Consider the following 41,650-nt stretch of genomic DNA (forward strand, 5'->3'; position numbering starts at 1 on the left):
TGCGGCCATCAATCATTTAAAAGTGTACACATCGGATAACGGTACCGCGTGGACGGAGTATACGCCGCAGATCAATACGGTCATGTCGCAAAATCAGTACGACTGGCATAAGGTGACCTACAGCGTGCCTGAATTTCCGTCGGGGACAAAATATATGAAGATCGTATGGCCCAGCATAACGGGTCAGCTCTATGCGCCGCAGGTTGGCAAGGTTGCGCTCGGGGCGCATGCAACCTGAAGTCGTGTGATAGGGTTTCAAACGTCACTTTTAGCCTATCTTGGCTAAGAGTGACGTTCGTTTTTTCGTACTGCTCCAAAAAAGTTTCGTAATGGTATTTTGCAAAACATAAAAAAAATGCTAACATATTTGGTGATCGCCTAAAAATTCGAACGATATTTCGTGTAGGGAGTTCAGGGAATGAAAAAAGTAACACTGCAGCATATTGCAGAACGGACCGGTTATTCCAAGTTTGCCGTATCGCGCGCTTTATCCGGGAAGGAAGGGATAAGCGCCGCTTCCCGCAAAAAGATAATCGATGAAGCAACCATGCTCGGTTACTTTAATCAAAAGAAGACGTCGAAAGTTCAAACGAACCCTTTGTCGTTCGGAAAGAGCGAAGAGACCGTTCAGAATAATTTTGTCGTTATTTTATTGACCAATGCGAGGGAACAGTCTCAATTATCTCCCTATTGGGGCAAAATTGTCGAAGGCGCATCCATGATGCTGGAGAAGAATAATCTGGAATTGATTGTCATAACGGAAAGTTCCGCTAACAGCTTTAGGCGGATAATTCATATGCCGGGGATGATGGGGCTGATCGGTATTGGCGAAGGAATTCCAACCTCGCTTCTATTGGAAACCAGAGGAAAGGGCTTCCCGATCGTGCTTGTCGACTATGAAGATCCACTTGTTCCGACGGATTGCATCTTTATGGCCAACTACGACGGAACCCGAAATTTAACGAATTACTTAATCGGAATTGGCCACCGTGAGATTCAATTTGTCGGCAATTTAAAATACTCAAGGAGCTTTTTTGATAGATGGTCGGGGTTTAAGGCGGCAATGGAAGAAAACGGGTTGTCTTTCCCGCAGGATAAGCAGCTACTAGAGCTGCAAAATATTTATTCTGTGTCGAGAAGAGAGTACTTGGTCAATTGGATTGAAAGCAAGCTTGCCGACAACGACGGAAAAGATATTGTTTGGCCGACGGCTTATATTTGCGCCAATGATTACATTGCACAAAGCCTGATAAGCGTCTTAGCGGAAAAGAAAATCTCTGTCCCGTCCGATTGTTCAGTTACAGGGTTTGACAACTTGAACGATTTTGCCAACGAGACCTCTACGTTGACCACAATCAACGTATTTAAAGAGTTTCTCGGGGAAAGGGCAGTCGAAGCGCTGCTGCGCAGAATCAACCATGGCGACAATCCGTTTGAAAAAATCCAAGTCTTCGGCGAGATGATTATTCGAGATTCAGTTGTATCCCGATATTGAATGGGCGAATATTTGAGAATAGCCGCTTTCGGCGACGTTGGCAGACGTTGTCGGAAGCGGCTTTATTCAATTGCAGGAAGTGAAAGGGGACTAAAGAGGACAAAAAAACGCCCCTCCAGCTGTTAGCCAATGTCTAACAATTTGAATACAGTTTAGTGCGGACAGTTTTGAATACGGAAATTTTTCATATATAATAACTTGAACCGAAGTTTTGTTAGGCTGCCAATGGCTACTAAAAATATAATCAATTGAGGTAAGCGTATGAATTTTTTGCGGGAGTTTTTTGCCAACAGTATAGTACGAAGAATCCTGTTTCTTTTACTTGTCGTTTTGTTGCTGTACAGCTTAAGAGACATGCTCAATTTACTGTTGCTGCTGTTTCTTGTTACCTTCGTCATGGGACGCCTGGAGGGCTTCATTACGAAGAAAATATCCAAGTTGTTTCCTATATCGCCTAATGTCGTTAATACGATATTGTATGCCGCATTAATATTTGGACTCGTATATGGAATTGTAAATTACATTCCAAAGCTTATTAGTCAAATTTCCGATTTATATTTTTCCATTATTAAATTCATAAATACACCTCAATCGGATGAAATGGCTGAGCTGGTCTCCACCACGCTTGGCAAGCTGGAATTAGAGCAATACGGCGGCCATGCATTAAATTATATTTTGAAGATTGGCAAATGGGCAGAGGTTATTGTATTTGTTATCGTATTGAGCTACTTCTATTTAATCCAGAAGCATACCGTCAATAATTTTACGGAAAAGTTGAGCAAAAGCAAAATCAGTTGGGCCTACAACGAGTTTAAATACTTTGGCCAAAAATTCACCTCTTCCTTCGGCAAAGTGATTGAGGTTCAGCTGATGATTGCCGTATTCAACACGGTTCTAACGATTGTCGGGCTGTGGATTATGGGCTACCCGTATTTGTTCGCTCTAATGATTATGGTATTTTTACTGAGCCTTGTGCCGGTAGTCGGCGTGATTATTTCCTTCATTCCGATCAGTATTATCGGTTACCAAATAGGCGGTACCTCAACGGTCATTTGGGCGATTGTCATGATTTTGCTTATTCACGCAGTGGAGACCTACTTCTTAAATCCTAAGTTGTACGCTCATAAAACAAAGCTGCCGATGTTCTACACCTTTATTATTCTCATTTTTTCCCAGCATTTCATGGGGATCTGGGGGCTTATTATCGGGATTCCGATCTTTATGTTCTTGCTTGATATTTTTGAAGTTGATCAAAGCAACGGTGAAGTATCAGAAAAGGAAGCGGCACGGCTTCCGGGAGAGGGCTCGAGCTCCAAGTAGCATATGTCCGGATATCTTAGTGCTGTGCTGGATGAGGGAACATCTGCATTGGATGAAAGCAGTGACAACGCATCAGGAAACGCCGGTTTGAACTGCGTAATGAAGCGAGTGCTATGGACCTTTTGTACGATAAATTGTACAGGAAGCAGCGTGTGAGGTAAGAAGTCGGCGGTTTTGTACGATATTTCGAGCAATAATCGGAATTCGAAGCCAAATGTCTTTACCGTTGTACGAAAAACCGTACAAATCCTGCAATTGGAAAAGTTAGGGTTGCCAAATTGTCCAGGTCTGGCATACAATAACGTCACAGGTAATGCGTAGTGGCGAAGCACGCCCCGTTATTCCTTCCGTTATGGAGGGAAAACGGGGCTTTTCTATTTTAATCGACCGACAAGGGGGGATTAATGTTGAGTTTTGAAGTTGAGCATGAAAAGTGGATACAGAAGCATTTGTCCAAGCGCCATGGCGAGCGGAAAGATGCGCTGAGAAGAGGACACGGATTTGGAAACCAATTGTTTGTGGAAAAAATCTGGTGGTTGCTTATGGGACATTTTAATGGTTTGCATCCGGAATACGAGGTTGGAGATTGGCGAGGGAGATCTTACTTTGTAGATTTAATGTGGGTCGTAGGCGGACAATATTTTGTTTTCGAGATTATGGATTATGGCACGCATGGCACAGATCGGACCAAGTATCGTATGGACTTGAATCGCGCTCTGTTTTTGCAATCGCAAGGATTTCATTATATCGAGATTTCTTTGGATGAATTGAAGGAGAATCCGAATTTTGTATTGGCCATGCTACGAAGTGTATTGGCGCCTTATTTAGCAGCAGCTACTGTGCAGGGAAGAGATACGAATAAATACGGCAAAATAGAGCGACAACTGATGCGGCTAGCTATTCGTCACCAGCGAGCGGTTCTTCCTTCGAAAGCTGCGCGAGAGCTCGAATTAAATAAGGAAACCGTCATCAAGTATTGCCGCAGTCTTGTAGATAAAGGGAAGTTTCGGGCGATACCGTCAGGAGCCTCAGGTAAAATCTATCGGTACGAATATTTGGGTTCGACACAGAGTCCGGACTTGGTTTAGGGTAGCGTGATTGATTTTGTACTGAATGTCGTACAAAAGATCGGATAAAGCGAGTGTCTTGAGCTTTTTTGTACGATACATCGTACAGGAAGCAGCGTTCGGGGGAAGAAGTCGTCGGTTTTGTACGATATTTCGAGCAATATTCGGAATCACAGAGTCCAACACTACTACTGAATTACGACTTTCGGATAGTATCGTCACCCTTCCCGACAATGATATCGTAATATTGATCATGACCGGGAAGGGTGAGAGACTTGCGGAGAGTGAGATTCAATAAAGTTATCCTCTGGGCGTCTATTTTCCTGATGCTGTTCAGCATGTTCCCACCATATGTTGCCGAAGCTGCGGTAAACGACAGCCAGGGTAAAGTTCAAACGGTTACGTTCAAGGACATTCAGTCTCATTGGGCGTACAAGGATATTATGGAGCTTGCGGCCCAAAACATGGTATCGGGCTTCGAGGATGGAACCTTTCGGCCGAATGGCGATGTAACGCGGGAACAGTTTTTGAAAATACTTATTGATTTAAGAAAGCTTCCGACGGGTTCCAGAGAGGTTCCTTTTCGCGATATAGAGCAGAAACGTTGGTCCGCCCCCTACATCGCTGCGGGAGTAAAGCAGGGCATTCTGATCGTCGAGGAATACTCGGACGGCTTCAAGCCGAGCCTGCCGATTACGCGTAGCGAGATGGCGATCTGGATTGTGAGAGCGCTTCAGCTTGCGCCGCAGACGGAAGAGAAGATGCTCGGCGAGTTGAAGGACCAGGGAGAGCTCAAGAGCCATCGCGATTTGATCGAAGCGGCGCTGCGGACGGGAATTATTAGAGGTTATCCGGATGGTACGTTCAAAGGCGGCAACAAATCCACCCGAGCTGAAGCAGCCACGATGGCCGTGCGCGCGCTTCATTATTCGCCGGAGCAACCGTCATCGTCATCGTCGAATTCGGGAGATACGCGTAAAATCGTCGAATACTTGCCGGAAGTGAAGATGAGCAAAAGCAAACAGTATGCGAAAAAAGATGACATTACATGGGTCATTCACGATCCGGATTTGATATTAAACGTTGGCGATGTATTCGTCCTGCCTCCGAATGATGAATTTTTCGGCGGTATTGCGAAGAAGGTCGTGTCCGTTCGCAAGGAGAATGGCGAGCTAGTCGTGACGACGTCCGTTCCGAAAGTTCGAGAGGTTTTCTCCAAGCTGGATGTGCATACGACCGAAGCGATTGATCCGAGGTTACTGACCCCGGCCGATCCTTCGATTCAAATTATTACGAACGTACCGGATTCAACTGCGAAGCTTGCTTCCGCACAGGATGTGGCGCTTAAGCTGCCCTGCTTTATGATCAAGATGGATAATGTGAGCTACGATGGATTTGCCATGGATGCGCGGATGAACTTTTGCAACTTGGGCGTCGATGCGGATATCGGGCTTGATGTGGATGTAGATTGGTTTGATGTGGATCTGGATTTCTATGCAAAATTGGTATTAACCGGGGACGTCACAACGAACGTGAATGTAAGAGCGAACAAAGCGATAACCAAGCCCGTGTACATTCCTTTGACGACTCCGTACTATGTACCTGTCTTTACGGGCGTGTTTATTAAAGGGCAGCTCTTTTTGAAGATTGAGCCTGACTTCAAAGCTTCGCTCGAAATCAAATTCGAAGATCGCTTTCATCTGGAGCAAGGCTTCTCCTTATCGTCGAGCAAAGGCTTCCAACCGATCAACAAGACGACGAACACGGCAACGCTTGATGTGAATTCCAAGTTGAATGCCAGTCTTGCCGCAGGTCCGGATGTGCAATTGACGCTGACCCTATTAGATATTGCTTATGCCGGTCTCGAGCTGTATCCGGGAATCAAGGCAGGCTTCTATCGCTATTATGAACAAGGGCGATGCGATGAAATCCGGGTGGACGCCTTTCTCAAGCTGGATGTGATCGCAGGTTATGATGTGTGGGTAGCCAAAGGGAAACTCAGTAAAACATTGATCAACTTAAACTATCCGTTATTTGAACATGAGCTGCTCTGTCCTCCGCCGCCGGCACCTGGGAATTTGAAGGCCCAGCTCATACGTGAAATCTTTTATCCGCCGCAGTTGGCCATAACGATCACCGATCGCATCAACGTTCAGCTAAATTGGAGTGCCGCCAAAGATGCAACGAGCTACATGGTGAAGCGCGGAGATGCTCCGGGAGGTCCGTTCAAGACTGTGCGTTCCAACGTTAAGGCTGTCACTTATACGGACACCTCAACTGCAAGGGGCAAAACGTACTATTATCAAGTTGTTGCTGTGAATCAACATGGCGAGGGAGCAACCCAGGTGTTGCCGGTTAAGATCGTCGATCTACCGTCGCCGCGGCCTACCGGTCTGAAGGCAAAAAGAGACGGGGCGGGGGTTGCGCTCCAGTGGGATCGACTGGATGGAATGCGTTTTGCGGACAATAGCGGCGGCCCGCTGGGACTTCAAATGGAACACAACGGGATTACGTATAACGTGAGGCGAAGCGATAAGGTAAATGGCGGGTTGATGATACTTGCTAAGAACCTGACGGATGCCAAGTTCACGGATACGACCGCCCAATGGAATGAGAGCTATCTCTACGTTGTCACGGCTGTAGATTCTAATGGGGAGAGCGGTCTGAGCAACTGGGCCTGGGTGGATAAAGGTAAGCTGACGGATCTTGACTTGCGAATCAACCCGGATATCCTCATTAGGGAAATACCGGAGTCCATCCAACTGATTAAACCGCCTGCTCCCGACAACTTCATCGCGGAACCGTATAGCGGTAAAGTTGTCCTAAATTGGAGTCAGGTGCAGGGCGCGACAGGTTATTATGTAAAGCGTGCAAATGCATCAGACGGGGTTTATGAAACGATGGGTTCTGTAGTTAGCGGCACGACGTTCACAGACACAGTGGTTGAAAATGGCAGAACGTACTACTACAAGGTGACAGCGGTGAATAACCTGGATTTTGAAAGTAAGGATTCCCGGGTTCAGGCGGCTAAACCGGAGAAGACCGGAATTCGCGATATCATTACGCCGATCAACCCGAATGTCGTCATTCCGATTAACCCGAATCTGGTACTTCTCGCCGCACCGGGAAATTTCCAGGCGGATACCGAGCCGAGCAGCGGGAGGGTGATGCTGAGCTGGAGCGCGGTTAGCAGCGCGGCAGGCTACAATGTGTGGCGCTCGGACGCTGCGAACGGCACATTCGTGACGATCGGCGCAAAGGTTAGCGGTACGACGTTTACGGATACGACTGCCGCTATCGGTCAGACGCACTACTATAAGGTTACGGCAGTGGATAACAAAGGCAACGAGAGTCTCGCTACGCCTGTCAGGTCGGCGATTCCTACGCGCGGGATCAGGTAGAAGCTTTAGAACAATGCCGCTCTTCCCATGGATGGGGGAGCGGCATTGTTTTGGGTGCACGTAAACGGAGGAAGGGACGCTTAGGGAGGATCGAAATCCCCCTTCGGCAAGAATAAGTCACTTTATATTGATATTGATTATCAATATCAATATAAAGTAAAATTAAATCAGACGATGTACGATTTAGGAGTAATTGGGGCGGAGTAAAATGAAAATAGATATTAATAAACTTGCCGAGCATTTTGCGTATACCTCTTTTCGGGTAGAACAAGTTAGCCAATATGGACATGACCCTGGAAAGCACTGCGACGGCTATACGGAATCATTTCCCGGTTTTGTATTTCCACTAAAAGGGAAAGCGGAATTTGTGTTTAACGAAACGCCTTATCTACTAGCTCCAGGAAATGTGGTTCATGGCGGAGCGAATATGAAATTGAATAGAAAGGTCATCGGCGATAGCAGGTGGGAGTATCTTCTTGTGCATTATCGGATCTGCGCTCCCGAACGAACAAGCTATTCTCTCACCAAAACGCATTTTCAGCTTTCGCCGGGCCCAAGTCTCCGTCTGACGGAACTGCTTAAGCTTCTGCGGCGATTATCCCGTCAGCCAGGAGGCGTTACGGCTTTTCAGACAGAGACCCTATTCCGCTGCGTGCTTGAGGAGCTATTCGTTTCCGTCCGGAACCAGAGCAACGACGGCGATCAAGCGTTATTCAGGCAAATCTCGAATTACATTCACGAGCATTATATGGATGCGCTGACCGTACGCGCATTAGCGGAGCAAAATGATATCAATGAAAACAGATTGTTTTATGTGTTTAAGAAGTATACGGGCATGGGACCGGGCAGTTACTTGATTACTTATCGTCTTAATCAGGCCAGGGACTGCTTGTCGACTACCGAGGCGCCAATAGGCGAGGTGGCCGCCAGTGTTGGTTATGCCGACGCCTTGTATTTCAGTCGCCTGTTTAAAAAACAGTTCGGCGTCTCCCCAATCCAATTCAGAAGTCATTTCAGGAATAATCCATACGGCTTTCAGGATGGCTCCATTCACATCTAAAAACTGCAATGCTAAACTTGCCGTAGCCTAGGACATACAAGGCAAAACATAGCGTAATCGGAGGAGTTTAGCATGAAAAAAATGATGGGACTGATCGTCTCCATTGCACTTTTAGCTGGGATGTTAGTTGGATGCACCGAAACGCCCAAGGCTGGTAGCTCGGGATCAACGAATCCTGCATCATCCGAAACGGGGAGCCCCAAATCCGCAAATAGCGAGCCGGAGGCTAAAGAGTGGCCCAGAACTTATGTGGATGCGTTAGGCCGCCAAGTCGTTTTAGAGAAGAAGCCTGAAAGGATTGCCCTTCTATTTTTCCGTAATTTTGAGCATCTGTTTTTGCTTGGCGAATCTCCCATAGCCGCTACGGATATCAACGTGTTGGAAGAGTGGGAGTCTTTGGCGCCATATAAGAACAATGAAATTGCCGATCTCGGTTCAATAGCCAATCCCAATATAGAAAAATTGCTTGCGCTTGATCCGGATTTGATTATTGCGGTCTCAAGCCGATATGAGAGCTACGGAGGGAAGTTGGATCAAATAGCCCCTGTCGTTACTGTCGACAGCAATGAAAACAACTGGCAAGGGGCCTTGCGGGAATACGGGAAAATTCTAGGGAAAGAACGGAAGGCAGAGGATGAAATTGCGCGGCTTGAAAATTACATCGTAGAATCAAGTGCTCAGCTTGAGGCATACCGCGACAAAACATTTAGCGTTACGATGCTGGCGGATAACCAGTATTGGGCCTTTACTACACAATTTATTTTCGACAAGGACAATGGTCTTGGTTTGAATCCTCCAAACCAGTATGTCGATATGTCAAGCAAAGGCGAACAGATTTCACTGGAAAGGCTGACGGTCATAGATCCCGATTATATGTTTGTCGCTGATCTTGGCGGATCTTCCGAGAAATTAAAGGGGTATTTGCAAGAATTGGAGAAGGATGCGGTATGGAATTCCTTACAGTCTGTCAAGAACAACCATATGTTCCCTCTAGACAGTTCGATTGCGGCCGGAGGTCCGTTAGCAATTGAACTGGGGGTCAAAACCATCGTTGAAAATGTTCTATCTCAATAAAACTGCTATACGACGGCTCGCTGCAAACGAGGGATTCATATAGTGAAGCGCGAGCCAACGTGACGATCATAGAAACCGGTCCCTGGAGTACAGGACCGGTTTTAATTTATTCAGTTTGAAGGTCAAGGGTCATTTGGCAGCGACGAAGATCGGGAAGTAGCGGTTAGTAAATATAGAAGACGAGCCCTTTGCCCTCGGCTGCGGTTTGGCTGTAGAAGCGCCGGATTTCATTAAAATACTGGAGCATAAAAGCAAAGAACGGCTCCTCGTCCTCATCCGAAACCATGCCATCTTCAAGCGGATAAACCTCTTCCTTGACCATGGTTTTGAAATCATACCGCAAACGAAGCTGCGCTTCATCCAGCTCAGCTATAGCCTGATGCGCTGCAGCAACTTGATCGGCGCGCAAGGGAAACGCTCCGAATGAGCCGAAATCGACGCTTTTGTCCGACGACAGCGGAACGACATAGCCAAGAGGAGGCTCTCCATCGGCAATATCTCCACAGAGCAAGTAGTGGATCGCTTCCCAAGTTCTATCAATGCTCAGTCCCGGATAGTTGTCTATTTTCAAGCTCTTCAAGGCGATGTCGCCTGCAGCGATCTGCTGCACAAGCTTGTCCTCCAATGCAAAGTAATACCCTCTTATTGCCATCTTATCTGCCTTCCTTCCCTAATTAGATCATGCACTATCTAACTGTAGCATCCTGAAATTGGGTGTTTCAAGGAACGTTAGACGTAGGTATATTAACTCTTGTTTTTATACTCCAATCAATGGTAAAATAATACAGGAACATACGTTCTTTTTTGTGTATCTCGTTAAGGAGCCGATGCGTACATGATTCAATTGACGAACCGCCAGGCGCGGCAATTTCTGCTATTGAAGCACGGGCTGTTGGGTGAATATCGATTTACCGGAAAGCAGGGAGTATTGGATTATATACGGCAAGTCGGCTGCATTCAATTCGATCCTATCGATGTTTGCGGAAAAAACGCCGAGCTGGTGCTGCAGTCGCGAATCAAAGGATTTACCAAGAGCATGCTCGACGAGTTGCTATATACAGATCGATTGCTTGTCGATTATCCCGACAAGAATCTGGCTATTATCCCTGTCGAGGAATGGCCGTATTTTGAACGGTACAGGCAGGCCGCAAGGCGACATGCCGAGCGCTATCCCGAAATGGAAGATTTGACGGAGCAAGTGCGAGCTCACATTCAAAATCATGGCGCGCTAAGCTCGGACGATCTCAAATTAGAGGGGAATTTCGCTTGGCAATCGGCGATTCATTGGAGCAGCGGAAACAATTCAACGAGGTCGGTGCTGGAGCAGATGTACTCGACGGGCGAGTTAATCATCCAGCGCAAAAAAGGAACGCGCAAATATTACGATATCGCCGGGAAATACATACAGCCTAATCTGCTGAATGCTCCGGAGCCGCTGACGGATGAGCTTGAGCATCATAAGTGGCGGGTACTGCGTCGTATCGGCGCTGTTGGCTTGTTGTGGAATCGCGCATCCGACGCGTGGTTGAACATATGGGGATTGAAATCGGGGCAGCGCAACGAGGTTTTCCGCCAGCTGCTGCACGAGGGCCGCATTGTTGCTGTTGCCGTAGAGCAAATGAAGGATAGGCTTTATTGCCGAGCAGAGGATCTGCCCCTTGTTGAAGCCGTCCTGCAAAATCCGGCGCCGAAATTGCGCTGTGAGCTGATTGCCCCGCTAGATAACCTGATATGGGACAGAAAGCTGATCAACGAACTGTTTGGCTTCGATTACACCTGGGAGATTTACACGCCCGCATTGAAACGGAAATTCGGCTATTACGTGCTGCCTCTATTGTACGGAGAAAGCTTTATCGGACGAGCCGAAGTCATCGCAGAGCGAAAAACCGGGACTCTCGCTGTGAAAAACATTTGGTACGAGAACGGCATAAAGCCAACAAAGTCATTTCGAGCAGCCCTGAACGATTGTTTTCAAAATTTTGCGCTATTCAACGGATGCAAGACGATATGGACAGAGTCCATGAATGAATAAGGATGATGCCCTGCCGGGAACCATGTAACTTGGCTCCATTGATTCCAAACCTGCGTAAATCGCGGGTTTTTTAATTTTTATGTGTATATATTTTCCAGGTTTCATGCTGATATGTCCGTATAGACCAATTAGATGTCTTGATTGTCCTGTTGATGGGGAGGAGATGCGCTTATAATGAAAAACAAGTTGTAAGATCGTTCGTCCGGTTCCTGTCCGCGAGCGACGTGACTTGCAGTCAACATTATGATCATGCGGGAGGTTTACTAATTATGATAAATGAATGAGATCTTTTTGTAAGCGCTACCAGTTTGAGAATGCTGTTTAATCGCTATAAAGATGAAAGAGAATTATAGCGGCATGGAGGACCTAATCTTGTTTGAGAAGAGCTCAGTCTTCACGGCCTCGGAACATAATGTACGGGAGGCATTTCCTTTCGCTATTACGCATTGGATTCATGATGCCCATAAAGAAATTCTTTGGCATAGCCATGAATTCATCGAGATCGCCTTCATCGTAGACGGTTCCGCCTCGCACGTGTTCCAGGCGCCGAATTCGAAGAAATTCGAAAGCAGGGTGAGCAAAGGGGACATTTTCATCATAAATCCCGGAGAAATGCACACCTACAAGATGTTAAAAGACGAACAAATCGAAGTCATTAATGTGTTGTTCTATTCCAATATCGTGGATTGGACTCTCATCAGAGACGCCGAAGAAATGGAATTAATGGATTTCTTCTATGTTCAGCCCTTCCTGCCTCCCGAAGCTAGATTCGGAAACATACTTAGGCTGAACAAGGAAGAGGCGGTACTTGCCCGTCAAATGGTAGAAAACCTGGTTTATGAGTATAAAAACAAAAAAGCCAATTACAAATTGCTCATCAAACTGATTATGACCCAATTAATCGTCGTTCTAAGCCGGATGTTTGCTGAACAAATGAATGTATATAGTTCACTAGGGTTAGTGAAAGCGCTTAAAGTGGAGAATATTCACCGGGTATTGGGTTATCTGGAACGTCATTATTCCGAAAATATCACGTTGGAGCAATTGGCGAAAATCTCTATAAGCAGCGAAAGGCAAATGACCAGAATATTTAAGAACATAACGGGCGAGACGATATTCGGTTATTTGCACAAGCTTCGGATAGAAAAGGCTAAGAGCCTGCTGCTCGTTACGGACAATAAAATATCGGATATTTGTACCGCGGTGGGATTTAACGACATCAGCTTCTTTAACAAGGTTTTCAAGAAAATCGTCGGCGTCAGCCCCAAAGATTATCGCACTTCGGAAGCGCAAGCAGGGGGCATTAAAAATGAATTTATCGGCACATTGGATATCGAGAGACAGGGAGGTGATGGAGTGGTCTGAACCTTCAAGCATTTTAACGGTGCTTTAGTACGAATTGCATTCGGTCTTATCCATTAGAGGGGGAAAATCTATGAAACGGTATCGAATGGGAATGATTTCGCTTTTGTTGTTGGCAATGGTAGGGGTGGCGGCTTGCTCGAACAATTCGGCGCCTTCTTCACAGTCGGCTTCGTCTTCGGGGAATCCGAGTACGGGCAACTCGAAAGACCCTTACGTCATTAAAGTGCTCCATTCCACGGCGACGAACATTAAAAAGAGCGATGAAACCGATATCGGAAAAGCGATCAAGGAAAAGTTTAATATCGTTTTTGAATATGTCAGCTTTACCGGGAACGAGCTGGATCAGATGAATCTGATGCTGTCCGCGGGCAATTATCCCGAAATCGTGCGTCTGTCCGACAATAGCGTATTGGATAAATATATTAGAGCCGGCGCGCTTCTACCGCTGGATGACTATCTGAAAGACACTCCGGAGTTCAAGAAGCGTTATGAAGCCCAAATCCCGCTTTGGCGTTTGCCTGCCCATGATAGCAAGCTCTATAAGTGGGAAAACAACGTTCCGACGGATTACAGAAACAATCTGGAAGCTTTGGATATCGCGGTGCGCATCGACGTTCTGGAAAAAGCGGGTTGGCCGAAGCTGCTCTCGACGGACGACTATATTCAATTTTTGAAGCAAGCCATGAAGGATAATCCTACAACGAACGGACAAAAGACGATCGGAATGACGATCCCTTTTGCGGAGCCATGGGGAATTCAAGGGATTTCCGGGATCATGTATGAGAAGGGCGGCAGATATAGCACCGCCGGCGGTAATTTAGGCGTCATATGGAATCAGGTCGACGAAAAATATGAAGATTACATGGAGAATGAATACGTAAAGGAAAATTTATTGTTCTTCAACCAGCTTTATCGGGAAGGAATTCTGGATAAGGACAGCTTTACGGATTTATTGCCGCAGTCAACGGACAAGCAGCTTAGCGGCAAGGCGTTATCGACATGGTATCCCGTAATCGTCGACAACCCTACCGCGGTCAAATCCGGTCATCCCGAGTGGCAAATGATCAACTTGCCGATTCGCAGCAAAACGCAAATCGAGCGAAACGAAAAACGTCAAATTCGCGTAGAGGATACCCGATCCTTCGAGATGTACGCGATCACCAAAAACGCCAAACATCCGGAACGAATTGTCGAGCTTCTGGAATGGGCCGCAACCGAGGAAGGGAAAATTTTGCTCCAATCCGGCATTGAGGGCCAGCATTACAAGGTCGAGAACGGCAAACGCGTAGCGACGGAGGAATATAAAAACATCGTCAACGATCCTACGCAAAGCTCCCAAGTCGGATTCCGGATGTTCCCATTCCTGGGGTACGTGGGCACGAATGCACCGGACGGAGTGCCGTACGATATGAAAATGGATCCGGTTTTAACGGATGAGATGACGCTTTCGCCGGAGCTGAAAAACGCTTATACCCAGTTGGGATGGACGGATTCGAAGCAGTATTGGCGCGAGACGGGCGAGGCGGCTCCGACCGGAATCGCCGCCACCATCGGCATCGACTCTACTTCGGATTTGGGCGCTTTGCAACAGAAGATGGTCGACTTCCGCGTGAAAAACAGCACGAAGCTGATTATCGAGCCGAAGAGCGACGAAGATTTCGAAAAGCTGTATAGCCAAACCGTGAGCGATTATCGGAAGCTCGAGCCGGAGAAAGTCGTGAATATGTACAATCAACTCTATCAAGAAAAGCTGGAACAGCTTAAATCTTTGAAATAATCAATCGTAGATTGGGGATTAACGGACAAGCCGGATCGTTGCGGATGTCCGTTAATCGCCGACTGCGTTGCCGAATCAACGCGGGAATGCGCAACGATGGGGGAATACCATATGGAAGCCGGGCTTGAAGCGACTCATAAAGACCGTGCAGAGGTAAGACGAAAAACGCTTAAAAAAGCTTTGAATCAACGCTATTTATATTTCATGATCCTGCCTGCGATCGCCATTGTCATCACGTTTAATTACGTGCCTTTATTTGGTTGGGTGATTGCGTTCGTGAACTATCGTCCTGGATTTAGCCTATGGCAAGCCGAGTGGACAGGGTTGGAGCAATTCAGATCGTTTTTCATGCAAAGCGACGATTACATTCACGTTCTTCGCAACACGCTGGCCATGAATATCGGTTCCTTGTTTTTCAATTTGGTTAGCGCCTTCTTTTTCACCATTCTCCTGAACGAGATTCGAATAAAGCTGTTCGGGAAAATCATTCAGACGGCAACCTTTTTTCCGTTCTTCGTATCCTGGGTCATCATTTATACACTGGTCAACGCGTTGTTTGCTCCATCTTCGGGCGCCATTAACGAAACGTTGGTCAGTTGGGGAGTTCTCGAAGAAGGGCTTAATATTTTGGGAGATAAGAAATACTCTTGGCCGTTGATGATTCTGCTGGGGAACTGGAAGTACTTGGGGTACAATACGGTCATTTTCCTAGCGGCCATTGCCGCGATTTCGAACGAAGAGTATGAAGCCGCGGATATCGAAGGGGCTAATCGTTTTCAGAAAGCAAGATATATAACGATACCCAATTTGATGCCGACGGCGATCGTTCTGCTTATTCTGAATAGCGGATGGGTTCTCAACTCAAGCTTGGAGTCGTTCTTCCTATTTACGAATACGGCTAACTGGGAGACGATGGAAGTCTTTGATATGTACATTTACAAGTTCGGGTTGCAATTGCTGAACTATCCTTACGCAACCGCTGTCGGGATTATGAAAACCTTCGCCAGCATATTGCTGCTTCTTACGGTTAACACCATAGCCAAAAAATCGACAGGGAAGTCCATCTTATAACGATTGAAGGTGCAACAATGAAAAGAAAGACGGCGAGCGGGCTTGCATTCGATCTCGCTAACCACGTTCTCATGGTCATCGTCTTAGGGATCATGGTGCTTCCGTTTCTATATATTATCAGCTATTCCTTAAGCGATCCCAGTCGGTTAGAAGGAGGGTTTGTTTTTGTGCCGGCCGGATTATCCTTCGATGCATACAAGCTTGCATTTCAAGATCCGGCAATCGTCAAGGGCATCTTTATCTCCGTGGCGAGAACGCTCACCGGACCCGCACTAATGTTGCTCGTCACCTCAATGGCTGGCTACGTGCTAACACGGAACGAATTGGTAGGCGTCCGGTTTCTGCGCAAGTTTTTTGTGTTCACCCTTTATTTTTCCAGTGGACTTATCCCTCTGTATCTCGTGATGAATTATTTGAATTTGCTAGGCACCTTTATGGTTTATATTTTGCCGGCCGCCGTGTCCGTATTTAATATGATCCTGATCAAAACCTATATCGAAGGTATGCCTAAAGGTCTTGAAGAAGCCGCGGTTATGGATGGAGCGAACGAATTCGTTCTGTTCTTCAGGGTTATCTTTCCCGTATGTTTGCCGGTACTGGCCGCGGTGACCTTATTCGAGAGCGTCAACCAGTGGAATGCGTTCATCGATACGCAAATCTACAATACGATGTCTCCGAATCTATTCTCGCTGCAATACGTGCTTTACAATACGCTTAACTCTACGACGTCCAATTTGGAGTTGTTGAAATCTCAAGTGTCCAACCACCAAAACATCGCGACGCCGCAAAGCCTGAAAATGGCGATTACGGTTATTACGGTGCTGCCGATCGCCTGCGTATATCCGTTCTTGCAAAGGTTCTTTATGAAAGGCTTGTTAATCGGTTCGATTAAAGGCTAGAAGATACGGGCAGGGAGTCGGTCAATAAACAGGTAGGGGAGAGCGGTTTATGAGAAGAAAGACGGGATTGGCGAGAAAGTTCAACCTTTTTATCGCGGCGTTTCTGGTCGTTGTCATGATGATAACGGGGAACGCTTCGCCGCAGCAGACAGCATATGCCGAACCAAGCTCCGACGTAACGGATAGTGTCGATAACGGGGCCTCTATGGATGATGCAACGATATCGGAAGAGAGTGTCCCTGCTCATAGCTCAACCTTTATCCCCCGGCCTGTAACGGCAACGATCGGCAAGGAAGACGGGGGAGCGGTACTCAAGGTAAACGGGGAGATCGTCAACCCCGTTTTCATGTACGGAAACACGATGAAGCAATTTCCGAACTACTCCGCATTTTTGGATACGATTGACAAGGTCAAGACGCGCGATGTTCATGGCTATATGTGGGTGAACGTGCTGAAAGACAATGTTTGGAACGCGCAGGTGAACGACGACATTTTTACACGCGATCCTAATGCATACGGCATCATCAGAGTCGGACTTCAAGATGAAATGTCGTTTGACGCCGGAGAATATTCGGTCACCGAGAAGGGCAATCGGCCCGGATGGCCCTCGGTTGCTTCTAAGGCGTGGAGAAGCGAGCTGGATTCTACGATTTCGAATTATTTGGAATGGTTAAGCCGGCAGCCTTATGCGAATCGCATTATCGGCTTTCAGATTATGGGCATGGAGACGGGAGAATGGTTTTATAACTCCAACGATCTTAGCGTCGGCAACGGCGAGGATTATTCGGCTCCGATGGTTGCGGCTTTCCGGCAGTGGCTGACGGATAAATACGGATCGGATGCGACGCTTCGGGCGGCATGGAACGATTCGGGAGTCACGCTGGCAACCGCGTCGATCCCAACGGCTGCCGAAAGAGACTATACGGCGGAAAATTACTTCAGGTCGATGGCGACCGAGGGGAAAGCAATTGATTACCAAACCTTTTATAGCGAAGAAGTAGCGGGGATGATCAATTACGCAGCCGGCCTTTTCAAACAAAAAACGGATTCAAGAGTGCTGGTAGGGGCGATGTACGGTTATCCGTATATGTTCGCGACCTATGTTCGTCCTTCCAATCACGGTCACCAGGCGCTTAGAAAAATATTGGAATCGGATAGCGTCGATTTCATCGGGTCGCCGGTCCAATACAACGATAGACGCATGGGCTTAAGCGCCGAACCGATGGGAGCATTTGATTCTCTTGCGCTTAACGGGAAAATGCTAATCGTGGAGAACGACACGAGAACGCACGTCATCGATAGCACGCCTTATACGGACGACCAAACCTATCGGCCTAGAGTGTTCAGCCTGCAGGAAACGCTCGATGCCACCAGACGGGAAACCGCCAACGAGATCATTACCGGGGGCGGACAGTACTGGATGGATCTATTTTCGCATGGATGGTGGAACGATGAAGACATCTGGGACGAGAATCAGAAGCTTATCGCGCTGCAGGCGAGCAAGTATCTGATTTCCGCGGACAGAACCTTCAGGCCAGATGTCGCGGTTATTTTGGACGAAGAGTCTTACAGCTACCATACCTTGATTACGAACTACAATACGCCGACCAATAACCCTTATGCTCCCGCGGGTCAACCCGATAGCGGGTTCGGGCATTTGCTTGCGAGACAGCAAAGAGAATTGGCCAAAAGCGGTGTGAAATACGGTTACTACCTCATGTCGGACATCGACAAAATCCCAAGCTCCGTGAAAACCTATATTTTCCTGAACGCTTACCGGGTGACGAACGCTCAAAAGGCCAGCATCGATAGCTTGAAGAAAGATGATAACGTCTTGGTCTTCATCCGTGCGCCGGGCTATTTCAACGACACCGGTTCGGATGTGACGAATATTTCCAATCTGATCGGGATGACGATGAGCAAGGCGACGCACACCAGTCCGGCAACCCAAATCTTCGATTCGTCCGATCCGGCGACGTTGGGCAGCGGGGTGTCGGTATATGGCGGCTGGAAAATAGGCGGAGATACGGGCGAGGTCGAACCCGTCTACTCTTACACGCCGTCCTTTTACGTAACGGATAGTCAAGCCGAGGCGATCGGACATTACGACACCGACCCCGGCAAAATTTCCTTCGCCAGAAAGGATTTCGGCAACTGGACTTCGATTTTCAGCGCGTCTGGCTCTTTGCCGGCCGGTCTGATCAGATCGATCGCCGTGAATGTGGGCGGGGCGCATTCCTACTACAACGAGGGGAACGATAACGTTCGTACCGACGGAAAAATTATAATGATGCACGCCAGCGTCGGGAATTCGGGTATCAAAACAATTTACTTGCCTCGTCCTTCCAGAGTCGTTGACCTTATCGCTAATCGTACCGTTGCCACGGGAGCAACGTCGTTCAGCTTCTACTTGGGAGAAACTCGAACGGCTCTCTACAATATTCTGCCGAACGATAGCCTGATAGAAGAAGTCGAAGGCGGAACGGTAACTAAATCGGGCTCTTGGTCGGACGATGTGAAATATGGATACAGCGACGGCAAAGCCGTCATTTCCAATCAAGCAGGCGACAGCGTCACTTACGCGTTCAGCGGAACGGATCTTTCGCTTAAAGCTTCGACCGGTCCGAACAGAGGCAGGGCAAACGTCGCCATCGACGGCATCGAGTACCCGTATATCGAAATGTATTCCCCGAACCTCGAATATAACAAGGAATTCGTGATTGCGCAGGGTTTGCCTTCCGGACCTCATACGATCGAGATTACGGTGGACGATAACAAGCATCGAAACTCTTCCGACACCGCAATCGCGCTGGATGCCTTCGTAGTAGGGGAAACGATTACCGGGTCCGGATCGACGCCGGCTCCGATTCCGGTTCAACAATCGATCTTTACGACGCAAACTCCGCTTGCCTATGGATCTGATACGCAATACGAACTGGGAACGAAATTCAAATCGACGGTCGACGGCTCCATTATGAAAGCCAGACTGTATTCCGGCGCTAACGAAGGCGGTATCCACACGGTCAGCATATGGAGAGCGAACGATGGAGTTCGCCTATCCGGACCTCATAACTGGATCATCACTCCGGGAAATTCGGAATGGAAGGAATTCGAACTTCCAACGCCGTTAAAGATTAAGGCGAATACCGATTATATCGTTTCCGTTACGAACAGCTCCACCGATAAAATTTACGCCGTATCGAACGACGGCTTTAGCGTTCCGATCTCGAACAGAAATTTGGTCACTTATTCCGGTAGCGGCGTGTATTCCGGCACGCTAGGTTCGATGCCGAGCGCGACCAGCCTAAATCGAAACTACTTTAGGGATATCGTTTTTGTGCCGAACAATTCGGAACAAATTTTTACATCGCAGGTCCCCGAAACGTTCTCGCACGACGCGCAGTATGAGCTGGGCACGAAATTCAAGACGAAAATAAAAGGCTATATTACGAAGGCAAAAGTGTTTACAAGCGAGGGCGAGGGCGGAAACCATTCGGTTAGCCTATGGAGGGCAAGCGATGGAACTCGCGTAGCGGGCCCCTATACCTGGAATATCGCTTCGGGCAGCTCCGGGTGGAAGGAGTACGAGCTGCCATCGCCTGTGAGCGTCGATCCCGGCGTCGATTACATCGTATCCGTTACGAATAGTTCAACCGACAAGCAATATGCCGTCTCGGATAACGGCTTGAGCAGTCCGATTCAGAACGGACATCTGGTTACTTACGTTAGCAGCGGAGTATACTCCGCCGCGTTGGGATCCATGCCGACGAATACGAATCTGAATCGGAATTACTTTAGGGATGTCGTATTCGTGCCTGCACACGGGGAGAGTGTGCTCTCCACGCAAGTTCCGAGCGGTTACGGAGCGGATCAGCAGTACGAATTAGGAACGAAATTCAAAACGACGGTTAACGGTCATGTTTCCCGAGTACGGTTATACACCTATGAATACGAAGGCGGCAATCATACCGTAAGAATATGGAAAGCGAGCGACGGCACACTGCTTACCGGCCCCTATTTATGGAATGTAACCGCCGGAGTCCGCGGCTGGAGAGAGTTTATTTTGCCGACTGCTTTAAGCGTAGCGGCTAATGAGGATTACATTGTGTCGATTACCAATAGTTCGACGGATAAGGTTTATGCATTCGCGGAAAATGGGTACGGCAGTCCGATCGTTAACGGCCATTTAGTCACCTACGCGGGCAGCGGCGTATATTCCGGCACGTTGGGGACGATGCCTACCGCGACTTACGGCCAGAGGAACTATTTCAGGGATGTTGTCTTTATACCGGATTGAGGTGTTAATGAAAAAGCTGCCGGCTCGCTCCGGCAGCTTTTTCATTATTCTACAAGCCTTGAATCAGGCGAATTTTCGCTAAAGCCAGCGCCCCGATGAGACCTTGCCGGGAACCGAAAGACGTTCGCTCCAGCTTTAGCGTCAAGGTCGAGAAGCGGTTGGCTCTGAGTGTGATGGTCCGCTTCGTCTCGTCCAGCAGCAGCGGCATGACATCGAACATCGGTCCGCCGATATAGATCGTCTCCGGATTAAACAGATTAACGACATTGCTTAAGGCAATGCCCAAGGCTTGGCCGGCTTCAAGGCACACATCGAGGGCGACTTTGTCGTTGAGCCGATAAGCGTCTGCAAGGGTGCCGGAGCCGCCTCTTAGGATAAATTCGTTTCTCAGCATGGGGAACGTCAAAATATTTTCCAGACAGCCATAGTTGCCGCATGAACAGCGCGGCCCGTTCGGGTCGGCTGTAATGTGACCGAGCAGTCCGGCCGCATTGTTGACGCCCCGAAGCGGCCGGCCATCGATCATGATGCCTGCAGCGATGCCGTAGCCCACCTGAACAACGATGAAATCGCCGATGTCGCGGGCCTCGCCCGACATTTGTTCGGCTAGCGCCATCGTACGTCCGCTCTCATCGAGAAATACGGGGCAACGGTACCGTTCGTTCAGCAGGGAAACGAGGTTGAGATTGTCCCAATGTTCGGCGTTCGGCATATTCAACACAGTCTGCTGCACGGCGTCAACGATGCCCGTAATGCCGATGCCGATGGCATCGATGGCGGCTGCGTCCGTTCCGCATAAGGCTAGAAACTCATCTATTTTGCGCAGCAGCGCCTCTCCGCGCTCTTCCTCGGGAGTCAAATCCACCATCAGACATTCGTGCGCATGCAGCAGCTCCAATCCGTTATTGCCCAAGGAGAAACGAACGGAATGTCCGCCGATATCGATCCCCATATAAGTAAATTTGTGCGGATGGGCATATAAAAGCACTTCTTTTCTCCCCATTCCGCTGCTGACCCGTTCGCCTTCCACGATCAAGCCCTGTTCCAAAAAGTTTTTAGTTACGTTTGTAATCGTTCCTTGCGTTAGATTCAACGTTTCGGCGATTTTTTTACGAGATCGTCCTTGTCCGAAGCTGATCAACTCTAGTATTTGTTTTTCTGAAGAATTCAGTGTCATAGTTTAAAATCCTTTCCGAAACCCTAGCGATACCTTCTATTATACACTTTTTTGGACATATTAATTTATTAATTTAATTATTAGAGAGGGGATTGCGTCTGAAAAGCAGTTCTCTCTCGCTTTTTTATGATAAATTATTTAAAAAATGAATTTTCAAATACCAAATCACATGATATAATTCAAAATATAAATTAACTTATTCCGAAAATCTGGAGAGTGGATGCGTTGGACGATACGCTGAGGGCATCATTCGGCAAGGTTAAGATTACCCCGGAAGAGACGGTTCCTTTGCAAGGCTACGACCCGGAGCTCTATGTCGCCGACCCGGCAACGGATATTTTGGACGATCTGTATGCCAGAATCGCGGTATTGGACGACGGACGACGAAGGAGCGTCATCGTTAGCTTGGACGCCGGTTTAACGAACGAACAGTTCGTCGCGGTGCCCGACGGATTCGGCAGGCGGTTGATTTACAGAGGGTTTGCCAATACGCTGCCGGCAGGTACGAGACGATCATGGGCGGAAGCGGCTCAAACGGCGGAATCGTGCGTCACGGTACATGCCACGCATACGCATAGCGCGCCGGTCCATTTCGGAGAGAAATATACGTCGCGCATCTATGACAAAATCGACGAACTCTCGCAAGCTCTCGTCCCGGTGAAGATGAGCGTCGGCGTCGGTCAATGCAGCTTGGCGGTTTGCCGAAGGCCCAATCTGACTGCCAACGAAGAGATCCCGATCGATAAAACGCTGCAGGTCGTTGTTTTCGAATCGCTGCAAGGGGAACCGCTCGCGAGCCTTGTCAATTGTGCCGTGCACCCCACCGTGCTATGGAACAAAGCGAATCGGGTCAGCTCGGAGTTCGTCGGACTGGCGATGGCGGAGCTCGAAGCGGCCCATGGGGGCAATTTTGTCTCGTTGTTTCTGCAAGGCTTCATGGGAGATGTCGGACCGCTGGGATGCGGGCCTATCGCGGGGACGGAGGATACCTATCCGCTCGTGAAGGAATACGCGCAACGGCTTTATCGCGATGCGGCCGCGGCTATGCAACAGCGGGTCGAGATGAACTCCGTTCCCTTACAGACGCTGCAGACGAATGTTTCGCTGCCGGCCGCGCATGAGTACCATCGTACCGAGATGGATGTCGCGCTGCTCGGCGTACGGATCGGAGACCTGGCGCTGTTGGCGGTATCCGGCGAAATTTTTAACGGTTACGTCGGCCCGATTCGGCAAAGCTCTCCGTTTCAGACTACGCTGCTTTCCTGCGTGGCTAACGGCTACACCGGCTATTTGCCGACTTATGAAGCGTTTCATGACGGACTTGGCGGTTACGAAATATCCACTACGCCTTACAGCGATCAGGCTTGCGGGCCATTCGCGGCGGCATGCAACGATCTGCTGAAAGCGCTAGCGAAATAGAGGAGGAAAAGAAAATGAATCAGATTAACTTTCAAGGAAAAATTGCGGTTCATGCGATTACGTGGGGCGACCGTCATCTGCAGGCTATGGAAGAGGCGGCGCAGCTAGGCTATCGGGCGATCGAACCGTGGCCGTCGTTCGCGCTGGAGTATGAAGATCGTACCGACGAACTGCGGGAGATTTTGCAGCGTTACGGACTTGTCATGAGCGCCTTGTACGGCGGAGCTTCCGGTATTAACGGCCGCAGGTTCACCGATGCCGCCCAGCGACAAAGCATTATCGATTACAACGTTCGATTGGCCCGGGTAATCGCAGGTTGCGGGGCAGGGCATCTCGTATTCGGCCCTGGAGCGCCGCGGCTGGGCAAGGCAACGCGGGAGGAGTTGAAGATCGCGGCCGATACGATTAACGAAGCGGCCAAACGTACGCTGGAGTTGGGGGTTAAATCCTGCCTTCATCCGCATCTGTGGACGGAGCTGCAGGACGGGGATGAGCTGGATGCGCTCATGGAGCTGTGCGATCCTGAAGCGGTGTTCCTGGCTCCCGATACGGCGCACTTGACCGGGGCGGGAATCGATCCGGCAGCGGTCATCCGGCGCTACAGGGAGCGGGTCGCCTATGTCCACCTGAAGGATTTGACGCCGGAGGGGGCGACGCGCGAGGATTTCCCGATGCTGATGGGCAACGAGGCGCTGCCGGTATTTTGCGAGTTGGGGCTGGGTCAGATCGACTTCCATCCGGTGATCGAGGCATTAACCGAGATCGGCTACACCGGGTGGGTAACGGTGGAAATCGACCAATCGACCAGCACGCCGTACCGTAGTCTGGAAATTTGCCGCGATTTTGTGGAAAGCAAGCTGGGCATCCCGATTCGGGATTGACGAACAAATGGAACGAGGAGGATTACAACCATGACAACGAATCATCAATCGTCACCCGTGCGAACGAAGCCTTGGGTGCCGGTCTTCGTAAGCTCGGAGGAATTCGACGACCGGGAAAGGGAATACGTGCTGCGGGTGATCGACAAGAAGCGGAGCTTCCGGTTTCACGGCAGTCAGGAGGAGTCGGATGCGGCCAGGCTGGAGAAGCTGTATCGCGACCGGCTGAACGTCAGTCATTGCTTGGCGGTGAATGCGGGTACTTCCGCTTTAATTGCCGCCATGATCGGCGCGGGAATCGGCCCGGGCGATGAAGTGATCGTACCCGCCTATACGTACATTGCCACTGCGTCCGCAGTTTTGATTGCACGGGCCGTACCGGTCATCGTCGAGGTGGACGACACGTTAACGATGGACCCGCAAGCGCTGGAGGCGGCGATTACGCCTCATACGAAGGCGATCATACCGGTCCACATGAAGGGCATCCCCTGCCAAATGGATGAAATCATGGAAGTTGCGCGCCGACATCGCTTGCTCGTCATCGAAGACGTTGCCCAGGCGAACGGAGGCACGTATAAGGGAAGAGCGCTTGGCTCGATCGGCGATGCGGGGTGCTTCAGCTTTCAGCAGTATAAGCTGGTTACGGCCGGCGAAGGCGGAATGATCGCCACGAATCACGATATTATTTACGCCAGAGCCAGCATTTATCACGACTCTGCTTACGGATTCTGGGGGTTGAATCAATATCCCGATGTGAAGCTGTTCCCCGGAGAAAATTATCGGATGAGCGAAATCAATGCGGCGCTTGGCCTGGCGCAATCGGAGCGGATCGATTCTCTCGTCTCCAGGCTGCAGCGTGTGAAGAAAAGGATCGCCGCCGGCATCGCCGATATTCCGGAGCTTCAATTGCAGCGTATTCCCGATCCGGACGGAGACGTATCGTATAGCCTGAATTTCTTTTTGCCGGATGCGGCGACGGCGGAGCGCTTCTCGAAACGGCTTGCCGAGGAAGGAATACCGAACGGGACCATCCACAATAATGGTTTTGCCGATCGGCATATTTACAAGAACTGGACTTATATTATGGAAAAGCAAGGAGCATCGGAACGCGATACGCCATGGAATTGCGCCAGTTATACGGGCAATGTCGAGTATTCGCCGGATATGTGTCCTAATACGCTCGATTGGCTGAGCCGGGCGGTATCGATCAGCTTGCACCAAAGCTTGACAGAAGAAGATTGCGACGACGCCATTAAGGCGATCCACAAAGCCATGGGAAGGAATTGATGGAACATGACAGCAACTTTTCGTTATTCGGTAGGCCCTTGGAATATTCATACCGGCGCAGATACGTTCGGCCCGCCCGTTCGCGCCGAGGTTCCGTTTGCCCGCAAGCTGGAATTGATGAAAGAGATCGGGTTCGACGCGATCCAGCTGCATGACGATGACGCCGTGCCCGACTTGAACGAGTGCGACAGCCGCAGCCTGCGGACGAAAGCGAAGGAGCTTAAGCGTCAGTTGGACGACGCGGGGCTGGTGCCGGAGTTTGTCGCGCCGAGGTTATGGGAGGATGCGCGAACAAGGGACGGCGCGTATACGGCTAATCTTAAGCAGCTGCGCGATTATGCGGATGAGAGAAGCAAAAAGGCGATTGAAGTGGCCAACGAATTGGGCACGAACAACATCGTATTGTGGCTTGCGCGGGAAGGCAACTTTGTTCCCGAAAACAAATCGACCACCCGATCTCTTCACTATTTGACCGAAGCGATCAACCGGATGTTGGAGGCGGACAAACAAATCCGCATCATGATCGAGCCGAAGCCGAATGAACCCGTCGACAAGTCGTTCGTGCCGACCGTAGGCCACGCGCTTGCTTTAGGATACGCGACAGCAGATCCGAGCCGCGTCGGGGTGCTGATCGAATCGGCGCATTCCTTGCTGGCCGGACTCGATCCCGCGGACGACATGGCGTTTGCTCTCGCGCATCGGAAGCTGTGGGGCGTTCATCTGAACGATCAGAACGGCCTGAAGTTCGACCAGGATCGGCCTTTCGGTTCGGTGAACCTGCGGCAGGCGTTTAATCAAGTGCGCGTGTTGATGGAAAGCGGGTACGGCAGCGGCGGCGAATATGTCGGCCTCGACGTCAAGGCTTTGCGGACGCAATCCGACGAGAAGGCGTGCAAGCATCTGGCGAACTCCCTGTTCGTCGCCGAACGGCTGGCGGACAAAGTGCGCTCGTTGAATGCAGCGGAAGTTGCGGCAAGGCAGGAAGACGGCGATTACGAGGAACTGGACCGCTATATTATCGATCATTTGCTGGGATAGCTCAACACGGAGGCTGTTCCATAAGCAGAGTTGCTTGAGATCATCGATAGACAAAGAAAGGAGGTACATACCCCTTGAACCTTTATCATCGATTATCTTTCAGAGCAACTTGGTTGGCTTATGGTACAGCCTCTTTTGTTGCGTAAAATTAGTTTAAGTTGTTTATTACCTATATCCGTCCCTTCGCGATCGTTACAATAACAAATAGAAGGAAGTAGTTGGATTTAATTCATAAACGACGCGGGGACGATAACCGATGTTAGATTTTTTTAGATTCGATACCGATGAAGAACGACGGGCGCTATTAGTCAGAGCAAGGAAGGTCGCGTTATCCGCCATCCAACAGTATGACTTGGAGTGGGAGCGAATTCAATTTGTTCAGCTGTCCGATACGATTACATATAAAATCGAAACCAACACAGCCGGCCACTATTTGCTGCGCATTCATTCGGGCAGATTGAGCAGAGAGGAAATTCGTTCGGAGCTCCTATGGCTGCAAGCGCTGAACGAATCGCATGATTTAATCGTACCGGAAGGGATTGCAAATGCTAAGGGCGCTTATGTAATGGAAATCGAAACGGAATCAGGACCGACTTGGGGAATTGAAAGTTTTAGACGTGATATGGCCAAGCTGGAGCGCTATTATGAACGTTTCCTATCCGAAGAAGGATGGACGTTGTATCAAGCTGCGGCTGAGAAAGTGGTCTCCCGACTTACGACGATGCATCCCAACGAACACAACTATGGGCTCATACATGCCGATTTACATTCCGGGAATATGGTTTTTAAGGAGGATCAACCTTATCCAATTGATTTCGGCAGGTGTGGTTACGGGTACTATCTCTACGATATGGCAGGGACCCTGTTGGAATTATGGCCTAAGCATCGGTGGATGCTTATTCAAGGTTACGAAAGCGTTAGAAAGTTAGAGCCGGAATATGTTCGGGATTTGGAATGTTTTTTCGTAATGTTCATGATCGAGAATTATGGCCATCATGCCTCGGACCCGAGAGAAACTGCAAGTTTAATGGAGGAACAGCAGTACGCTCAAGCGTATATAAGAGAATTTCTGGCGGACAGATCTTTTCTATTTGAAGTGATCGAGCCTGTGTGAGATATTGACAATACAGCAGCTTCGCTTTATTATTAAAACATGATGTTAGTGAGTACTAACTATAATGAGTGGAATCGAGCTGGGAAGATAATTATGGAGAACACGACGATCTTGGACAACAAAGCCAAGCTGATGCGCGCGGCAATAGACCTCATGGCTGAGAAGGGCTACAAGGGCGTATCCACGAAGGAAATTGCAGCGGCGGCAGGCGTCAGCGAGATGACGCTGTTCCGTAATTTCGGCAGCAAGATCAACCTGCTGGACAAAGCGGTGGACCATTATCATTATTCGATTGAAATGACCCAAATTTTCGACGAGCAAGTGATAGGGGACTTGAGAGCCGACTTGCTCATGATTAGCCGGATGTATCATGAAATGATGGAGCGTAATCGCAAGTTGTTCCTCATTGTCTTGAGCGATCAAGAATTGGCTGAAATTCGCGAAAAGGCACAAAAGCATCCTCGGAAGCTATTGGAGCTATTGACGAATTATTTTATAGACATGCAGAAAAAGAGCAAAATGGTTGCAACCGATGCGGAGATGCAGGCGATCACTTTCATGTGGATGAATTACGGGGCTTTTATTTCGCAATTGTTCGTCAAGTCTGAGCTTACGGCAAAATCTAAACAAGATTTTATGAGCTCAAGTGTCGAGTTGTTTGTTAGGGCTTTAAGCCCTTAATTTTTTGAATAAAAGATAGTGAGTGCTAACAAACATTAAAGGAGGATTAGGAATGAAACATTCAAATAGAGAATCGCACAAGCTTGTGGGTCAAACGGCAGCTGCAGGGTTCCAAATCGGGGTTAGGAGGACGTTTCCCCTCTCGCCTGAAAAGGTGTGGTCGTTTCTAACTTCGCCCGAAGGGACACAATTATGGCTTGGAACCGTACCTTCTCTTGCATTTAACGAGGGAGAGATTTTTGCATCCGAAGAAGGGATTTCGGGTGAGCTTAGGGTCGTAAAGCCTCTAAAGCAGCTCCGCTTAAAGTGGGGCAAGGAAAATTGGATGAAGCCGTCCACGCTGCAAATCCGGCTGCTATCCAGCCATCCTGATCGAACAACGATCAGCTTCCATCAAGAGAATCTGGATCATCCGAATACGCGGGAACAAATGAAGCTGCATTGGGAAAGCGTTCTGAGTGCCATCTGGCAGAATACAAGCACGGTAAATGATGAAGAGGAGATGGGGAAGGATGAATAAGTTTAGTCATATCGATCTTAGAGTGAACGATTTGGAGAGTGTCATGCCTTTTTATGAGAAGCTGCTTCCTGAGTTGGGGTTTACGAGAACGTATCACAGCTTGAATTGGAAGGTGTTTGCGGCCGAAGGGGAATTGCCTAGCGCAGCTTATTTTGCGATTACAGAGGACCGGGAACATAAGCCTAATTCCAATCTGATTGGTTTCTGGGCGAACGACCGGGATGAAGTCGATCATATTGCGAAGCTGGTCCAGGAAAATGGCGGTACGATTAACGACGGCCCCCGGTTGTTCCCGATTAGCCCCACGTATTACGCCGTCTATTTTGAAGATCCTTGCGGAAATAAATATGAACTGGTGCATCGGTTGAATTAAATCTCAATACGTACGGAAGCGGCGAAGAGGGGCGGTGGTCCCCTCTTTTGTGCTATTATAGGGAAACGCAGAACGGTTGGAGGGACTGCATTTGCTTGAACTAATCAATCTAAATAAAACGATTGGAAACCAAAACCTCCTATCGAAGGTGAATCTGAATGTTGCTCCGGGACAGTCCGTTGCAATCTATTCCGCTTATGAAACGGCCGAAATGCTTATGGGCCTTCTGCAAGGCCTGAACAATGCTTCCGGCGGAGAAATTCGATTCGATGGTCAAGCCGCCGATAAGGGGATCATGGAGCGATTTGTTTTCGCGCTAAATGAAGAGAAAATAAATCAACGCTTGAAGGTAAGCGAATATTTAAAGTTTTGGAGCCGTTTGTCCGGTTCGAAAATAGGGATTGAACAAGTCGCTTCGTTGGTCGGATTGACGGGCAGAGCCGATTCGCTAATTGCCAAACTAAGCGCTTCCGAGCAAATTAGCTTACAGTGGGCGAGATGTATTCTTCAAGATCGGGCGCTTGCCGTTTTTATTGATCAATCGAAGCAGATCATGGATCACGAATCGTTAGCCGTCTTGCAGGCGGCGATCGCTTTTTTGAAGCAGGAAAATAAAGCCGTTCTCGTAATGGTTGCCTCCGCCGAGCAGGCGGCCGATCTTGGCGACCAGACATATCGGTTGTTAAAAGGGGAGCTTCTAACGTTGCAGCAGGATGCGGACAAGGCAAGTTTCGACTCCCCCCGGCGAATGATCGAAATCAGTAAAGTCCCCGTCAAGCTCGACGACAAGATTATGCTGCTTAATCCGTTTGAGATCAATTACATTGAAGGGCGCGACGGCAGCACTGTTGTTTACGTAGACGGTCTATCCTACAGTTGCGCCATGACATTAAATCAACTGGAAACCCGACTGACCCCATTTGGCTTTTTCCGCAGTCATCGCTCCTACCTCGTCAACTTGCAGCAGGTTCGCGAGATCGAAGCTTGGACAAAGGATAGTTATATTCTTAAGCTGGATTGCGTACAAGGGATAACTGTCCCTCTATCCAAGTCCAAATATCTGGAATTGAAGGAGCAACTGGATATTTGATCCCCGCCTCTCACCGCCTGCTGCCGCTTTTCGCCCTCGATTTAACGCTTTTCACGGCATTTTTACGGTTATTGGACATTGAGCGCTGTAAACTGATAGCAAGTCGGCAGGGAGGAGGTTGTAATTGAAGCAAAAGAGCGCCGTATGGCGTGCGCTGCTGTATCGGGAAACGAGAATCGTGATGCGCAGCCCGCAAGTGTTAATGTTTATCCTGCTGCCGATTTTATACGCTGTCATCTACAACATGATCGGCCAGCAAATGTTTACCGCAGTACAAGTGTGTATAAGCATGGCTCTTTCGATTTGCGGCGTCTTTGTTGAGGCGTTGCTGATTGTTGCGGAGAAAGAAACGAATGAATGGCGAACACTTAATCGCGCAGGAGTCTCTTTGTTGACACTGCTCGGATGCAAAACCGTTGTAACAGTGACAATCTCCTTACTTACCGTATTGACTTGCAGTTTGATTACCGGGTATAACTTCTTGCAGGTTGTGCAGCTGCTGATTGTTCTATTGCCTGTTTTAGGAGCCTTTATATCGGTGGGCGTCATTGTCGGATTGACTTACAATTCGATGGAGGAAATTGTATTAACGAAATTGCTGCCCACATTATTAATTATGGTCCTTGTTATTTTGCCGGTACTCATTCCGTTACAGAACAACATCTGGCTCCTTGCCTGGTATAAACACTATCCAACAGGCATTCTGTCGGCAGCAATGAACGTTGTTGCAGAGAAAGGGAGCTTTGGAATACTGGCGGCGCTGGCCTTGAAAGCTTGCTTATGGATGGTTGTCGTCGGGGGTGCCGGTTACGGATTAGTCTGGAGAAAACAAGGGCGGTAAGTCACATCATGCTGGCAGCGTCCGGAGGTTAAAGATGGATATCGGGAGTATATTGGAGAATGTAAAAGAAGCCAATATTTTTATTCAATTGGGAACCGTGTTTTTGGTCTCGCTTGTTCCTTTTCTGGAAGGATATGTTGCGGCTTCAGTCGGAATTGTGATAGGATTCCCCGCTATTCCGACGATTATCGCCGCATGCTTCGGAAATTGGGTTTCCGTCATGGCGATTATTGTATTGTATGAGAAGCTGAGCCGCCGTCGAAAAGCCAAACAGAACGACGGCCATTCAGGCAAGCGAATGGAACGCGCCCGCAATTTATTCAATAAATACGGCGTGCCCGGCGTCGCGTTGATCGGGCCTTTAATTTTCGGTCATCATATTGGGGCGTTCATCTCGCTCGTGTCGGGGTCATCCAAGCGTTATGTCACTTTGTGGATGACGATTGGGATTCTGGTATGGACGATCGCTGCGGGAGCGTTGGCTGCTGTAGGCATTGATTTTGTAAGCAGCTTGCGGTAAACGGGGTCTGCTGATGGCGGAACTTCAGTAGAAGATGACAAGTAATAGCTCCTTTGCCTTGTGCAGGGAGTTCTTTTTTATGAACAGATGAACAACATTCTTTCTTATTGCCAGATTAGGCAATCGCTGCAGCAGTTCTTTCATAGTTCTTTCATAGTTCTTTCATAGCTGTCTGCTATGCTGGTTTGTATCCAAAACTAGGCAAATCCTTGGTTGATTAAGAAAGGGAGAACATGATGAGAAAATCAGCTTTACTTGTGAAAAAGGGCTGGCGGATAATGGTTGTTCTGGCGATGCTGAGCGGTTTATGGTTGTCAGCGCCGCAATTGGCTTCGGCAGATACGAAATTGGATGAATTGACAACAGGAAATGGTCCATTCCGCACGGCAGTGAATCCGATCACGAATCAAATTTATATCGCGAATGAACAAGACAGTTCCATAACCATCGTAGATGGCGCGACAAATAAAACGAGGGTAGTCAACACCTTGAGCCATCCAACCGCAATCGCGGTGAATGCGGTGACGAACAGAATCTATGTCACCCATCCGGATGATGACAAAGTGAGCGTAATAGACGGTGCCGGCAACGTGATCGCGGTGATCGATGCGGGGGATGGCCCGATTGACATCGCGGTGAATGCGGCGACGAACAAAATCTATGTCGCCAATATGGCCGGTGATGATGTCGCAGTCATAGATGGCACGAACCATACGACGGAGACGGTTGTTGCGGGGGACGAGCCTTATCGAATCTCTGTCAATGCTGTGACAGACAAGATTTATGTTGTGAATAAAGCGAGCGATAATGTCACCGTCATAGACGGCGCGGACAATTCGACGCAGACCATAACGGTGGAAAGCTTGCCCAATGCGGTCGCGGTGAATCCGATCACGAATAAGATTTACGTCACGAATCAAGGCGACGATTCGGTGACCGTCATAGACGGCGCAGACAACTCGACGGAGCCGCCAGTAGCGGTGGGAGACGCGCCTGTACACATCGCGGTAAACCCGGTGACGGATAAAATCTACGTGGCGAATCAAGGCGACAATTCAGTGACTGTCATAGACGGCACAGATAGCTCGACGGAGTCGGTAGCGGCGGGAGCCAACCCTCAATTCATCACGGTGAACTCCGTTACAAATAAAATCTATGTCGTCAATCTTCTTGGTGCAGAAAATATTACGATCATAGATGGGGCAAGCAACACGACCAAGGAGATCGCAACGGGAGACGGCCCATATGGGATCGTGGTGAACCCGGTGACGAATAAAATCTATGTAACGAATCAGAACGACGATACGGTGACCGTCATAGAGGGGACGGATAATAAGACGGAGACGGTAGCGGTGGGAGACGCTCCATACGCGGTCGCTGTGAATACGATTACGAACAAAATCTACGTCCCCAATTACTACAGCAGCACGGTGACTGTCATAGACGGCGCGGACAATACGATTGAGACGGTGGCCACAGGCGGCTCTTATGATCTTGCGGTGAACGAAGTGACGAACAAAATCTATGTCGCCAATATGGGTGAAAATACGGTTACCGTTATAGACGGTGTGGACCTTTCTACGGAAATTGTAGATGTGGGTAATAGTCCATATCACATTGCGGTGAATCCGATCACGAATAAAATTTATGTTGCGAATAGTAACAGCGATTCGGTGAGTGTCATAGATGGCCTGACTAACGAGGTGGAGACGGTCGTAGCGGGTGATAGTCCCTATGGGATCGCGATAGATTCGATCAGGAACAAAATTTATGTCAGCAATACCGACAGCAACGATGTCACCATTATCAACGGTGCGGACAACACGACAGAGACGGTAGCTGTAGGCGCGACTCCTTTCGAGATTGAGGTCAATTCCGTTACGAACAAAATCTATGTCGCCAATCAAATGAGCAGCACGGTGACCGTTATTGACGGAGCAGACCATACGACACAATCGGTCGCAACCGGAAGCGGTCCTTCTTTTCTTGAAATTAATTCCAAGACGAATAAAGTCTATGTCTCGGCGGAATTCGGCGATACGGTGACCGTCATAGACGGCGCAGACAACTCGACAGTTACACTTGCAATGGGAAGCAGACATCGGGATATCTCGATAAATCCGGCAACGAATAAAATCTATCTCAACAGTTCCATGTCTATCGGCTCCGTTACCGTCATCGATGGCAACAGCAATGCGATGGAGACGATAGCTGTGGGGAAGATGCCCGGAAGAATCGCAGTGAATACGGCGACGAACCGCATCTATGTTGTCAATCAAGCCAGTGACTCGGTGAGCGTCATAGATGGCGCCGGTCGTACGTCGAGTAGTCCATTGCAGGTTGAAATTGTACCTTTGCCAGGCCATGTCGCAAGCGGAATAAATAACGCGTGTACCTTCCGTATTACGAATGCTTATCACCCGAATCCCGCTAAAGTATTAGGTGTATATTACCAGTTGGATGAGACGCTGGGAGAATGGAAGCGGGCGGATGTGTCCGGCGAAGACTGGGCGGCGACGGTGTCCTCGGCCACCTACGGTCGGCATGTGCTCTATGCGCTGGCGCTTGAGGCACAAGGGGACGGGGTAACAGCCGGAATCGCAAGCGCGTATGCGTTCAACGTGATGCCGGAGAACACGATCAGTCCTAGCGTTGCGAGCTTCGACAAATACGCTGGCGCGGTGGAACATGCGGATATCACGACAACGTTAACGTTGCACGGTTACCCGCTCGCGAGCATTGCCAGCGATGCAACGACTCTTGTGCGTGATACGGATTATTCGGTAACGGATAGTACGGTCACCATCAGGAAGGAATTTCTTGCCGCTCAGCCGACCGGCACGGTGAACCTGACATTCACATTCGGCTCGGGAGCGACGCTGACGCTCCCGATAAACGTAATAGATTCGACGCCTTCGCCAGGGTTGAGTGCGATTGCAGGGGATGGGCAAGTCGTACTGAATTGGAGTGAAGTGCCGGATACCGTGACCTACGAGGTATATGGAGGAACGGCTTCCGGGGTGTACGGTGCTGTGCCGATCGATACGGTTAGCGGTTCGACAACCAGTTATATGGCAACCGGTCTAACGAACGGCACGACATACTACTTTACGGTAGTCGCGAACCGTGCTTTGGGAGACAGCGTCTCTTCCAATGAGGCAAGCGCAACGCCGCGAGCGGACAATGCTGGCATTGACCCTACTGCACCATCCGGGCCAGGCCCGGTCGATCAGGTGGAGCCTAAGAAGGATATTGAACCGAAGACAGAGGTTTTCATCGATAAAGGGATCATTGTCATCCAGGTGGCTCCGAAGGATATCAAGGAAGTGAAGCAGGAGGAGGGCCGTCCCCTCGATCAAGTGGTATTGCCCCAAGAGGTGGTGGACAAGCTTCCGAAATTGCTGAAAACCGTAGAGCGTCCGCTCGTGCGCATCCTCATAAACGACCATAAGTCAGGCGTGAATCTACAGTTGCCTGCCGATCTGTTAGGGGAAGCGATGTCGGTTCGTTCCGATGTGACCTTCGAAGCTCGTTTGAACGGCTCGAGCTTTCAATTGGAAGTGAACGTGCTGGATCTGAAGCAATTGGCGGACAAGCTTGGCGTCGACGTGAAAGATATGAAGGTGAATATTCTCATCCGGACCTTAACGGGATCGGAGCGAGAAGAGCTTGTGACAGTTGCTCGGAAGCAAGGCATGACATTGCTCAGCGAAGCGGTGGAGTTCCGCTTGTTCGTAACGGGCGGTGGACAGATGCTGGAAATTCGCGACTTTGGCGGAACGTACATGATGAAGTCCATCGTATTGGATGCAGGGATGGCGAAACGAAATTATACGGCTGTATTGTACGATCCTGACGCGCAATCATTTACGTTCGTTCCAGCGGTCACCTCGAATGATAGCGACCGCGGCTCGGAATCTGTGATGCGGATGCCGCACAACAGCATCTATGCGGTGATGGAGTCGGCTCCAATTACGTTTGCCGATATGCAAGGGCATTGGGCGAAATCTCAGGTTGAACAGATGGCTTCGAAGCGGATTGTCAGCGGCGTGTCGAAGACGGCTTATGCGCCGGACCGCGCGATTACCCGTGCGGAGTTCACGGCATTGCTGGTGCGGGCGCTCGGTATTCGCACAGAAACCGCGGCTACCGGCAATGTGTTCAAGAACGTTGCGGCAAACGCATGGTATGCCTCTGCGGTAGAAGCAGGAGCAAGAAGCGGACTGGTGAACGGATTAGGCGAGTCGCGATTTGCGCCTGATGAGCGGATTACGCGGGAACAAATGGCGGTGATGTTGACGAATGCGCGCGTCTTGGCGACTGGGCAGACGACTGGCACTAGGCAGACGACAAACTTGCCAAGCGGATTTAGCGACGCGGCAGAGGTATCGCCTTGGGCCAGGGCTGCGATCGCGGAAGCTGTCGCTGACGGCATCATTCAGGGAATAACGCCGGATCGGCTAGCGCCGGCGGAATCGGCCACACGAGCGCAAGCGGCAGTGATGCTGAAACGGCTAATGGAGGATATCGGATTTCTGGATCATTGACATGTGATCATCGACTGTCCAAGAGAGACAGCCGTACCTGCACACATACAAGTGCAGGTACGGCTTTTCTGGTGTTTGCATGTGGTGCTGAAAACCACTTTTTTTGCGTACGAAGGATGGTCGGTAGAGACAACGCAACTTTCCAAATTCAAAAACGTCTATGTTCTTATAGACTCAAATGAAGGGAATGGGACCAAAATGAGGAAGTTGGTTCATGCAGGAATGGTGCTCTTGCTTATTTTGGCTATGTTTGGGTGCACGAGTACCAAGGATAAGCCTGTGCCGACAGAGGAGAGCCATAAAGTCGATGTGATTCCAGAGAGTCCGCCCGCGTCCGCAGACCCCACAGACCCCGCAGACTCAGAGGCTGAAATACCCGTTTTGCCGCTTAAAGAATATGTGGAGCTGCCGGCGAAGCATTATGTTGAGGCAATAGAAGCGCTTAGCGACAGTGAACTGCGAGTGAAATTAACGGATATGCAGACAGATATAGAAACGAATCGTTCCTATTGGGCCCTGATCGATATGAACACTAAAACTATCACAAAAACGGACGATATAGTAGAGGAAATGCCTCCAGGACATTGGGAAGTGGAAAGCCCAACTGGAAAGTGGATAGCGGAGTGGGATATGAATACTCCGGGCATCTGGGGCATAGCTACGGATACGGGAGACAAGACGCAATGGACGGACAGCGACGGAGACAGAAATCCACTCTGGCTAAGCGATGGGAGCGGTTTTTACTATTTGCATTCAACGGGTGTCAATTTGGGGGATGGCGCCGGGTTTGAAGCTACGCTAGCGTATTATGACATTGCGACACGGAAAAGCACGGTTCTTTCTTACGAAAAGGGGTTTTGGGGCGGACTCAGGTGGCTTGTTCCTGATGTAAGTATTGTGGCTACGAATGGATTTGACGATGTAATTGGATTGAAGATTATTCATTTACCAGAGGGTACAGAAAAGCAGATTATAGACACGTCGAATTTAGACTATTTGGATTATGCGATTCATAAAGAAGCGGGCCAATTGCTCATAACGGACTACGGGAAGTTTGCTTGGTACGACTGCAAAGGAGACATTGCCAATCTACTGGAATGGCCTGTCGAACTGGATGAATCCACGCGAAAGAATCCCAATTACGTGGAGGGCGGAAACCCATACGAACAACCGTTTTATGAAAGTGGCGTGAATGGCGGACGTGTGGGCCCTCATGGCTTGCAGTTTTCGCCAGACGGAAAGCACCTTTCATACTTACTCGGTGCGATTGGGGAAAGTATCGATGACAAGGTGCCTGGCGTAAAAATGGTTATCAGCCATGTCGATGGGACAGACCCTGCTTTGGTATTGGACGATTACGTGCGAATGGACAGGGATTATGTTTGGAGCCCATCGTCGAAACGGATATTTATCGCATTCTCGACAGATGAGGCGAGAGAACGGACTTATATTGGGCGAATCTCAGTTGAATAATGCCGAGTGAAGTATTATAGCTTTAAAGGGGATCTATCATGGACATTAAGATTGACTGTAAGGATGTTCTGCTAAGAGAATTCAGAGCTGCTGATTTAGAGCCTTTTCATTCTCTCACCTGGCAACCGGAAATATACGAGTATTTACCTGGCTGGAACGTATCGAAGGAACAACGAGAAGATTGGCTGCTCAACTATGAAATTCCGGAGAACAAACAGTTTTTTAAGGCAGTCGCGCAAGGAGAAGACATTGGCGATCTTCGTCTCCGCTTAGGCATTATTTTGAAAGAGACGGGAGAATTGATCGGTTGGTGTTGTTCGGGAATAAAGGACGAATTGCCCCCGCCCAACCGGGAAATCATGTATGCCATCTCGAAAGATCATAGAGGTAAAGGATATACGACTCAAGCTGCGCAAGGCATGATTCATTATTTGTTTACGAATGCGAACGTTGAGGCGCTTAGCGCTATTGCTCTAGTCATGAATGTTCCATCGAATAAGGTCATACAAAAATGCGGTTTTCATTTTAAGGGGACGATCGAGCTGGATGACGAGAAATATAGCTACTATCAACTTGAGAGGAAGGATTGGGCGGGGAAGCTTTAGGACGGATCGAATGGACTTGTAGCGGATGATACTCGGAGCCTCCTTCACAACGAAGGAGGCTTTCGACGTTTGCATCAATCGTACGCACGCATACTCGCAATCATTTTGTCGAAGTAGAGGTCGATTGCGGAGTCGTCTTCGTCGATCCATTTCTCGTAGAAAACCTGGTGCTTCACCATCTTGTAGAAATCCATCAGCGCCTGCTTCATCGTGATGTTTTGCAGCATCAACCACTTGGGGTCCAACAGCTTTCGGAAAACAAGATCGACCTGGGTGAGATAAATGCGCGTATGGATCGGATAAAATACGCCAAGCTGAATGCCGCTATCGAAGTAGTCGGCCAGCTTGTTTTTGCATAGCTCTACGGCTTGCCCCAGCTTGGACGACAAGTTAGGGTAGGTTGTGTTCAGATCCTGAAGCAGTACATCTGTCAAATAAAAGGACAGCTTAATTGTGAGCTTAAACGCTTGTGTGAAAGATTCATTGTAGAACTTCCGTTCTTCTGCGGACGGCTGCGAGAGCGGCTCCGGGGATAACGTCGGGGGAGCCTCCGACAGCATCTGATTGGACACGAACAGCACGAATTTATCGATGATACATTCCGCGATTTCGTCTTTCGAAGCAAAATATTTATACATCGTCGCTTTGCTAATATCCATATATTTGGCGGCATCGTCCATTTTTAACGGACTGAAGCCGTACTTTTGAACATAGGGCATCAAGCGCATGACAAGCTTCTCCCGTTTATCGAAAAACGGATCGCATTGGGTTTCTGACATTTCGCAACACCTCCTGACTGACCAACTTTAGGGCGTGTATGCAAACCCGCTCAGGGGCATCTTCCACCTCCCCTGCTTCGTCACTTTTGCTTGACGTACCCCCGGTACGCCTTCACAAAAGTTCCTTGCATGGAACGAAAATTCGGCCAAATCTGCTATCTTCGGAGTATGCATACACGCCCTAGTATAGAGCATCTCTCCAGGAATATAAACACTGTTTACTAATTGTACTTTTTTTATTTATTTAGTTTACTTTGTATAATGAGATGTGCTATTTTAGTTGCAAGCAAATGATTACCTTGGAGGAGATGTAAATGTCAGCCGAAACCCATGCAGGTGAGTCCTCATCTATCCGTTCGCTTCTTGCGCCGTTGATCGCGATTGTCGTCGGGTTGTTTATGGTCATCTTGGATACAACGGCAGTCAATGTCGCCATTCCGGTGCTGGCCGATGATCTGCATAGCTCATTAAGCCTCATTCAATGGACGATCACCGGTTATTCGCTAGCTCAGGCCATCGTAATTCCGATGGCGGGTTGGTTCTCCGATCGTTTCGGGGCGAAGCAGACTTTTATCGTATCGATTATTTTATTCACCGTGGGTTCGATTCTTTGCGCATTCGCCGGCACGGCGGAGCAGTTGATCGCCTTCCGAATCGTGCAAGGGCTTGGCGGTGGAATGGTCATGCCAATCGCCTTCGCGATGACCTACCGGATCAGTCCTCCCGAATCGGTGGGGAAGATTATGGGGATGATGGGAGTACCGGTACTGCTGGCCCCGGCGCTTGGGCCGGTTGTATCCGGGTATCTAGTAGATTACGTCAATTGGAAATGGATATTCCTGATCAATATTCCGGTTGGGATCGTCGGGGTGCTGTTGAGCGTTCTGTACTTGCCAAAACTCCCGAAAAAGGCTTCGGCTCCGCTTGATTACGCGGGAATCGCGATTGCGCCGCTTGCTTTCGGCGGGCTGTCATACGGACTGAGCGAAGCAGGAGAAGGGTGGTCTTCCGCAAAGACGATCGCCGGTCTGGCCGTAGGCGCCGTGGCGATGATTCTATTCGCCGTCATCGAGCTTCGGCGCAAGAAGGAGCCTTTGCTGGAGCTGCGGGTTTTCCGTTCCGTACAATTTACTCGCGGGATCGTGGTACAGTGGGTGATGCAATTCTCCATGTTCGGACTGATCTTCGCCATTCCTTACTTCATGCAGCGTCTGATGGGAATGAGTGCGTTCGAGGCGGGATTATGGACGTTGCCGCAGGCATTAGCCTCGGCCGTCATGATGCCGTTTAGCGGACGGCTGTTCGACCGGATCGGCGCGCGTCCGCTAGTCGTCGGAGGGCTGGTATTGGTCACGGTTGGCGCTTATCTGCTCTCGTTTATCGATCCGAGCGATAGTCCGTGGTTGTTCTTGATTCCACGCATGCTAATCGGGTTCGGAACGGGAATGTCTTTCATTGCCTTGAACACACATCTGATCCAGACGGCGCCCAAGGAATTGGTCGGCAAGGTGACTTCGTTGACAAGCGCCGCGCAGCAGGTCTTCGGATCGTTCGCCATCGCGGGATTAACAACGCTGCTAGTTAATCGAACCAGCTATTATGCGGGCAAAGGCGAGGCGCCTATTCCGGATGCGATGTCGCACGCGTTTCATAATGTGTATCTATTGATCGCTATCCTCGCGGCTGCCGGGTTGCTGCTGGCGCTCACGCTTAAGCGACCTGGCAAGGAGCAAGAAACTCAGCCGACGGTTATGATGGATGCAGGCGTTTAGTGAGCAGGGCTGGTAGGCTTGGAATAAGGTGTAGCGAGGAGTTAGGTAGGAACTTACTTGTTTACAGAATAAATCATCGTGGTATAATTTAGAGAGATGTAAAGTTAGAGGAGCCGTGCGCTAACACGACTCCCCACAACAGCCGCTTTTAAGGGCGGTAGGCTTCCGGATAAGCGATTGAAAATAAACCGCAGCCTTGGGTGAGGGCGGTTTATTTCTTTTTAAAGAATGAAAGTATAAGTACGATTAGGGTCGCAAATGAAATCATTAGCGCCAAAGCATCCTTAACCTCCATGGCATTACCTCCCTTCCGGGAGATAGCCAACCGCCCTCAAAGCCTATACTGTTGTACCTCCGATCATACCATATTCTGTTGAAAGAGCGAAAAATATGTCGCTCTTTTTTGATCTATCGGAAAGTATAAAATTCGCTAACTTTTCTGCATGACGTAGGGGTGTAAATGTTTTTCATTCACCATTTGTACGATATATCGTATAAACACTTCTATTTTCAGGGGGATGTAGCCACTTTGTGTGGTTGGTCGTACAAAATCGGTGCGACCCCCTAATTCCGGAGTCTTCCATATCAAACCGACTCATGTCGCAGTTATGCTCTTTATTTCACGTTCTTTCTCGGCCAGAAGAATTTTGACCGGTCATCTAGACTCATGACCCATTC

Annotated in this window: 32 protein-coding genes; 28 read left to right on the forward strand and 4 right to left on the reverse strand. The window is 49.1% G+C overall.

Annotation, left to right across the window (positions count from 1 at the left end):
* The 7 genes from DFP98_RS39070 to DFP98_RS14865 form a co-directional block, all read left to right on the forward strand.
* The coding region (locus DFP98_RS39070; protein ID WP_181917704.1) for a hypothetical protein at window positions 1-238 on the forward strand (238 nt) is incomplete at its 5' end.
* Window positions 239-418: 180 nt separating this feature from the next.
* Window positions 419-1,495 carry a LacI family DNA-binding transcriptional regulator gene (locus tag DFP98_RS14840; protein WP_116061389.1) on the forward strand — a complete coding sequence of 359 codons (1,077 nt, stop codon included), beginning with the start codon at window positions 419-421 and terminating at the stop codon, window positions 1,493-1,495.
* A 261-nt stretch (window positions 1,496-1,756) separates the two neighbouring features.
* Window positions 1,757-2,815: an AI-2E family transporter gene (locus DFP98_RS14845; RefSeq protein WP_116061390.1), complete on the forward strand. Its 1,059-nt coding sequence runs from the start codon at window positions 1,757-1,759 to the stop codon at window positions 2,813-2,815.
* A gap of 404 nt (window positions 2,816-3,219) precedes the next feature.
* Window positions 3,220-3,903, forward strand: coding sequence for a hypothetical protein (locus DFP98_RS14850; protein WP_246016538.1), 684 nt, complete (start codon window positions 3,220-3,222; stop codon window positions 3,901-3,903).
* A gap of 263 nt (window positions 3,904-4,166) precedes the next feature.
* Entirely contained in the window at window positions 4,167-7,283 is a 3,117-nt protein-coding gene (locus DFP98_RS14855; RefSeq protein WP_116061391.1) for an S-layer homology domain-containing protein, read from the forward strand.
* Window positions 7,284-7,491: 208 nt separating this feature from the next.
* On the forward strand, window positions 7,492-8,343 hold the full coding sequence (locus DFP98_RS14860) for a helix-turn-helix domain-containing protein (RefSeq protein WP_181917705.1): 852 nt from the start codon (window positions 7,492-7,494) through the stop codon (window positions 8,341-8,343).
* Between the two features lie 72 nt (window positions 8,344-8,415).
* Window positions 8,416-9,417: an ABC transporter substrate-binding protein gene (locus DFP98_RS14865; protein WP_116061392.1), complete on the forward strand. Its 1,002-nt coding sequence runs from the start codon at window positions 8,416-8,418 to the stop codon at window positions 9,415-9,417.
* Between the two features lie 163 nt (window positions 9,418-9,580).
* Here DFP98_RS14865 and DFP98_RS14870 read toward each other — a convergent pair whose 3' ends face one another.
* Entirely contained in the window at window positions 9,581-10,069 is a 489-nt protein-coding gene (locus DFP98_RS14870) for a YfbM family protein (protein WP_116061393.1), read from the reverse strand.
* 183 nt (window positions 10,070-10,252) lie between these two features.
* Here DFP98_RS14870 and DFP98_RS14875 point away from each other — a divergent pair, with 183 nt between their 5' ends.
* The 6 genes from DFP98_RS14875 to DFP98_RS14900 all read left to right on the forward strand — a co-directional run bounded on the left by DFP98_RS14875 (window position 10,253) and on the right by DFP98_RS14900 (window position 20,858).
* Complete coding sequence (locus DFP98_RS14875; RefSeq protein WP_116061394.1) at window positions 10,253-11,449, forward strand: winged helix-turn-helix domain-containing protein; 1,197 nt, start codon at window positions 10,253-10,255, stop codon at window positions 11,447-11,449.
* 357 nt (window positions 11,450-11,806) lie between these two features.
* Window positions 11,807-12,814 (forward strand): AraC family transcriptional regulator, encoded by a 1,008-nt coding sequence (locus tag DFP98_RS14880; protein WP_246016539.1) that lies wholly within the window; start codon window positions 11,807-11,809, stop codon window positions 12,812-12,814.
* Window positions 12,815-12,884: 70 nt separating this feature from the next.
* Window positions 12,885-14,591, forward strand: coding sequence for an extracellular solute-binding protein (locus DFP98_RS14885; RefSeq protein ID WP_116061396.1), 1,707 nt, complete (start codon window positions 12,885-12,887; stop codon window positions 14,589-14,591).
* A gap of 111 nt (window positions 14,592-14,702) precedes the next feature.
* Complete coding sequence (locus DFP98_RS14890; RefSeq protein ID WP_181917706.1) at window positions 14,703-15,662, forward strand: ABC transporter permease; 960 nt, start codon at window positions 14,703-14,705, stop codon at window positions 15,660-15,662.
* A gap of 17 nt (window positions 15,663-15,679) precedes the next feature.
* Window positions 15,680-16,561 carry a carbohydrate ABC transporter permease gene (locus DFP98_RS14895; protein WP_116061398.1) on the forward strand — a complete coding sequence of 294 codons (882 nt, stop codon included), beginning with the start codon at window positions 15,680-15,682 and terminating at the stop codon, window positions 16,559-16,561.
* A 49-nt stretch (window positions 16,562-16,610) separates the two neighbouring features.
* Window positions 16,611-20,858, forward strand: a complete 4,248-nt coding sequence (locus DFP98_RS14900) for a DUF4082 domain-containing protein (protein WP_116061399.1) — start codon at window positions 16,611-16,613, stop codon at window positions 20,856-20,858.
* Window positions 20,859-20,907: 49 nt separating this feature from the next.
* On the opposite strand, the gene DFP98_RS14905 is transcribed toward DFP98_RS14900, so the two are convergent.
* Window positions 20,908-22,035: an ROK family transcriptional regulator gene (locus tag DFP98_RS14905; protein WP_116061400.1), complete on the reverse strand. Its 1,128-nt coding sequence runs from the start codon at window positions 22,033-22,035 to the stop codon at window positions 20,908-20,910.
* A gap of 225 nt (window positions 22,036-22,260) precedes the next feature.
* Between DFP98_RS14905 and DFP98_RS14910 the strand changes: the two genes are divergently transcribed.
* From DFP98_RS14910 to DFP98_RS14975, 14 genes are all read left to right on the forward strand, one after another.
* Entirely contained in the window at window positions 22,261-23,454 is a 1,194-nt protein-coding gene (locus tag DFP98_RS14910) for a hypothetical protein (protein ID WP_116061401.1), read from the forward strand.
* Between the two features lie 14 nt (window positions 23,455-23,468).
* Complete coding sequence (locus DFP98_RS14915) at window positions 23,469-24,335, forward strand: sugar phosphate isomerase/epimerase family protein (RefSeq protein ID WP_116061402.1); 867 nt, start codon at window positions 23,469-23,471, stop codon at window positions 24,333-24,335.
* Between the two features lie 30 nt (window positions 24,336-24,365).
* Window positions 24,366-25,619 carry a DegT/DnrJ/EryC1/StrS family aminotransferase gene (locus DFP98_RS14920; RefSeq protein ID WP_116061403.1) on the forward strand — a complete coding sequence of 418 codons (1,254 nt, stop codon included), beginning with the start codon at window positions 24,366-24,368 and terminating at the stop codon, window positions 25,617-25,619.
* A gap of 6 nt (window positions 25,620-25,625) precedes the next feature.
* Window positions 25,626-26,657, forward strand: a complete 1,032-nt coding sequence (locus tag DFP98_RS14925; RefSeq protein ID WP_116061404.1) for a TIM barrel protein — start codon at window positions 25,626-25,628, stop codon at window positions 26,655-26,657.
* 256 nt (window positions 26,658-26,913) lie between these two features.
* Window positions 26,914-27,771 (forward strand): phosphotransferase enzyme family protein, encoded by an 858-nt coding sequence (locus DFP98_RS14930; RefSeq protein ID WP_116061405.1) that lies wholly within the window; start codon window positions 26,914-26,916, stop codon window positions 27,769-27,771.
* Window positions 27,772-27,864: 93 nt separating this feature from the next.
* A complete protein-coding gene (locus DFP98_RS14935) occupies window positions 27,865-28,452 on the forward strand; it encodes a TetR/AcrR family transcriptional regulator (RefSeq protein ID WP_116061406.1) in 588 nt (195 codons plus the stop codon).
* A 52-nt stretch (window positions 28,453-28,504) separates the two neighbouring features.
* Entirely contained in the window at window positions 28,505-28,972 is a 468-nt protein-coding gene (locus DFP98_RS14940; protein WP_116061407.1) for an SRPBCC family protein, read from the forward strand.
* Window positions 28,965-29,345, forward strand: coding sequence for a VOC family protein (locus DFP98_RS14945; protein ID WP_116061408.1), 381 nt, complete (start codon window positions 28,965-28,967; stop codon window positions 29,343-29,345). Before DFP98_RS14940 ends, DFP98_RS14945 begins: the two co-directional genes overlap by 8 nt.
* Window positions 29,346-29,436: 91 nt before the next feature.
* Window positions 29,437-30,435: a LytTR family transcriptional regulator DNA-binding domain-containing protein gene (locus DFP98_RS14950; RefSeq protein ID WP_116061409.1), complete on the forward strand. Its 999-nt coding sequence runs from the start codon at window positions 29,437-29,439 to the stop codon at window positions 30,433-30,435.
* 124 nt (window positions 30,436-30,559) lie between these two features.
* Window positions 30,560-31,276, forward strand: coding sequence for a hypothetical protein (locus DFP98_RS14955; protein ID WP_116061410.1), 717 nt, complete (start codon window positions 30,560-30,562; stop codon window positions 31,274-31,276).
* Between the two features lie 34 nt (window positions 31,277-31,310).
* Window positions 31,311-31,796 (forward strand): small multi-drug export protein, encoded by a 486-nt coding sequence (locus tag DFP98_RS14960; RefSeq protein WP_116061411.1) that lies wholly within the window; start codon window positions 31,311-31,313, stop codon window positions 31,794-31,796.
* 233 nt (window positions 31,797-32,029) lie between these two features.
* A complete protein-coding gene (locus DFP98_RS14965; RefSeq protein ID WP_116061412.1) occupies window positions 32,030-36,343 on the forward strand; it encodes an S-layer homology domain-containing protein in 4,314 nt (1,437 codons plus the stop codon).
* Window positions 36,344-36,541: 198 nt separating this feature from the next.
* Window positions 36,542-37,816: a flagellar basal body L-ring protein FlgH gene (locus DFP98_RS14970; RefSeq protein ID WP_220377109.1), complete on the forward strand. Its 1,275-nt coding sequence runs from the start codon at window positions 36,542-36,544 to the stop codon at window positions 37,814-37,816.
* A 38-nt stretch (window positions 37,817-37,854) separates the two neighbouring features.
* Complete coding sequence (locus DFP98_RS14975; RefSeq protein ID WP_116061414.1) at window positions 37,855-38,421, forward strand: GNAT family N-acetyltransferase; 567 nt, start codon at window positions 37,855-37,857, stop codon at window positions 38,419-38,421.
* A gap of 74 nt (window positions 38,422-38,495) precedes the next feature.
* On the opposite strand, the gene DFP98_RS14980 is transcribed toward DFP98_RS14975, so the two are convergent.
* A complete protein-coding gene (locus DFP98_RS14980) occupies window positions 38,496-39,149 on the reverse strand; it encodes a TetR/AcrR family transcriptional regulator (RefSeq protein WP_425455535.1) in 654 nt (217 codons plus the stop codon).
* Between the two features lie 365 nt (window positions 39,150-39,514).
* Between DFP98_RS14980 and DFP98_RS14985 the strand changes: the two genes are divergently transcribed.
* Window positions 39,515-40,972 (forward strand): DHA2 family efflux MFS transporter permease subunit, encoded by a 1,458-nt coding sequence (locus DFP98_RS14985; RefSeq protein WP_116061416.1) that lies wholly within the window; start codon window positions 39,515-39,517, stop codon window positions 40,970-40,972.
* A gap of 211 nt (window positions 40,973-41,183) precedes the next feature.
* Here DFP98_RS14985 and DFP98_RS40230 read toward each other — a convergent pair whose 3' ends face one another.
* A complete protein-coding gene (locus DFP98_RS40230) occupies window positions 41,184-41,267 on the reverse strand; it encodes a putative holin-like toxin (protein WP_371822914.1) in 84 nt (27 codons plus the stop codon).
* Window positions 41,268-41,650 lie beyond the last annotated feature (383 nt).

It is taken from the genome of Cohnella phaseoli, assembly GCF_003386235.1.
GTDB lineage: Bacteria > Bacillota > Bacilli > Paenibacillales > Paenibacillaceae > Cohnella > Cohnella phaseoli.

Bases quoted from the DNA above. Each gene is read 5' to 3' on its own strand.
- DFP98_RS14975 (WP_116061414.1), top strand. From the start codon at position 37,855: ATGGACATTAAGATTGACTGTAAGGATGTTCTGCTAAGAGAATTCAGA.
- DFP98_RS14965 (WP_116061412.1), top strand. From the start codon at position 32,030: ATGATGAGAAAATCAGCTTTACTTGTGAAAAAGGGCTGGCGGATAATG.
- DFP98_RS14880 (WP_246016539.1), top strand. From the start codon at position 11,807: ATGGAGGACCTAATCTTGTTTGAGAAGAGCTCAGTCTTCACGGCCTCG.
- DFP98_RS14900 (WP_116061399.1), top strand. From the start codon at position 16,611: ATGAGAAGAAAGACGGGATTGGCGAGAAAGTTCAACCTTTTTATCGCG.
- DFP98_RS14935 (WP_116061406.1), top strand. From the start codon at position 27,865: ATGGAGAACACGACGATCTTGGACAACAAAGCCAAGCTGATGCGCGCG.
- DFP98_RS14865 (WP_116061392.1), top strand. From the start codon at position 8,416: ATGAAAAAAATGATGGGACTGATCGTCTCCATTGCACTTTTAGCTGGG.
- DFP98_RS14840 (WP_116061389.1), top strand. From the start codon at position 419: ATGAAAAAAGTAACACTGCAGCATATTGCAGAACGGACCGGTTATTCC.
- DFP98_RS14920 (WP_116061403.1), top strand. From the start codon at position 24,366: ATGACAACGAATCATCAATCGTCACCCGTGCGAACGAAGCCTTGGGTG.
- DFP98_RS14845 (WP_116061390.1), top strand. From the start codon at position 1,757: ATGAATTTTTTGCGGGAGTTTTTTGCCAACAGTATAGTACGAAGAATC.
- DFP98_RS14945 (WP_116061408.1), top strand. From the start codon at position 28,965: ATGAATAAGTTTAGTCATATCGATCTTAGAGTGAACGATTTGGAGAGT.
- DFP98_RS40230 (WP_371822914.1), bottom strand. From the start codon at position 41,267: ATGGAGGTTAAGGATGCTTTGGCGCTAATGATTTCATTTGCGACCCTA.
- DFP98_RS14915 (WP_116061402.1), top strand. From the start codon at position 23,469: ATGAATCAGATTAACTTTCAAGGAAAAATTGCGGTTCATGCGATTACG.
- DFP98_RS14895 (WP_116061398.1), top strand. From the start codon at position 15,680: ATGAAAAGAAAGACGGCGAGCGGGCTTGCATTCGATCTCGCTAACCAC.
- DFP98_RS14960 (WP_116061411.1), top strand. From the start codon at position 31,311: ATGGATATCGGGAGTATATTGGAGAATGTAAAAGAAGCCAATATTTTT.
- DFP98_RS14930 (WP_116061405.1), top strand. From the start codon at position 26,914: ATGTTAGATTTTTTTAGATTCGATACCGATGAAGAACGACGGGCGCTA.
- DFP98_RS14925 (WP_116061404.1), top strand. From the start codon at position 25,626: ATGACAGCAACTTTTCGTTATTCGGTAGGCCCTTGGAATATTCATACC.
- DFP98_RS14940 (WP_116061407.1), top strand. From the start codon at position 28,505: ATGAAACATTCAAATAGAGAATCGCACAAGCTTGTGGGTCAAACGGCA.
- DFP98_RS14985 (WP_116061416.1), top strand. From the start codon at position 39,515: ATGTCAGCCGAAACCCATGCAGGTGAGTCCTCATCTATCCGTTCGCTT.
- DFP98_RS14850 (WP_246016538.1), top strand. From the start codon at position 3,220: ATGTTGAGTTTTGAAGTTGAGCATGAAAAGTGGATACAGAAGCATTTG.
- DFP98_RS14870 (WP_116061393.1), bottom strand. From the start codon at position 10,069: ATGGCAATAAGAGGGTATTACTTTGCATTGGAGGACAAGCTTGTGCAG.
- DFP98_RS14970 (WP_220377109.1), top strand. From the start codon at position 36,542: ATGAGGAAGTTGGTTCATGCAGGAATGGTGCTCTTGCTTATTTTGGCT.
- DFP98_RS14860 (WP_181917705.1), top strand. From the start codon at position 7,492: ATGAAAATAGATATTAATAAACTTGCCGAGCATTTTGCGTATACCTCT.
- DFP98_RS14890 (WP_181917706.1), top strand. From the start codon at position 14,703: ATGGAAGCCGGGCTTGAAGCGACTCATAAAGACCGTGCAGAGGTAAGA.
- DFP98_RS14905 (WP_116061400.1), bottom strand. From the start codon at position 22,035: ATGACACTGAATTCTTCAGAAAAACAAATACTAGAGTTGATCAGCTTC.
- DFP98_RS14885 (WP_116061396.1), top strand. From the start codon at position 12,885: ATGAAACGGTATCGAATGGGAATGATTTCGCTTTTGTTGTTGGCAATG.
- DFP98_RS14980 (WP_425455535.1), bottom strand. From the start codon at position 39,149: ATGCGCTTGATGCCCTATGTTCAAAAGTACGGCTTCAGTCCGTTAAAA.
- DFP98_RS14875 (WP_116061394.1), top strand. From the start codon at position 10,253: ATGATTCAATTGACGAACCGCCAGGCGCGGCAATTTCTGCTATTGAAG.